Source organism: Curtobacterium oceanosedimentum (assembly GCF_040545555.1).
Taxonomy (GTDB): domain Bacteria; phylum Actinomycetota; class Actinomycetes; order Actinomycetales; family Microbacteriaceae; genus Curtobacterium.
This window is the reverse complement of the sequence record NZ_JBEPMD010000002.1, coordinates 282,355-338,021: the sequence shown is the minus strand read 5'-3', so window position 1 is coordinate 338,021 and position 55,667 is coordinate 282,355. Positions and strand designations below refer to the sequence as shown.

Genomic DNA, 55,667 nt, shown 5'->3' with positions numbered 1-55,667 from the left:
CGTCGCTGCTCCTCACCGCGGAACGCGTCGCCGTGCACGAGGCCGAGCGGGTCGCCGCTCGTCGCCTGCCCGTGCCCGTGCCCGTGTCCGGGTGAGGGGTGCCCGCAGCACTGCACGGCCCGGGGACGGCCCGTCGTACCCCGTACGACGGGCCGTCCCCGTTCCGACGCAGGACGCCCGGGTAGCCGACCGCCGCTCGACATCGTTACCGTTCTCCCAGGTGAGGGGCCGGCACCTGCCCCTGACCGGGGCTTTCTCCCTGCGTGGAATTGCAGGATCTGCACGGGTCGGTTGCTTGCCGTTGGTCAGGTACCCCGTCGCCTGCGTACGGTCGGTCAGGTTCGTGCCCCGGTCTGTGGGCCGTTCGGCCGACCAGGGAGGGGTGCACACACCGTGTTCCAGTACGTCGTGGAGCGATGGGACCAGATCTGGTTCTCGTCGTGGCAGCACTTCTCACTGGTCGTCCAGTGCACCGTGCTCGCCACGCTCATCGCCGTGGTGCTCGCAGCACTCGTCTACCGCAGTCCGCAACTGACGTCGATCGCGAACGGGGTGTCCGCCGTCGGGCTCACCCTGCCGTCGTTCGCCGTGATCGGTCTGCTGATCGTGCCGCTCGGGTTCGGCGTCGTGCCGTCCGTCGTCACCGTCGTCTTCTTCGCCACGCTGCCGATCCTGCGGAACGCGGTGGTCGGCCTCGCCGAGATCCCGCCGACCGTCGTCGAGTCCGCGCGGGGGATCGGCATGAGCCGGATGCGCACCCTGCTGCAGATCGAGCTGCCGATGGCGTGGCCGATCATCCTGAGCGGCGTGCGGGTGTCCGCGCAGATGGTGATGGGCATCGCCGCCATCGCCGCCTACGCGCTCGGCCCCGGACTCGGCGGCTTCATCTTCTCCGGGCTCTCCCGGCTCGGCGGCGCCAACGCCCTGAACTCCGTCGTCGTCGGGGTGGTCGGGGTCGTCCTGCTCGCCCTCGTCCTCGACCTGCTCCTCATCGGCCTCGGCCGCCTGACCACCCCGAGAGGTATCCGTGTCCAGCACTGACCACGCCAGCACCGACCACGCATCCGGCACCGCGCCCGAGGGGGACGTGACCGGTCGAAGCATCCTGCTCGACGAGGTCACCAAGCGGTACCCGGGGCAGCAGAAGCCCGCCGTCGACGGCATCACGCTCGAGATCCCGGCCGGCAAGGTCGTCATGCTCGTCGGCCCGTCCGGCTGCGGCAAGACCACCACGCTCAAGATGATCAACCGGCTCATCGAGCCCACCGAGGGGCGCATCGTCGTCGGCGACGAGGACGTCACCAGCATCGACGGCGACGAGCTCCGCCGCCGCATGGGCTACGTCATCCAGGCCGGCGGGCTCTTCCCGCACATGACGGTCGCGGCGAACATCGCGATCGTGCCGAAGATGCTCGGCTGGTCGAAGGAGAAGATCGCCGCCCGCGTCGACGAGCTCCTCGACCTCGTCTCGCTGGACCCCGACACCTACCGCGACCGCTTCCCGCGGGAGCTCTCCGGCGGCCAGCAGCAGCGCGTCGGGGTGGCCCGGGCGCTCGCCGCCGACCCGCCCGTCCTGCTCATGGACGAGCCGTTCGGTGCCGTCGACCCGATCACGCGGCAGCGCCTGCAGGACGAGCTCCTGCGCATCCAGGAGGAACTGCACAAGACGATCGTCATCGTCACGCACGACTTCGACGAGGCCGTGAAGCTCGGCGACTGGATCGTGATCTTCACCGAGGGTGCGCACATCGTGCAGTACGACACCCCGGAGCGCATCCTGGCCGAGCCGGCGAACGAGTTCGTGGAGAACTTCATCGGCTCCGGCGCCGGCCTGAAGCAGCTGACGCTGAACCGCGTGCGGGACGTCGACGTCGTCGACGCCGTCACCTGCTCGCCGGGCGAGGACGCGAAAGCCGTCCTGCAGCGCATGGACGAGGCCGGACGGCACGGGCACGCCGTCGTGGTCGACCGCCGCCAGCGCCCGATCGGCTGGCCGTCGCGTCGGCAGCTCGAGCGCCTCGACCGCATCCCCGAGGGCATCGACCCGGCCCTGCCCGTCGTCGGCGAGGCCGCGACGCTCAACGACGCGCTCGACACGATGCTCGTCTCGAGCGCCGGTGCCGCGCTCGTCACCGGTCGCCGCGACGCCTTCCGCGGCGTCATCACCGTCGAGACCGTCATGGAGGCCATCACCCGGTCCCGTGCAGCCGCGGCGGACGAGCAGGCGTACACGCCCGTCGGCACGAACACGAACCCGATCGAGACCCTGCCGTCCTCGCCCGTGGCCCCGACGGTCGCGACGTCCGGGGAGGACCTGTGACCACCGTCGCGACCGACGCCCCCGCCGCAGCCGGCCCGGGCACCGCGCAGCGCACCCCGTGGAAGGGGCTGCTCGTCCAGCCGATCGCGATCCTGGTGGTCCTCGCCGCCTGGGTCGTCTGGCTGAACACGGCGGACCTCAGTGCGACCGAGCGCTCGACCCTGAACCCGTCGGGCATCCTCGAGCTCACCGGCCAGCACCTCGTCCTGACGCTCCAGGCCACCGTGCTCGTGCTCGTGATCGGCATCCCGCTCGGGGTCCTGCTCACCCGCGGGCCCTTCCGACGGGCGAGCACCACCGTCATCGCCGTGGCGAACTTCGGCCAGGCGGCCCCCGCGGTCGGGCTCATCGTGCTGCTCGCGGCCTGGCTCGGCCTGAACAGTTGGTCGGCGGTCGTCGCCCTCGTGCTCTACGCGATCCTGCCGGTGCTCCGGAACACCATGCTCGGTGTGCAGAGCGTCGACGACCGGCTCGTCGAGGCCGGCCGGGGCATGGGCATGAGCGCCCTCAGCGTGCTGCTCAAGGTCGAACTGCCGCTGGCGGTCCCGGTCATGCTCTCCGGCATCCGGACGGCACTGGTGCTGCTCGTCGGTACCGCGAGCCTGGCGACCTTCGTCGGGGCGGGCGGCCTCGGCCTCCTCATCACCACGGGCGTGAACCTGTTCCTGCCGAAGGTGCTCGTCTCCGGGGCGCTCCTGGTGGCGCTCCTCGCCCTGACCATCGACTGGATCGGCCGCGTGGTCGAGACGGTCGCACGACCGAAGGGACTCCGATGATGCCCGCCGACGCGACGCACGCCGACGCGACGCACGCCGACTCGACGCACGCCGGACCGCGGGACGCGAGCCGCGCCTCCCGTCCGTCCGCCCGTCGCCGCTGGGTGACCGCCGCCGCCGTGGCGGGGGCGAGCGCCCTCGTCCTGACCGGCTGCGGCCTGCAGCCCGCCGCGTCCTTCGTGCCGGGCGCCGCCCCGGGGTCGATCCAGCGCATCGACGACCTGCCGGACGATGCGAAGCTGACCGTCACGTCGAAGAACTTCACCGAGCAGCTCGTCCTCGGCAAGATCGCCGTCCTCGCCGCGAAGGCGGCCGGGTTCGACGTCACCGACGAGACGAACGTGCCGGGGTCGGTCGCGGTGCGCGAGCTGATGACCTCGCACGGCGCGGACTTCACGTACGAGTACACGGGGACCGCCTGGCTGACCTTCATGGCGCACGAGCAGGGGATCCCGGACAAGACCGAGCAGTGGCAGGCGGTCAAGGACGAGGACGCCGGCAACGGGCTGACCTGGCTCGAACCCGCGCCGATGAACAACACCTACGCGTTCGCGGTGCGTGACGAGGCCGTGTCCGAGCTCGACGACGTGAAGACCCTCTCGGACATCACGAAGCTGCCGGTCGACCAGCGCACGTTCTGCGTCGAGTCGGAGTTCAACTCCCGTGCGGACGGCTTCAAGCCGATGCTCGAGAAGTACGGACTGGAGCTCGGCGGGTCCGGCGAGAACGGCGTGCCGACGTCGAACGTCAGCATCCTCGACACCGGCACCGTGTACACCGCGACCGACCGGGGCAAGTGCAACTTCGGCGAGGTCTTCACCACCGACGGCCGCATCAAGTCGCTCGGCCTGACGGTGCTCGAGGACGACCGCGGGTTCTTCCCGGCGTACAACGTCGCGCCCGTGATCGACTCGGAGACGCTGGAGGAGTACCCGCAGCTCCGCGACGTGTACGACCAGATCTCACCCGAGCTCACCGACGAGGCCCTGCAGGAGCTGAACCGCCAGGTGGACGTCGAGGGGCGCGAGCCGGCGGACGTCGCGTTCGAATGGATGGTGGACAAGGGCTTCATCACGGCGCCCTGACGGACGGGCGGTCGGACGGGAGGCGCGGTGCCGGTGGGTGCCGCGCCTCCCGTCGTCCGCCGGGTCGCTTCGATCGCGTCGGCGGTACCGCGGTCGCGTCGCGTCGCGTCGCGTCGCGTCGCATCACGTCGCGTCGCGTCGCGTCGCGTCCTGCGTCCGTGCCGGACCTCCCGACTCCGGACGTGCCGGGTCCGCGTGCATAGTGTCGGACGCGTGACGGCTTCGGGACGGGACCTCGGCGACGGGTACGCGCTGTCGTTGCGCGACCTGAGCACCGTCGACGCCGTCCACGACCTCGTGCAGGCCAACCTCGCGCGGCTGCGGGCGGCGGAGCCCTGGGCGTGGGCGTCGGTCTCGCGGGACTCCCTCGTGCTGCACACCGAGCAGCTCCTCGGGCAGTACGCGATGGACCGCGCGGTCCCCTGCGTCATCCGCGTGGACGGACGCATCGTCGGGTCCGCGTCGCTCGCCCTCGACCCCTACCTGGGCCAGGCGTCGCTCGGCTACTGGATCGACGAGCGGTACGAGGGCCGGGGCATCGTCCACCGGGCCGCCTCCGCACTGGTGGACGTCGCCCGCGAGCGGGGGAGCGCCCGGGTGGAGGTCCGCACCGGCGTCGACAACGTCCGGAGTCGGGCGTTGGCGGAGCGGCTCGGGTTCGTGCACGAGGGGACGCTGCGCAGTGCCCTGCCGCTCGGACCCCGGCGGGTCGACGTGGCGGTGTACGGGCTGGTGACCTGACGGCCGTCAGCGACCCTGGGTCGCACCCGACCACACGGCGAAGGTGCCACCGAGGACGAGCAGCACGCCGACCAGGATCCACACCGCCAGGGCGACGAGGTTGAGCAGGATCCCCCACCCCGCCCGGCCGCGCGCCATCGGTTCCCGGCTGCGGGACGCGATACCGAGGCAGAGGCCGACGACGGGGGCGAAGAAGGTCCAGCCGGCGAGGAGCGAGCAGATCCCGAGCACGAGGCTCGCGGTGCCGAGGCCGGTCCGGGGGGTGTGCTGCACGGTGGTCATGGCATCGACGCTACGGGTCGTCGACGTGGCGGCGCGTCCCTCCGGGGTGTGATCGCGGGTCCTCCTGCGGACGGACGGCCGCACGCCGGTATCGTCGGAGCATGGCCCTGTTCGGACGACGCACCAGGAACGACGTTCGCGACCGACCCGTGAGCCAGGTCGAGCTGAAGCGTGCCGTGGACGAGGGCTTCCTCATCGCCAAGGCCGCGGTCACCGTCGCCGTGGCGAACCGCATCATCACGAACGCCCTCCGCGACCAGGGGTACTTCGACCACGCCGTCATCGCCGAGGCCACCCGCGAGGAACTGCACCGCATGGCCGAGGAGCAGCGCGGTGACGCCGCCCGCATGCGCGAGATCCGGTCGACGTCGAGCAACAAGCGGGGGCGCTCGCAGCACCAGCACGACTACAAGCGCGGCGACGACCTGAAGCTCCGCACGCGCGAGGCCACGTACGAGCAGCTCGCCGAGATGCTCGACCGGCGGCGCGACGACCAGGGCTTCGTCGACCGCATCGTGCTGCAGGCCCGTGCCCGGGCGTGGGACGACATCGGCACGACTGTCGTCGGACGCCTCGGGTGGGCGCAGCGTCCGACCGAGGACTACGAGATCGGCCGCGACGAACGGCTGCAGCAGATGCTCGACGAGGACTTCGCGGCGCTGCTCGCCGAGCACCCGGCGGGCGCCGAGGCACCGGTCGCGACGCCCGTCGACGCGGACGAACCCGACGAGGGTGACGGCCCCGAGGACGGCACGGACCCCGCCGACGTGGACACCGCCCGCCCCTGACCGCTCGCGGGGGCACCGGTCCCTAGGCTCGGACCCATGGTTGATGCGGTGGTCGTCGGTGCCGGACCGAACGGACTCGCGGCGGCGGTGACGCTCGCGCGGGCCGGCCTGTCGGTGGAGGTCGTCGAGCGGAACGACACGATCGGCGGCGGCGCCCGCACGGCACAGCTGACGCTGCCCGGGTTCCACCACGACGTCTGCTCCGCGGTGCACCCGATGGCGCTGCAGTCCGAGTTCTTCCGGCTCTTCCGCATGGAGGACCGCATCGAGCTCCGGCTGCCCGAGGTGCAGTACGGCCACCCCCTCGACCGCGGTCGCGCCGGCATCGCCTACCGGGACCTCGAGCGCACCGCGGAGGGCCTCGGGATCGACGGCCGGGCGTTCCGGAACCTCATGGCGCCCCTGTCCGGCAACGCCGACCAGGTCGCCGACTTCGCCACCGACGCGCTGCTGCACGTCCCGCGGCACCCGCTCACGGTCCTGCGGTTCGGCCTCCGCGCCCTCGAGCAGGGCAGCGCCGCGTGGAACGCCCGCTTCCGCGACGAGGTCGCGCCCGCGATGGTGTCGGGCGTCGCCGCGCACTCGATCCAGCACATGCCGTCCCTGTCGACCGCCGCGGCCGCGCTGTCGCTCGGGTCGTACGCGCACGCCCGCGGGTGGCCGGTGCCGATCGGCGGCAGCCAGGCGATCGTCGACGCGCTCGCCGCCGACCTCGTCGCGCACGGCGGCACGATCGAGACCGGCCGCGAGGTGCGCTCGCTCGCCGACCTCACCCCGGCGAAGGCGGTCCTCTTCGACACGAGCGTCCCGGGCATGCTCCACATCGCCGGGAAGCAGATCCCCACCCCGAAGCGCGGGGCACTGCGCCGCTTCCGGTTCGGCAACGCGGCGGCGAAGGTCGACTTCGCGCTGTCCGACCCGGTGCCGTGGACGAACACCGAGCTGCGGAAGGCGGGCACGGTCCACATCGGCGGCACCCGCGCGGAGATCGCCGAGGCGGAGCGGGCGGTGGCGCAGGGTCGGCACGCGGAACGCCCCTACGTGCTCGGCTCGGAGCCGACCGTGGTCGACCCGGGTCGTGCACCCCGCGGCAAGCACGTCTTCTGGGCGTACGCGCACGTGCCGGCGGGTTCCGACGTCGACCCGACCGACTCGATCGTGCGGCAGGTGGAGCGCTTCGCACCCGGGTTCCGCGACACGATCCTGCAGTCGAGCAGCCGCACGGCCGTGCAGATGGGGGAGTACAACCCGAACTACGTCGGCGGCGACATCGCCGCCGGGGCCGCGAGCTTCTGGCAGCTCGTCAAGCGGCCCGTCCTGTCGTCGGACCCGTGGCGGATGGGCGGCGGCATGTACCTGTGCTCGGAGGCGTCCGCGCCCGGTCCGGGTGTGCACGGCATGGCGGGTTGGCACGCGGCCCGCAGTGCGCTGCGCCACACCTTCGGACTGTCCGAGCACGTCGACCTCGCACCGGAGGAATGAACCATGGCGAAGAACGTCCGCATCCTGCACTGCAGCCCGGAGGCCGTCTTCGACGTGCTCCGCGACGGCTGGCTCTACCCGACCTGGGTGGTCGGCGCCTCGCGCATGCGCGGCCAGGACCCGGGGTGGCCCGCCGTCGGCACGGAGCTGCACCACTCGTTCGGCATCTGGCCGTTCCTGATCAACGACACGACGATCGTGCTCGAGGTCGACGAGCCGCGTCGCCTGGTGATCCAGGCGAAGGGCTGGCCGGTCGGTGAGGCCCGCGTCGAGGTCGAGGTGGAACCGCATCCGCGGGGGAGCCGCGTGACCCTGCGTGAGAACCCCGTCCGGGGCCCGGGGTCGCTCGTCCCGGGGCTCATCGCGCAGCCCGGCATCTGGATCCGCAACAACGAGAGCATCCGGCGCCTCCGCTGGGTCGCGGAGGGTCGCGCGGGCGTCCACTAGACGGTCTGGAGGCTCGTGGCGGCGCCGCCACGAGCCTCCAGACCGTCATCCGGTCACTCTGCGCGACTGAACTCGCTCGCCCGACGCACCTGGTCGTCCGTCAGGGCGACGCCCGTGTACCGCTCGAACTGGCGCGCTGCCTGCAGTGCGATGACCTCGGCGCCGGTGATCACGCGCGCACCGGCGGCGCGACCGGCCCGGACCAGCGGGGTCTCGGAGGGGAACGCGACCACGTCGAAGACGGTGGCCGCGGCCTCGACCCGCTCCTGCGCGAAGGCGAGTGCCTCCTCGTCCGCACCGCGCATGCCGAGGGGCGTGACGTTGACCAGGACGTCGGCCTCCGGTGCTGCCTGCTCGGTCTCGACCCAGTCGAAGCCGTACTGCTCGGCGAGGGCGGCACCCGTCTCCGCGTTGCGCGCGACGACGGTCAGTTGCTCGAAGCCCGCGCCGCGGAACGCCGCCGTGACCGCCTTGGCCATGCCGCCGGACCCGCGGAGGACCACGCGGGCCGACGGGTCGACCTCGTGCGTGCGGAGCAGCGACGCGACGGCCTCGTAGTCGGTGTTCGACGCGGTGAGCACACCGCCGTCGTTCACCACGGTGTTGATCGACTGGATGGCGGCCGCGGACTCCTCGACCACGTCGACGAGGGGGATGATCGCCTCCTTGAAGGGCATCGACACCGAGCAGCCGCGGATGCCGAGCGCGCGGATGCCGGTGACCGCGCCGGGCAGGTCGGACGTCGTGAACGCCTTGTAGACGAAGTCCAGCCCGAGCTCGTCGTAGAGGAAGTTGTGGAAGCGCGTGCCGATGTTGCTCGGGCGGGCAGCGAGCGAGATGCAGACCTGCATGTCCTTGTGGAGGATGGGCATGGCACGAGTCTCCCACGCCCGTGCCGATGGAGCGGTCCACTTCCGCTGCTCCGGAGCCGCGCCGTCCGGACGGGTTAGTGTGGCGGGGTGCCGGTCTCCGTCTTCGATCTGTTCAGCGTCGGGATCGGCCCGTCGAGTTCCCACACCGTCGGGCCGATGCGAGCCGGAGCGGCCTTCGCAGCCGGGCTCGCCGACGCCCCCGTGGCCGGCCTCGACGTCCACCTGTACGGCTCGCTCGCCTCGACCGGCCAGGGGCACGGCACGCTCGGGGCGGTGCTCGCCGGCCTGATGGGGTCCGACCCCGAGACCGTCGACCCCGACGTGATGGCGGCCGCACTCGACGAGCTCGAGCAGACCGGCGCGCTGCGGCTCGCGGGAGGCGCGACCGTGCCGTTCCGCCAGACCGACATCGTGCTGCACCCGCTCACCATGCTGCCCCGGCACCCGAACGCGATGCGGCTCCGGGCGACGGATGCGGCGGGCACGGTCCTGGCCGAGGAGACCTACTACTCGATCGGCGGCGGGTTCGTCACGACCGACACCGAGGGCGCCGTGGCCGAGGCCGCCATCCCCGTCGACGACGCCGTCCCGCACCCGTTCTCGAGCGGCGCCGAGCTCCTCGCGGCCTGCGCCGTGACCGGCATGCCCGTCAGCGGCATCGCGATGGCGAACGAGACCGCCACCCGGAGCGAGGCCGAGGTCCGCGCCGGACTCCTGCACGTGCACGACGTCATGCGCGAGAGCGTCGACCGCAGCATCCGCCGCACCGGCACGCTGCCCGGGGGACTGACGGTCCGTCGTCGCGCGGCGAACTGGCACGAGCAGCTCACCCGCGACGACCCGCACCACGACCCGCTCTTCGCGATGGAGTGGGTCAACCTCACCGCGATGGCGGTCAACGAGGAGAACGCCACGGGCGGCCGGGTCGTCACCGCCCCGACGAACGGCGCCGCCGGCATCATCCCCGCGGTGCTGTACTACGCGCTGACGTACGTCTCCGAGGTCGCGCCGGAGGACCGCGACGACGCCGTGGTCCGGTTCCTGCTCACCGCCGGGGCGATCGGCTCGATCTACAAGGAGCGGGCGTCGATCTCCGGCGCCGAGGTCGGCTGCCAGGGCGAGGTCGGCTCCGCGGCGTCGATGGCCGCAGCCGGGCTGGCCGAGGTGCTCGGCGGGACGCCCGAGCAGGTCGAGAACGCCGCCGAGATCGCGATGGAGCACAACCTCGGGCTGACCTGCGACCCGATCGGTGGTCTCGTGCAGATCCCGTGCATCGAGCGCAACGCGATCGCCGCGAACAAGGCGATCAACGCGGCCCGGATGGCGCTCCGCGGCGACGGTGTGCACCACGTGTCGCTCGACCAGGTCGTCGAGACGATGCGCCAGACCGGCGCCGACATGTCCACGAAGTACAAGGAGACCGCGATGGGCGGTCTGGCGGTCAACGTCCCGCTCTGCTGAACGGGCGCGACCGGGCGGTCAGACGACCCGCATCTCCAGCGGGACGGCACGCGGCGCGACGTGGTGCTGCCCGTCGTCCGCGCGGACGATGAGGGCAGGACGCCCCGGGGTGTCGAGGACGTCGACCGCCGTGCCGGCGACGAGGCGCCCCCGGTCGCGGTAGCGGACGACCGCGTGGATCGGGACGTCGTCGGCGGGGACCGGTCGCCACCGCGGTGCTCGTGCGCGTTCCGTCTCCATCGCTCCACCATGGCGTCTGTCCGATTCGCGCACCAAATCGCCGACGGTCGCTCAAGTACGCTGCCGAGCGCCGGCGCGGTGGCCGCGGGTACGGTCGGTCCCATGAGCGACACGGACCACGACCACCTCGGCGACGGCGTCGACATGTCCTTCGAGGAGCGCCGCCAGGACACCCTCCGACGGATGTCCGGATCGGACGAGCACGACGCCGACCCGCGCGTCGAGGTGTCCCGCGCCGAGGACGGAGACGTGCGCATCGACGTCGCCGACTCCGCGGCCGTCCGACCGGGCGACGCCGCCGGCACCGACCCCCGCACCGACGCGGCGCAGGATCCCCACCACGCCGACTGAGCCCTCCCCCTCCGCCTCCCGCCTCCGCACCACGCAACCTCGGCGACACCTCGCAGCGCTGTACCGCTGCGAGCACCCGCTGACGTTGCGTCTCGCGGAAGGGAGGATGATCGTCGGGTGCACCTCGTCCTCCGCCGCGTCGACGGCGGCGTCACCGCGACGCCCCTGACCGACGCTGGGGAGTCGGCCGGTGCGCCGACGCGCCTGGACGAGCCGGGCCTCCCGGCCTTCGTCGCCGCGCACGACGCTCCCGACGTGCGCTGGGTCTGGGACGACACCGCCCGCTGGTACCCGGCCGTCCTGGCGGCCGGCGGACGCGTGGGCCGCTGCATCGACCTCCGGCTCTGCCGGCGCATCCTGCGGGGCGCGCTCGCCGCACGGGGCACCGCCCTCGCGGCGGCCCCGGTCGACACGTGGGACGCCGCCGGCCAGGAGGCCCGGCCCGCCCGCCCGACGCAGGCCCGGCTCTTCGACGACGCGCTCTTCGCCGTCGTGCCGGCCGACGACACGGCCGACCCGGTCGCCGAGTTCCGGCTGCAGCTCGACGCGATCGCCACGTCGACGACCCCGGGAGCACTGCGCCTGCTGACGACCGCGGAATCGGCCGGGGCGCTCGTCGCGGCCGAGATCCTGCACGCCGGGCTGCCCTGGCGCGCCGACGTGCACGAGCGCCTGCTCGAGCAGGAGCTCGGACCGCGTGTGCCCGCAGGAGTGCGACCGCGTCGGCTCGAGGAGCTCGCCGTGGAGATCCGGGCGCACCTCGGCGACCCCGGCCTCAACCCGGACTCGCCCGCCGACGTCCTGCGGTCGCTCAGAGCAGCCGGACTGATGGTGTCGTCGACCCGCAAGTGGGAACTGCGGGAGCTCGAGCACCCCGTCATCGCACCGCTGCTCGAGTACAAGCAGCGCTCCCGGCTGCTCACGGCGAACGGCTGGGCCTGGCTCGACGAGTGGGTGCAGGACGGGCGGTTCCACCCGAAGTACGTCGTCGGCGGGGTCGTCACCGGCCGCTGGGCGGCGGACGGCGGCGGCGCGATGCAGCTGCCGAGGACCGTCCGCAGCGCGGTGGTCGCCGACGACGGGTGGGCTTTCGTCGTGGCGGACGCGGCGCAGCTCGAACCGCGGGTCCTCGCGGCGATGGCCGGTGACCGGGCCATGGCCACCGCCGGGGACGGGCGGGACCTGTACGACGGCGTGGTGGCCTCCGGTGCCGTGGAGACCCGGCAGCAGGCCAAGGGTGCGATGCTCGGCGCGATGTACGGCGCCACCCAGGGCGACGCCGGACGGCTCGTGCCGCGGCTGGCCAGGGCGTTCCCCGCGGCGCTCGGCCTCGTCGACCGCGCCGCCCGCGCCGGGGAGCGGGGCGAGCCCGTCACGACGCTGCTCGGCCGGACGTCACCCGTCCCCGACGAGGCCTGGTTCGCCGCACGGAACCGCGCGTGGTCGGTGGACGGCACCCCGGCGCAGCAGCGGGCGGTCGAGGGACGTGCGCGCAGCTGGGGGCGCTTCACGCGGAACTTCGTGGTGCAGGGCACGGCGGCCGAGTGGGCACTGGCGTGGATGGGGTCGCTCCGCACACGGCTCGCGACGCGGTTCCCGGGCCCGCTGACCGTCGGCCCGCACCTGGTGTTCTTCGTGCACGACGAGCTCGTGGTGCACACGCCCGTCGAGCACGCAGCGTTCGTGGCCGAGCAGGTCCGCGCCGCGGCGGTCGACGCCGGACGCCTGCTCTTCCGGGACTTCCCGGTGGTGTTCCCCCTGACGGTGTCGACGGTGCGCGACTACGGGGCGGCGAAGGACTGAGGTCCGCCGCACGGTCCGGGCGCGCGCAGCGTGGTCCGGTCCGGGTGCTCGCAGCGTCCGACGGGCAGGGTGGGACGATGCAGCGTGCCGACCACGAGGACCCGACGGACCCACTCGCGGCGGCCGCCGGGCGGGTCGACCGCGACGAGCGCTCCGCCGTCGACGCGGACCGGCACCTCGGCACCGTCGACCTGACGTCGTGGCGCTCGCGTGCCGGTCACGCGGTCGCCGAGGCCTGGGCCGCGCTCGGCCGCCGGTACGGCGCGCTCCCGCTGCTCGTGCTGACGCTCCTGATCGGCATCGGCGTCGCGGTGACGGCGACCTGGGCGGCGTCGGAGGTGTACGACGCGGTCCGCGAGTCCGACGACGTCGCCGTGCTCGACCGTCCGGTGCTCGACTGGATGCTCACCCTGCGCTCCCCGTTCGCCGACCGCGCGGTCACGTGGTGGACCGACATCGCCGGGACGATCGGGATGCCGATCGTCGCGGTGTGCTTCCTGATCGGCTTCACGGTGCAGCGCCGCGCCTGGACCCCACTGGTGCTGCTCGTGGCGGCGAGCGGCGGCTCGCTCCTCATGACGATCGCGGGCAAGGACCTGATCGGCCGTGCCCGTCCGCCGCTGTCCGACGCGGTACCGCCGTACGAGCACTCGGCGTCGTTCCCGTCCGGTCACACGCTCAACGCCACGGTCGTCGTCGGCACGATCGTCTACCTGCTCATCCTCCGGCAGTCGCGGACGGTGACCCGCGTGTGGACGATCGTGGTCGGCACGCTCTTCGTGCTGTCGATCGGCGTCTCGCGGGTGTTCCTCGGGCACCACTGGACGACGGACGTCCTCGCCGCGTGGGCGCTCGGGCTGGCGTGGTTGTCGCTCGTCATCACAGCGCACCGGCTCTACCTGACGGCCCTGCACCGGGGCGCGGAACCCGTCCGTCGCGGTGGTGGACCGGCACGCCCGGTCAGGTCGCCACGGTAGGTTCACCCGCATGGACGAACGGCTCTTCGGCGGCAGGTACCGCGTCACCGGCACGCTCGGGCACGGCGGCATGGCCTCCGTCTACCGCGCCGTCGACGAGCAGCTCGGCCGCGAGGTCGCCGTCAAGGTCTTCCGGATCGGCGCCGTCGACCACGGCGAACGTGCCCGGGCCGAGGCGGAGATGCACACCCTCGCCGCGCTCCGCAGCCCGTCGCTCGTCACGCTGTACGACGCCGCGCTCGACGACGAGGACGGCGACTCGTACCTCGTGATGGAGCTCGTCCCCGGCAGCGACCTCGACACCCGGCTGCGCGAGGGACCCCTCGACACCACGACGACCGCCCGGATGGGTGCCCAGGTCGCCGAGGGGCTCGCCGCCGTGCACGCGCAGGGCATCGTGCACCGGGACGTGAAGCCCGCGAACGTGCTGCTCGAGAGCGACGGGGAGCACGTCAAGCTCGCCGACTTCGGCATCGCCCTGCTCCGCGACGCCGCCCGCGTGACGGGGACGGGGACCGTGATCGGCACCGCCGCGTACATCTCCCCGGAGCAGGTCCTGGGCCGCGAGGTCACCGGCCAGGCCGACGTCTACGCCCTCGGGCTCCTCCTGCTGCAGTGCCTGACCGGCGAACGGCCCTTCCCCGGCACGGCGGTCGAGTCCGCCACCGCGCGGCTCACACGGGGTCCCGAGATCGACCAGCACCTGCCCACCGCGTGGCGGACGCTGCTGCACGTGATGACCGCGCAGGACCCGTCCGAGCGACCGACCGCGGCCGAGGCGGCCCGACGCCTCCGGGCTCTCGAACGCGACGGGTCGGCTCCGGCGACGCAGCTGCTCCCCGGCGGCCCCGGCACCCTGACCCGCGCAGCCGGCGGCGCGGCAGGCGCAGGGGCCGGTCTCGCGGGTGCCGCGCTCGGCGCCGGTGGTCCGGACGCGGCCCGTGCCGACCAGGCCACCCAGGCGATGCCGGGTGCAGCGGACGCCGACCAGGCGACCCGGGCGATGCCGACCGCAGGCGGTGCCGACGCCGCGACCCGCGCGTACGACCGACCCGCGGCGCAGGACGACGTCGCGACCACGGTCCTCGGTGCCCAGCGCGGCGCCGGTGGAGCGGGCGCCGCCGCTGCTGCGGGCGGAGGAGCGGCGGCCGGCGGTGCCACGGTACGGGGAGCCGGTGCTGCCGGGCGCGGGGGTGTCGCCACGGACGAGCCGAAGCGGCGGCGTACGGGGATCATCGTCGCGGTGGTCGTCGGGCTCCTCGTGCTGGCCGGCATCGGCGTCGCGCTCTTCGCCCTGGGCGGCGGGGACGACCCCGCTCCGGCGCCGACCGGATCCTCGTCACCGACGGAACAGCAGACGAGCGAGCCGGACCAGCAGCCGAGCCAGGAGCAGCAGCCGAGCGAGCCCGAGCAGGAGCCGAGTCAGCCCGAGCAGCAGCCCAGCCAGGAGCAGCAGCCGAGCGAGCCCGCGGAGGAACCGAGCCAGCCCGCCGACGACCCGACCGTCGGTCCCCAGCCGGGCGGCCCGGCGTCGAACCCCGTCGAGGCACCTCAGGGCGGTCAGGGCACCAGCGGCAACGGCAACGGCAACGGCAACGGTCCCGGGAGCAACAGCGGCAAGGGCAAGGGGGCCGGCGCGGCGGACACGACGGTCGACACCACGGTCGGGTCGCTCACCGAGGGGCCGGCGAAGGGTCCCGGCCGGGGCTGACCCGTTCGCGGCCGGGTACCCGAGTCCGGTGCGGGACGCGGTGGGCGGACATCGTCCACCGCGCCTCCACCGACCGGGAGCACGCTCGGGTCATGTCGATGAGCACACCGTTCGATCCGCAGCAGCCCGGTGCCGACCAGCTCGGAGCCGACCTCCCCGTGGACGGGAGCGACCAGACCGAGATCGAGGTCGAGGAGGACCGCGGCGCCGACGTCGGCCCCGACTCGGTCGACCCGTCGGTCTCACCCGCCCCGCACGAGGACGAGGACGAGGCCGGCGGTGGCCCGGTCTTCCGCCGACCCGAGGCGGGCGACCGGCTGCACCCCGACGACCTCTGACGGACACCGTCGAGGCCTGACACCTCGCTGCCAGCCGCGGGCGGCAAGCTCGTCCGCATGTCGTTCGCGAACGCGTGGGACCCGTCGAAGGGTCGCGCCATCCCAGAGGACCAGGCCACCGAGGACGGGCTCGAGCTCGACGAGGACTCCGCCGCCGAGCTCGGCATCTCGTTCGGCGTCGTGGGCGGAGCATCGGCCGACCCGACCCGGGTGTCACCCGTCGACGTCCGCGTGCCGAGCGCCCCGACCGCCGACGACTGACCCTCGGCGGTCGGGCCGGAACCCGGCCCGGCCGCCCCGATCCCCGGTCAGGGGACGGTGTGCCCCGCCGCCGTCAGGACGCGGTACCACTCCTCGCGCGAGAGCTCGACGTCCGAGCCCGCGGCCGAGTCCCGCACGCGCTGCGGGTTCGTCGTGCCGAGGACGACCTGGAAGTGCGCGGGGTGGCGGGTGATCCACGCCACCGCGATGCCGGTCGGGGTCACGCCGTGCGCCGACGCGAGCTCCTCGAGCACGTCGTTCAGCTCGGCGTACTGCTCGCGGTCGCCGAGGAAGACGCCGTCGAAGAAGCCCTTCTGGAACGGCGACCACGCCTGCAGCGTCACGTCGTTCAGGCGTGCGTGGTTGAGGATGTCGTTGTCGCGGTCGATCGACTGGTCGAGACCGGCCATGTTCGCCGTCAGTCCCTGGGTGATGACGTTGGCGTGCGTGATGCTCAGCTGTACCTGGTTGAACGCGAGCGGCTGCCGCACGGACCGCTTGAGCAGCTCGACCTGACCCGGTGTGTGGTTCGAGACCCCGAAGTGGTGCACCTTGCCGGCGGCGTGCAGCTCTTCGAACGCGCGGGCGACCTCCTCGGGCTCCACGAGCGCGTCGGGGCGGTGCAGGAGCAGCACGTCGACGTAGTCGGTGCGCAGTGCCTCGAGCGATTCGTGCACGGACTCGATGATGTGCTCGTACGAGAAGTCGAAGTACGCGCCGTCCGGCGTCGGGCGGATGCCGACCTTGGTCTGCAGCTGGATCGCGGCACGCTCGGACGGCGACAGGGTGACGGCCGACCCGAAGCGCTGCTCGCACCCGTGCCAGACCCCGTACACGGCGGCGTGGTCGAACATCGTGACGCCCGCGTCGCGCGAGGCGGTGTAGAGCTCGCGGATGTCCTCGTCGCTCATGTCGTTGATCCGCATGAGGCCGACGACGACGTCGGACGCGGTGAGGTCGGTCTGTGGCAACTCCAGTGTCTTCACGTGCTCGATCCTGCCAGCAGCTCGCCGTGCGCAGACAGGCCCTGCCGGTGCCCGTCGGGGCGGGCCCGGCAGGGGCGTCCGGCGTGAGCGGGTGACGGACGGGAGGCGCGGTGTCGGACCGGCACCGAGCCTCCCGTCCGGTGCTCAGCGCGTGGGCGACGCGACCCGGCCGAGCAGGCCGAGGAACGTCAGGTCGTCCGCCACCTTGGTGATGAGCGCGTGGTCGAGCGACGGGACGTCCGGCGACCCGAGCGGGCGCACCGCCCGCACGGCCGCCGTGAACGCGTCGGCGGGGATCGCGGACCCGGCGTGCGGAGCCTCCGGCACCGCGAAGGCGTGCAGCAGCGGGAGCACGGAGCGCGCGCGGTCCTCGTCCGGCAGTGCCTCGAGCGCCGACCGGAACCGGTCGACCCACTCGGCGTGGTCCTCGATGCGTTCGATCGCGTGCCCGTCCTCGACCAGCCAGTCGACGAAGGTGTCGAGCGAGACACCGTCGTCGTGCGGGTTGACGACGTTGAACGTCCGGTGACCGTCGACCACGGACGCGCCGATGGCGTCGATCGCTGCGGCCGTGAAGTCGGCGGGCAGGCCGTCGTAGTGCGACCGCTGCACCCGGCCGTCCGGGGTCCGCTGCACGAAGGACCCGGGTGCCAGCCCGGTCGCGAGCACGCTCCAGACCAGGCGCGTGAACACGTCCGGCAGGTTCACCTGGCCGCGCCAGCGCGGGTGCGCCAGGACCATGTCGGAGCGGAACACCGCGACCGGGACCCCGTGCTGCTCGTGCGCCTCGCGGAGCAGCACCTCGCTCGCCCACTTGCTCGCGCCGTAACCGTTCGCGTACTCGTCGGCGACCGTCCACTCGGGGATCGTCGACCGGATGTCGGCCCGTTCGTCGAGTGCCGCGGGGGCGTCGGGGGCGACGTCCTCGGACGCGCTCGGGCGGGCTCCGCCGGCGACCGCGACGCTCGACACGAAGGTGACGGGGACGCTCCCGGCGGCGATCGCGAGTCGGACGACCTCGGCGGTGCCGACGACGTTGGGCCCGAACAGTGCGGAGTACGGCAGGACGTGGTTCACCAGGGCGGCGGCGTGCGCGACGAGGTCCACCCGTGTGGCGAGGTCCTCCCACCGCGGTTCCTCGAGGCCGAGCAGGCGCTCGCTGACGTCGCCCGCGACCACCTCGAGCGCCCCCGAGAGCTCGGCGAACCGGTCGGCGAACGCGGGATCGGCCGCGAACGCGGCGTCCAGTCGACGACGGGCAGCGGCGTCGTCCGAGCCGCGCACGACGCAGACCAGCGTGCCGCCGACCGGTGCGAGCCGTTCGAGCCAGTCCATCGCGGTGAAGCGGCCGAGGTAGCCGTTCGCGCCGCTGAGCAGGACGGTGCGGGGCCCGTCCGGGGTGGTGCGGGGCGCGCGTGCGACCGGCTCGGGGACCGCGCCGAGCAGGCGGTCCACCCGCAGGTCCGACGCGCGCAGCACCGCCGGGTCCGCGCCGTGCACGCGGGCGACGGTCGGGCGGTCGTCGGTGGCCGATCGCTCGACGTACGCGGCCACGGCGGCGAGGTCGTTCGTCGGGTCGGTGATGACGCCGACGGGCACCTCGGTCTCGAAGACGTCCTCGAGGACCCCGGAGAACGTCAGGGCCGACAGTGAGTCACCGCCGAGGTCCGAGAACCGCGCGGCCGACGCGGCTGCCGTGCTGACCTCGGCGCCCAGCAGGTCACGGGCGGCACGGACGACCGTGTCGACGGTCGGTTCGTCGCCGACGTGCTCGCGCAGCGTGGCGACGAGGGTGCCGCTCTGCTGCTCGGCGGCCGCGTCGTAGAGCGCGGCGAACCGGTCCCCGTAGCGGGCGGTGACCCGGGGACGGAGGAGCTTGCGGGCATCGGAGAGCATGCCGTTGTCGACCGTGAAGGGGTCCGGTTCGACGACGATCGCTCGGGGCACCTCGTACGGGGCGAGCCCGTGCGCGCGGGCGGTGCGCTGCAGGGCGGCGAGCAGGTCGCCCTCCGTGGCCTCCGGGTCGACGGGCACGACGACCGCGACGAGGAACGCGTGCCTGCTGTCCCCGTGCAGGGCGATCTGCCGGACCTCCGGCGTCCCACCGTAGGTCGCCTCGAGTGCGGAGACCGCGACGAACTCGCCCTGCGAGAGCTTGATGACGTTGTTCCGACGGTCGAGGTACTCGTACGTGTCCGGACCGGTCTGCGCCATCACGTCGCCGGTCCGGTAGAACCCGTCCTCGTCGAACACCGCGGCGGTGACGTCCGGGCGACGGAAGTACCCGGGGATCACCGCGGTGCTCCGCACGAGCAGCTCGCCCCGCGGGTGCGGTCGGTCGGTGGTGCGGTAGCCGAGCTCGGGGACGTCGACGAGCTTGTGCTCGGTGACCGGCGGCTGCTGCACCACGCCGTCGCGCAGGATGCTGCCCGCCTCGGTCGAGCCGTACAGGTCGTGCAGCGGGACGCCGAGGCACGCCTCGAGGTACGTGCGGAGCTCGGGCGTGAGCGGGGCGCTGGCGCACACGGCCTGCCGGACGCGACCGCCGAAGGCACGCGTCCGGAGGTCGTCCTGCACCTGTGCACGCACGGCCGCGGCGTCGGTCGCGCCAGCGGCTCCGGTCGCGCCGGCGGTGAGTCGTCGCTGCTCCTCGCGGGCGCCCTCCTGGCGGACCATCTCGGCGATCCGCGGGACGAGGACGAGCTCGGTCGGCGCGTAGACCCGGAGGTCCTCGAACAGGGCCGACAGGTCGGTCGAGGTCGCGAGCGCCACGGTGCCGCCGCGACCGAGCGTGGCGAGCAGCGCGGCGCGACCGGTCAGGTGGCTCAGCGGCAGGTAGGCGTAGCCGACGGTCACCGCGCCCGGGTGGTCCGGCGGCAGTGCGTGCCAGAGCCGCTCGACCATGGACCGCGTGTACATCGCGCCCTTCGGGGTCCCGGTGCTGCCCGAGGTGTACAGCAGCAGGGCGAGGGGGTCCTCGTCGGGTGCCGGTCGCCACGGGGTCGGCTGCGGCCGGTCGCGGCCCCGCGCCACCAGGTCGGCGAGCGTCGGCAGCGCTGCCGCATCGTCGGTGCCCTCGGCACCGGTCGCGCCGCCGGCCGCACCCGCCGTGTCGAGCAGGACGGTGCGGACCTCGGCTGCTGCCGCGTCGGTGACCGCCCGGGCCGTCGCTGCCTGGTCGGCGGTGACGCCCAGCCACACCGGCGTCGTCTCGTCGACGATCGCACGGAGCTGCTCGACGGGCGCACTCGTCTGCAGCGGCACGCTCACCGCGCCGAGCACCGAGCACGCGAGCTCGAGGGTCACGACGTCGGCGCTCGGGGGACCGAGCACCGCGATCCGGTCACCCGGGGCCACGGTCTCGCCGAGCACCGCCGCGAGGGCCCGCGCACGGTCGCGGAGCTCCCGGAAGCTCGTGTCGGTGACGACGTCGCCGTCCCGCTGTCGGAGCGCCGTTCGGTCGGCGTACCGGTCGAACACCGCCTCGACGGAGGTGTCCTCGTCCTGCTGCACCATGGTGGTTCCCTTCCTCGTTCGTCCGACGCGCCCCCGCGCGCGGCGTCTCAGCGCGCGGCGAGCACGATGCCCGCACGCGCCGTCCCCCGGTCAACTGCCCACCGTCCCGTCGCCGCGAACGCCGGGCCGCGACGCGCGCTCGCCGTGAAGGTCCCGTCCGGGCGCAGCTCCACGTGGGCGCCGTCGATGCCGAACCAGCCGTCGTGCGCGGTCGAGCGGGCCTTGGCGACGGCCTCGGTCGCGGCGAGCAGGACGCTGTCCGGACTCTCAACACCGGTTCGCCGGAGCGCGGCGAGACCTCGTGCGACACGGTCGTCCGCGACGTCGGCGACGCGTCGGAGCACTCCCGGCGGCAGGGGACGTGCAGGCGTGGCATCGATGCCGATGCCGGCGTGCTCGTCGCGCCGGGCGACGGCGCAGGCGCGCACGCCGGGGCAGTGGGTGATCGTGCCGACCACGCCGTCGGGCCAGCGGGGAGCCCCGCTCCGGCCCACGGGCAGTGCCGTCACCGGGGTGCCGATCGCCGTCAGGGCAAGGCGGGCGAGCAGGCGGCCGGTGCGGAACTCGGCACGCCGCGACGGGACGGCACGGGCGATCGCCGCGCGTTCGTCGTCGGCGAGCGGGCCGCTCAGGTCGTGGTCGACGGCAGCGGTGACCACCGCGGCGGGGAGCAGCCCCACCCAGTCGGTCCCGCCTCGAAGTTGCACATTGCAATCAGACGCCCGGAAGCTCCGAGTCCCCCGGACGGGGCACGTCCTCGAGGGGCCGGGCGGCGTCCGTCAGGCGGGCAGCACCGCGACGACGACCGAGCGGTCGCCCCAGGTCGCGGTCAGTGTCTCGCCGTCCGGCACGGGGAGACCGATCACCCGCAGCACGACGAGGTCGCCGTGACCCGTGCGCACCGTCGTCTCGGTCCCGTCGGTGCTGGCCGCGACCGACGTCACCGTGGGGGAGTCCGGCGCCGATCCGCTGCCGACCGCCGTGCCCTCCTTGTCGAGCCGTCCGGAGCCGTCGGCGCGCTCGAGCTCCGCCTCGTGCCCGCCGGTGGCGATCGCGCGACGCAGGACGTCGGCGTACACCGGGTCCGCGACGGCGTCGTACACCCAGCGCTGCCCGAGCACGGAGTGGTGCATCTCGCACACCAGGGAGCCCCGGGCGCCGTCGAGCGGAGCGCCGCGGTAGGTCAGCGGCGTGTGCAGGAGCCGTCCCTCGGGCGTCCGCACGATGATCTCCTCGACGCCGACCTCGCCCTCGGGGTCGTCGAACCGGAAGCGGGTGACGACCTCGACGGCGGCACCGGCGGTGAGTCCGCTCCACGGCTGCGCGGGCAGCCAGGCGGCGAGGGCCTCGGCCTTGGACGGTCGGAGTTCTGCGCGGTGGACGACGGCCATGCACCGACGCTACCGAGCACACCTCGGCTTCCACCGTCGGCCCGCCGCACGGCGGTCAGTGCACGGGCGTCAGTGCACCGAGAAGCCGCCGTCGACCGCGATCGACTGGCCCGTGACGTACGCGGAGCCCGGTCCGGCCAGGAACACCGCCGCGGCCGCGAAGTCCGACGGCTCGCCGTTGCGCCCGACGAGCGTGCGCGCGGCGAGCGCGGCGACCCGCTCCGGGTCGGCGGACAGCCGCCTGTTGAGCGCGGTCTGCACGAAGCCGGGGACCAGGACGTTCGAGGTGACCCCGCTGCCCGACCAGGCCTCCGCCTGGGAGCGCGCCAGTGCCTCCAGGCCGGCCTTCGACACCCCGTACGCGCCGCTCGCAGCGAAGGGGCGGTGCGCCTGCTGGGAGCTGATGCCGATGATGCGGCCGTACCCCCGTGCGGCCATGCCGGGCGCGAGCCGCTGACCGAGCACGAAGGGTGCGTCGAGGTTGACGGCCATCGTCGCGTCCCACGTGCCCTCGTCGAGGTCGGGCATCGGCGGCCGCAGGTTGATGCCGGCCGAGTTGACGAGGACGTCCACCTCGCCGACGGCGTCCGCGAGCGCGTGGGCTCCCGACCGGGTCGACAGGTCCGCGACGACGCCGACGGCGGACCCGCCGCCGGTGGTGATCGTCGCAACGGTCTCGTCGATCGCGTCCCGCGTGCGCGCTGCGACCACCACGTGGGCGCCCGCGTCCGCGAGGGCGAGCGCGATCGCCCGACCGATGCCGGAACTGCCCCCGGTGACCAGTGCACGACGTCCGTCGAGGCCGAAGAGCTGCTCCAGTGCCATCCGGCCAGGCTACCGACGCCCGTACGCTGGGTCGGTGCGCGACGACCTGCTCCCCGTGCTCGCCTGCCCCGTCTGCGCCGAGCCCCTCGTCCGTGTCGACGGCGGGCAGGTCGGCTGCGCCACCGGACACCGGTTCGACGAGGCGAAGCAGGGCCACCTCACGCTCCTGCCCGCGAAGCGTCGCGCCCTGACCGCGGACACCCCGGAGATGGTCGACGCGCGGATCCGGTTCCTCGGTCGCGGGCACTACGCGCCGGTCGAGCGGGCGCTCGCCGCGGTGGTCGCAGCGACCGAGGCGCCGGGCGTCGTGCTCGACGTCGGCTCCGGCCCGGGCACGTACCTGGCGCACGTGCTGGATGCGGACGGACCGGACGAGGCCGCATCGGACGCGACCGCGTCGGACGGGAGGCCCGACTCGCCTCCGGCAGGCTCCGTCACTGCCCGCCTCGGGGTCGCGCTGGACCTGTCCGCGGTCGCGATCCGACGGGCGGCCCGCGTCCACCCGCGGGCGGGAGCGGTCGTCGGGGACGTCACCGAGCGCCTCCCGGTCGTCGACGACGCGGCGGCCGTCGTGCTGGACGTCTTCGCCCCGCGCAACCAGCGGGAGTACGCCCGGGTGCTGCACCCGGCGGGCGTGCTCGCCGTGGTGACGCCGCGGACCGGGCACCTCGCGGAGCTGGCCGAGGCGACCATCGCCGTCGACCCGGAGAAGGAGCGGCGGCTGCGGGACTCGCTCGAGCCGACCTTCGCGCTGCGGTCGTCCGAGGACCTGACCTGGACGATGGACCTGTCCGCGGAGGACGTGCACGACGTCGTGCACATGGGCCCGAGCCACCACCACGTCGACCCGGGCAGGGTGTTCGCCCCGACGACCGTGACGGCCGCCGTGACGGTCAGCACGTGGACGGTCGCCGGACCGCCCACGTGCTGAGGGCTCAGCCCTGCGGCGCCGCGACGTCGAACTGCCACACGACGCCGAACCGGTCGCGGAGCTGTCCGGCGAGCGGGGCCCACGGCGACGGGGCGAGGGGCTGTCGCACCTCGGCACCGTCGGACAGTGCCTCCCAGTAGCGGGTGACCTCGTCGGCGTCGTCGCCGTGCACGAAGACGTAGAAGGCGTTCGCGCCCTGGTCGTACGGCTGGTCCGGCCAGACGTCGAACGCCATGATGCGGAAGCCGGCGTCGGTCGCGACCTGGCCGAAGACGATGCGGTCCGCCCAGGCGGGGTCCTGGGACGCGCCCATCTGGCCGTACGTCGCGGCGGTGACGGTGCCGCCGAACGCGGACGCCCAGAAGTCCAGGGCCTCGCGTGCCTGTCCGTCGAAGTTGATGTGGGTCGTGGTCTCGATGCTCATGGGTCGAGTGTCACGGGCGTTGCGGTCAGATCGTGACCGCTTCTCGGACGAGGATGGTGGCATGGCCGGCCCCTCCTCGCGCATGCTCGCCCTGCTCTCGCTGCTGCAGGTGCACCGTGAGTGGACGGGCGACGAGCTCGCCGGCCGCCTGACCGTCAGCCCCCGGACGCTCCGTCGCGACGTCGATCGGCTCCGTGAGCTCGGCTACCGCATCGACTCGGTCCGCGGACCGGCCGGCGGCTACCGCCTCGCCGCCGGATCGGACCTGCCGCCGCTGCTGTTCGACGACGACCAGGCCGTGGCGATCGCCCTGGCGCTCGCGGTCGCGCCGGCCTCCGGGGCCGACATCGCCGAGTCCGCCGTCCGCGCGCTGGCGACGGTCCGGCAGGTGATGCCCGACCGGCTCCGGCAACGCGTCGACCTGGTGGACGCCGTCGTCGGGTCGTCCGGCCCGCGCGTCGACCCCGACGTGCTGGTGGCCGTCAGCGAGGCGGTGCACCGGCGCGAGGTCCTGCGCTTCGGGTACGGCGAGCGGGACACCCCGCACCGGGTCGAGCCGCACGCGGTCGTCGCCCGGCTCGGCCGCTGGTACCTGCTGGCCTGGGACCCCGAGCACGAGGACTGGCGCACGTACCGCGTCGACCGGATCGCCCCGCGGATGCGCACCCGGCTGCCGTTCGCGCCGCGACCCGTACCCGGCGGGGACGCCGCGGCGTTCGTGTCGGCCCGGTTCAAGGGCTCCGACCACGAGGACGCGTGGCCGTGCAGGGGCACCGTGTCGCTCAGCGCTGCCGACGCCGCGCGGACCGTCCCGTTCCTGCCCGAGGACGCCGTACTCGCGGATCCCGTCGACGACCGTCGACGGCTGACGCTCGGGTCCTGGTCGTGGGACGGGCTCGCCGGCGCGGTCGCCGGGCTGACGGTGCCGTTCGTGGTCGAGGGGCCGGGCGAACTGCGTGCTGCTGTCGACGCGCTCGCCAGCCGACTGCGCCGATCGTTCAGGGACTGACCGGACCGACATCCCCCCGGCGCCGGCTCCAGATCGGCTCGTCGAGCCGGGCGGGGACGAGACCCATCGAAGCGACGTCGATCCCGTCGACCGCCGGGAACGCGGACAGGAGTTCTGCGGTACGGACCTGCCAGTCGACGTTCGACGGCACGGAATCGAGCAGGTACGCCAGGACTGCCAGGACCTCGTACACGCCGAAGCGTTACTGCTCGAGCACGACGGTGGTCTGGCGTCCGCTCTCGTCGGTCTCCGTCCCGGAGACACGGAACGGGTAGAGGTAGCCGCTCAGGCGGTAGTAGCCGCTCTCCTGGAGCGCTGCTGCCGCGCGATCGTGGTCCTCGATGGACAGACCCCGCTCGCGCAGCAACGCGATCTGCTCGTCGATCGACAGCCACGGTTTCGCGTACGACACCTCGTCCTCCCACCCCGAGACAAGAAAATCGGCCCGAGCCGTGAGGCGAGCGGGCCGATCGTGATGATCCGAGGACAGCCGAGCCGTCCACGGCGGGCAACGGTGAAGCTCCCTCGTGCCCTGCGCGTTAGGGCGGTGCACGCGTCCGTCAGGACGCCGTCAGGATCTCGTTAGGACCGACCTGGAGGCACACGGCCGGATCCAGCATCGGTACCGCACCACACGTGGTGCGGTCCGCGCCGCCCGGCGTCGGACCCGCAGCAACCAACGGAGTCCTTCGTGTTCGACGTCTTCGTCGTCGCCGGTGTCCTCGCCGTGTTCGGTGTCGTGGCACTCATCGCCAAGGGGGTGGAGCGGCTGTGATCGTCGTCACCATCGCCGCCGCCGTCCTCGGCATCGGCTCGGTCGTCTACCTCGTGTGGGCGCTCGTGCACCCGGAGCGGTTCTGATGAGCGCTGCCGACACCTGGGCCGGGATCGCCCAGGTCGCCACCCTCGTCCTGCTCCTGGTGGTCGCGTACCGCCCGGTCGGTGACTGGATGGCGCGTGTCTACACACCCACGAAGCACGCCCGCATCGAGCGCGGCGTCTACCGCGTGATCGGTGTCGACCCCGACGCCGAGCAGTCCTGGCCGGCGTACCTGCGCGGCGTGCTGCTCTTCAGCGCCGTCGGCGTGCTGCTCGTCTACCTGCTGCAGCGCATCCAGGTCGTCCTGCCCGGGGATCTCGGGCTGCCGAACGTCGGTCCGTCGCTCGCGTTCAACACCGCCGCGTCCTTCGTCGCGAACACGAACTGGCAGTCGTACTCGCCCGAGGCGACCGTCGGGTACTCCGTGCAGATGGCGGGCCTGGCGGTGCAGAACTTCCTGTCCGCCGCGGTCGGGCTGGCGGTCGCCGTGGCCCTGGTGCGCGGGTTCGCACGTCGGACGAGCGGCACGCTCGGCAACGTGTGGGTCGACGTCGTCCGCGGCACCGGCCGGCTCCTGCTCCCCGGCGCCTTCGTCTTCGCGATCGTCCTCATCGCCGGCGGCGTCGTGCAGTCGTGGGGCAGCGGCACGGACATCACCACGCTCGCGGGTGGCACCCAGCACATCCCCGACGGCTTCGTCGCGTCGCAGGAGGCGATCAAGGAGCTCGGCACGAACGGCGGCGGGTACTTCAACGCGAACTCGGCGCACCCGTTCGAGAACCCGCAGGCGTGGACGAACCTCGTCGAGGTCTTCCTCATGCTCGTCATCCCGTTCTCGCTGCCCCGCACGTTCGGGCGGCTCGTCGGCGACGACCGCCAGGGGTACGCGATCCTCGCGGTCATGGGCGCGATCTTCCTCGTGTCGCTCTCGGTGATGTCGATCGCGGAGCTCGCCGGCGGCGGCAGCGCCACGCAGGCGGCTGGTGTGGCGCTGGAGGGCAAGGAGATGCGCTTCGGGATCCTCGGCACGACGCTCTTCGGCACGACCTCGACCGCGACGTCGACCGGCGCCGTGAACGGCATGTTCGACAGCTTCACGCCGATCGGCGGCATGATGGCGCTCCTCAACATGATGCTCGGCGAGATCAGCCCCGGCGGCGTCGGTTCCGGCCTGTACGGCATGCTCGTGCTCGCCGTGATCACGGTGTTCATCGGTGGACTGCTCGTCGGCCGGACCCCGGAGTACCTCGGCAAGAAGATCCGCGCCCGCGAGATGACCTTCGCCGCGCTGTACATCCTCGTCACGCCGACGCTGGTGCTGCTCGGCACCGGACTGTCCCTGGTGATCCCGGGCGTCCGCGAACAGGTCCTCGGTACGAGCATCTTCAACCCGGGCAACCACGGGCTGTCGGAACTGCTCTACGCCTTCACGTCGGGCGCCAACAACAACGGCTCCGCCTTCGGTGGACTCACCGCGAACACGACGTGGATGAACTCCGCGCTCGGCGTCGTGATGCTGCTCGGTCGGTTCATCCCGATCGCGCTCGTCCTGGCGCTCGCCGGGTCCCTCGCCGCACAGGACAAGGTGCCCGCGACCGTCGGCACCCTGCCGACGCACCGGCCGCTGTTCGTCGGCCTGCTCGGCGCCGTCGCCGTGATCGTCACCGCCCTCACCTACTTCCCGGTCCTCGCCCTGGGCCCCCTCGCCGAAGCGCTCGCCCGATGAAAGCCGCATCGATGACACACGACACCACGACCACCGCGACCGCCGAGGCGGAGGCGACCAGCGCCTCCCGGCCGGTCACCCGATCGTCCGCCTTCGGACCTCGACAGCTGGCGGCGGGCCTCCCCGGCGCGCTCCGCAAGCTCGATCCGCGCCTGATGTGGCGCAACCCCGTCATGTTCATCGTCGAGGTCGGCGCCGCGCTCACCACCGTGACCGCGTTCGTCGAGCCGTCGGTGTTCACCGCCGCGATCGCGGTGTGGCTCTGGCTCACCGTCGTCTTCGCCAACCTGGCCGAGGCCGTCGCCGAGGGCCGCGGCAAGGCGCAGGCCGACACCCTGCGGAAGACCCGCTCCACGACCAGCGCCCGACGGGTGCTCCGGTGGGACGCGTCCGACGCTGCCGCCCTGGCGAACGACACCGAGGAGGTCGCCTCGGTCGACCTCGCGAAGGGTGACGTCGTGGTGGTCGTCGCAGGCGAGGTGATCCCCGGTGACGGCGACGTCGTCGAGGGCATCGCCAGCGTCGACGAGTCGGCGGTCACCGGCGAGTCGGCCCCCGTCATCCGCGAGTCCGGCGGCGACCGGAGCGCCGTCACCGGTGGCACCCGGGTGCTGTCCGACCGCATCGTGGTCCGCATCACCTCGACCCCCGGCGAGACCTTCATCGACCGGATGATCCGCCTCGTCGAGGGTGCGGCGCGGCAGAAGACGCCGAACGAGATCGCACTGAACATCCTGCTCGCGTCGCTGTCGATCGTCTTCGTCATCGTCTGCCTGACGATGCAGCCGATCGCGGGGCTCGTCGGGGCGACCGTCAGCGTGCCGGTGCTCATCGCGCTGCTCGTCTGCCTCATCCCGACCACCATCGGCGCGCTGCTCTCCGCGATCGGCATCGCCGGCATGGACCGGCTCGTGCAGCACAACGTGCTGGCGATGTCCGGCCGTGCGGTCGAGGCCGCCGGGGACATCACGACGCTGCTGCTCGACAAGACCGGCACGATCACGTACGGCAACCGCCAGGCCTCGCGGGTGGTGCCCGTCCCGGGCGTCACCGTCGCGACGCTGATGGAGGCGGCCGCCCTGTCGAGCGCCGCGGACAGCACCCCCGAGGGGCGATCGATCGTCACGCTCGCCGAGCAGGACGGCATCACGCCGGGCACCCCGACGGGTGCGGACGAGGTGCCCTTCACGGCACAGACCCGCATGTCCGGGCTCGACCTGGCCGACGGGTCGCAGATCCGCAAGGGCGCAGCGGCTGCCGTGCTCGACTGGGCGGGGTCGACCGACGCCGCCGTCGTCGCCGCGATCGACACCGCGGTCGCCGAGATCTCCGACCAGGGCGGCACACCGCTCGTCGTCGGACGCCGCTCGGCCTCGGGAACGGTCGCCCTGCTCGGCGTCGTGCACCTGAAGGACGTCGTGAAGGACGGCATGGCCGAGCGCTTCGCGGAGCTGCGGTCGATGGGCATCCGCACGGTGATGATCACCGGCGACAACCCGCGCACCGCCGCCGCGATCGCCGCCGAGGCCGGCGTCGACGACTTCCTCGCCGAGGCCACGCCCGAGGACAAGCTCGCCTACATCCGCAAGGAGCAGGAGGGCGGGAACCTCGTCGCGATGACCGGTGACGGCACGAACGACGCCCCCGCCCTGGCGCAGGCCGACGTCGGCGTCGCGATGAACACCGGCACCACCGCTGCGAAGGAGGCCGGCAACATGGTCGACCTCGACTCCGACCCGACGAAGCTCATCGACGTCGTCCGGATCGGCAAGCAGCTGCTCATCACCCGCGGGGCGCTCACCACGTTCTCGATCGCCAACGACGTCGCGAAGTACTTCGCGATCATCCCGGCGATGTTCCAGGCGGCGTTCCCCGGCCTGGCGGCGCTGAACATCATGGGACTGCACAGCCCGTCGTCGGCGATCCTGTCGGCCGTCGTGTTCAACGCGCTCGTCATCGTGGCGCTCATCCCGCTGTCGCTGCGCGGCGTCAAGTACCGCGCAGCCTCGGCGTCGTCCGTCCTCGGACGCAACCTGCTCGTCTACGGGCTCGGCGGCGTCATCGTCCCCTTCATCGGCATCAAGGCGATCGACCTCGTGGTCGGTCTCATCCCGGGGTTCTAGACCATGGCTTCCTCATCACGTTCCTTCTTCCGCTCCACCGGTGTGGCCGTGCGCCTCGCCCTGCTCGCCACCGTCGTGCTCGGCGTTGCCTACCCACTCGCGGTGTGGGGCGTCGGCCAGGCGGCCTTCCACGACCAGGCGAACGGCTCGACGGTCACCGACTCGTCCGGGAAGGTCGTCGGCTCGTCCCTGATCGGGCAGTCCTTCTCCGGGAAGGACGCCGACCGCTGGTTCCAGTCCCGTCCGAGTGCCGCGGGCGAGGACGGCTACGACGCGAACGCCTCGTCCGGCTCGAACCTCGGGCCGAACAACCCAGACCTGCTGAAGAGCATCGAGGAGCGCCGGGCCGCCGTGGCGGAGGCCGACGGGGTCAGCGCTGCCGAGGTGCCCGCCGACGCGGTCACGGCCTCGGGCTCCGGCCTCGACCCCGACATCAGCCCGGAGTACGCGTCGCAGCAGGTGGCCCGGGTGGCCGAGGCCCGCGGACTGTCGACCGACGCCGTCCGGGAGCTCGTCGAGCAGCACACCGAGTCCCGGCAGGCCGGGTTCCTCGGCGAGCCGGTCGTGAACGTCCTCGAGCTGAACCTGGCCCTGGCGAAGGCCTCAGCGTGACGCGTCCGTCACGTCGCCGTCCACGTCGGTCGCCCGCCGAGCCCCACGACCAGGTCGTCGTGCTCGTCGAGCAGCCGGCGGAGGGCGGCGGTGTGACGGTCGCAGGGTCCGGTCGTCCCGGCGAGGTACGCGAGCAACTCGATCGAGTGCGCGGGCGAGCGCTTCGGCAACCTGTCGAGCCGGCGGAGGAGCTCCGGCGGCGACCGGAAGGTCGGCGGTGGCACCCGGAGTCGACGACCCCACAGTCGCACGTGGTGGGCGCAGCAGTTGCGGACGTGGTTCACGTGCAGCAGGGTCGAGCGGAGCGTCGACGTCGGCACGTGGAACCCTGCTGCGATCTCGGCGCGTGGGGTCGGACCGACACCGCTCGCGAGGCGCACGAGATCCCCGAAGCCGAGTTCCTCAGCGAGCATGCCGAAGGGGATGCGCTCGAAGCGGCCGCCCTGCCATGCCGACCGGACGGCAGGCTCGAGCGATCGGTCGAGGACCCGTCGGGCGACTGCGAGGAAGGCAGCGTGGTCGAAGTCGGCGCCGAACGTGCTCGGCGACAGGTACCAGCGCACACCGACGCGTGCCTCGACCGCGAGGTCGAGTCGGCCTCGCAGCGCGATCTCGACCTGCTCCGTCAGCGCCATCGCGACGGATCGGACGGAGCTGTCGAAGGCGTGCGCACGGAGCACCGCATCGTCGGAAGGCGCGAGGTGGTACTCGATGAGCGCTCGTCGGAACTGCGCCGTGCGGTGACGCGACATGCTCACCGGTGTCTGCTGCACGGGGCGGCTCCGAGATCGACTGGTCGTGAGATCTCGGGCGAGCCGGCAGCAACTACAGCGTGGGGAACGAACGTCAGCGAGGAAGTACGCCGCCCCGCGTCCGTGGAGGACGCGGGGCGGGAGGTCCCACCCGGTTTGAGGAAGCCGAAGCTCGAGCCTTGGTGGGTGCGTGTCACCAGAATACCAGTGGGTCGGTGGCGGGGCAACCTCCCGCGCGAGAGGATGAGCACGTGAAGCGCGGGAAACTCCGGGTGCTGCTCGGCGCCGCTCCGGGTGTCGGCAAGACCTACACGATGCTCGAGGAGGGCCACCGCCTCCGCGCCGAGGGCCGGGACGTCGTGGTCGCCGTCGTCGAGACCCACGAGCGTGCCGCCACCGCAGCCCTGGTCGACGGCCTCGAGCTCGTGCCCCGCCGGGTCGTCGAGCACCGCGGCGTCGCGCTCGACGACATGGACCTCGACGCGGTCGTGGCGCGGGCCCCCGACGTCGCCCTCGTCGACGAGCTCGCCCACACGAACGCCCCGGGCAGCCCGAACGAGAAGCGCTGGCAGGACGTCGAGGTGCTCCTCGCCGCCGGCATCAGCGTCATCTCGACGGTGAACATCCAGCACATGCAGTCCCTCGGCGACGTCGTGCGGGAGATCACCGGGACCGTGCAGCGCGAGACCGTCCCCGACGCCGTGGTCCGCGCCGCCGACCAGATCGAGGTCGTCGACCTGTCCCCGGCGTCCCTGCGCGAGCGGCTCTCGGACGGCCTGGTCTACCCGGCCGCCCGCATCGACGCCGCGCTCTCGAACTACTTCCGCCTGGGCAACCTCACCGCACTGCGTGAGATCGCCCTGCTCTGGCTCGCCGACGAGGTCGACGACGCGCTCAAGGCCTACCGCGCCGAGCACGGCATCGACCACCGGTGGGAGACCCGGGAGCGCGTGCTCGTCGCGCTCACCGGCGGCCCCGAGGGCGAGACCCTGCTGCGCCGCGGTGCCCGCATCGCCGCCCGCAGCGCCGGCGGTGAACTGGCAGCCGTCCACGTCACGACGAACGACGGTCTGCGCGAACGGCACCCCGGGGCGCTCGGCAAGCAGCGCACCCTGCTCGAGCAGCTCGGCGGGACGTACCACCAGGTCGTCGGGGACGACGTCCCGTCCACGCTCGTACGGTTCGCGAAGTCGGTCGACGCCACGCAGATCGTGATCGGTGTCAGTCGACGGAGCAGGCTCGCCGCAGCGCTCACCGGTCCGGGCATCGGCAACACGGTGGTCCGCGAGTCGGGCGACATCGACGTGCACGTGGTCACGCACGAGCGCGCCGGCGGCGGGTTCGCCCTGCCGAAGCTCGGTGGCAGCCTGTCCCGCGGGCGGATCGCCGCCGCGTTCGCGGTCTCGCTGCTGCTCGGACCGCTGCTGACCTGGCTGCTGTCGCTCGGCAGCGACCCCGACTCGATCACGGTCGACGTGCTGTCGTACCAGCTGCTCGTGCTCGTCGTCGCGCTGACCGGGGGCATGTGGCCGGCGGTCTTCACCGCGGTGCTGTCCGGGCTGAGCCTCGACTACTTCTTCGTGCAACCCCTCTACATGGTCACCGTCCAGCAGCCGTGGCACCTGGTGGCACTCGTGATGTACGTGATCAGTGCCGTGCTGGTCAGCTTCGTGGTGGACCGGTCCGCCCGTCGCAGCCGTGCGGCACGTCGGGCAGCGGCCGAGTCGGGGCTCCTGGTCGGGATCGCGGGCAGCGTGCTCCGCGGCGACGACGCCCTGCAGGCACTGCTCGACCGCACCCGCGAGGCCTTCGGCTTCACCGGCGTGCGCATCCGGCAGGGCGACGAGGTCCCGGCCACGTCCGGGACGTTCGCCGACGGGCCGGACGCGACCACGAGCCTCCCGTCCGGGGCCGTCCTCGAGTTCTCCGGCGCACCCGACGACCCGACCCAGCGCAGACTGCTGCGCGTCGTCGAGCAGCAGCTCGACGCCGCCGTCGAGCACCGGCGGCTCACCCGCACCGCGGTCGACGCGGAGCGGATCGCCGCCGCCGACCGCGTCCGGAGCGCCATCCTGGCGGCCGTCGGGCACGACGTGCGCCGACCGATCGCGGCGGCCTCCGCCGCCGTGCAGACCCTGCACGCCTCCGACATCCAGCTCTCGCCGTCCGACCGGGAGGCACTGCTCACCACCGCCGACGAGAGCCTCCGTCAGCTGGCGGTCCTGCTGGCAGACCTGCTCGACGTCAGCCGCGTGCAGGCCGGGGTCCTCGCCGTCACCCCGCTGCCCACCGCGCTCGAGACGGTCGTCGCCCCCGCACTCGACGAGCTCGAGCTCGGCCCGGACGACGTCGACCTCGACCTGCCCGCCGACCTGCCGCCCGTCCTCGCCGACCCCGGACTGCTGCAGCGCGTCGTGGTGAACCTGCTCGCCAACGCCAGCCGCTACGCGCCGGAGGGCACGCGCGTCCGCATCGCGGCGAGCGCCTTCGGCGGCGGGGTCGAGCTCCGCGTCGCCGACCGCGGCCCCGGCATCCCCGAGGACCGACGCGACGAGGTGTTCCAGCCCTTCCAGCGGCTCGGCGACACCGACAACGAGACCGGTCTCGGCCTCGGACTGGCGCTCGCGCGCGGCTTCACCGAGGGCATGGGCGGCACGATCGAGGTCGACGACACCCCGGGCGGCGGGCTCACCGTCGTCGTGCGGCTGCCGATCGCCGGACACCTGGGAGTGGATGTCAAGTGAGCACGAAGGTCCTCATCGCCGACGACGACGCGCAGCTCGTCCGGGCGCTGTCCGTCACGCTCGCCGCCCGCGGGTACGACGTCGTCACCGCCCGGGACGGCCGGGCCGCGATCGACGCGGTGATCACCGAGCGCCCGGACATCGTGATGCTCGACCTCGGCATGCCCCGGCTCGACGGCATCGGGGTGCTCGACGGCATCCGCGCCTGGTCGCAGGTGCCCGTGCTCGTGCTCTCCGGCCGGACCGACTCGTCGGACAAGGTCGACGCGCTCGACGCCGGGGCGGACGACTACGTGACGAAGCCGTTCCAGATGGACGAGCTGCTCGCCCGGCTCCGTGCGCTCGGTCGGCGGCAGGCGACGGCGGCGGCGAGCGCGGGCGTGACGCCGACGGTGACGATCGGCGACCTCGTGGTGGACCTCGTCGCCAAGCAGGTCACGCCGCCGACCGGGCCGGCGATCCGGCTCACCCCGACCGAGTGGCGCCTGCTCGAGGTCCTCGTCACCAACCCCGGCCGACTGATGACCCGCGAGATGCTCCTGACCGAGGTGTGGGGTCCGACGCACGGCAACGACTCCGGGTACCTGCGGCTCTACATGGCGCAGCTGCGGCGGAAGCTCGAGCCCGAGCCGTCGCACCCCCGGTTCCTCGTGACGGAGTCGGGCATGGGGTACCGGTTCGACCCGAGCGGGGCGTGACGGGCCGTGTCGGGCGGGTGGCGGGAGGCTGTCGTGTCCGTGTCGTGGTGCTGTCGCCCCCGTCGTTCCTAGGCTCGGCACCATGAACGAGATGCGGATCGCCACCCTCCGACGCGAGCGTGGCTGGACCCAGGAACGCCTGGCCGAGACGAGCGGCGTGGCCGTGCGGACCGTGCAACGACTCGAGGGCGGGAGCGACGCGAGCCTCGAGACCCTGTCCGCGATCGCCCGGGCGCTCGAGGTGCCGGTGCGCGAGCTCTTCGCGCAGGACGACCTCGCGGAGCTTGAGCCGGGTGTGCGCGGGCTCGACGAGCGGACCGAGGCCGCAGCGGCTGCAGCTGCGTCGGAGCAGGCCGCGCGTGACCGGTTCGTCGGCGGGTTCTGGTCGCTGTACTCCGCGATCGGGGTCGCCTTCGGGATCGTCACGGTCCTGCTCCTCGTCCTGCACGTGTGGTCCCCGCTGGTGTTCCTGCTCGTCGGGGCGTACTGGGCGGTCGGGCGGCTGGCCGGACGGTTCCTGCTCGACTCCGTGCTCAGCCCGTGGCTCGACCGGCGTTGGCCGCTGTCGTCGGCGACCGACGTGCCGGTCCGTGCCGCTCGCTGAGCCGACGCCGGTCCGCGTCCCGAGGACAGGACCGGGCGGTACCGTCGAGCCGTGACGATCGCACTGCGCCGGGTGACCGCCGAGGACTGGGACGTCTGGCGCCCCGTCCGCCTCGCCGCCCTCACCGACGCGCCCCAGGCGTTCGGCTCCCGCCTCGAGGACTGGCAGGACGCCCCGGAACACCGGTGGCGGACACGGTTGTCGCTGCCGGGAGCGGTCGACCTGCTCGCGGTCGAGGACGACGTCGTCGTGGGGATGGCGAGCGGGGTCCCCGACGCGGACGACCCCGCGCTGGCCGAACTGATCTCGATGTGGGTCGCGCCGGACGCCCGTGGACGAGGGCTCGTCGCGCTCCTGGTCGACGAGGTCGCCCGCGTGCTCGTCGCGCAGGGGGTCGCGCACCTCGAGCTCTCCGTCGTGCCCGACAACGACCGCGCCCGCCGGGCGTACGAACGCATCGGGTTCACCGCGACGGACACCCCCGGCGACCGGCTCCCGGACGGGCGGCACGAGACCGTGATGCGCCGCGACCTCACCGCCGAGCGCACGCTCCTCGCCTACGAGCGCGGTGCGGACCGCTACACGGAGCGGACCGACGACCACCGCGCGGGGCTCGTCGACGACCTGCTCGCCCTCGTGCCCGAGCGCGCGCACGTCCTGGAACTCGGCTCGGGCCCGGGTCGGGACGCAGACGCCCTCGAGTCGGCGGGGCTGCGTGTCGACCGCACCGACGGCAGCGTCGCGTTCGTCGACCGCCTCCGCGCCGCCGGGCACGACGCCCGGGTGCTCGACGTCCGCCGTGACGGCTGGGGCGGCCCGTACGACGCCGTCTTCGCGAACGCCGTGCTGCTGCACGTCCCGCGGTCGGACACCGGCACGGTGCTCGAGCGTGCCCGACGCGCGGTCCGCCCCGGCGGGGTGCTCGCGGCGACGGTGAAGCGCGGCGACGGCGACGGCCAGGGCGACGGCTGGAGCGACCGGAAGCTCGACGACCCCCGCTGGTTCACCTACTGGGACGAGGACGCCCTCGCCGGTGCCGTCACGGGCGCCGGGTGGGTGGCCGTCGACGTGCGGGAGACCACCCGCCCCGGCGCCGAGGAGCGCTGGTTGACCGTGACGGCCCGTCGGCCCGAGGAGGACGGACCGGACGAGGAGGACCGATCGTGAACCGTGCACTCCGCTGGACCGCCTGGGTCGTCACCGTGGTGGTGCTGCTCGCGGTGGTGTTCCTCGTGTACGCGAACATCGTCATGCAGGGCACCAGGAGCGCTGCACTGCAGGTCTGGCGCGACGACCGCGTGGCCGTGCGCGACGCCGGTGACAGCGTGGTGATGACCCCGACCGGCGCCGACGACGGCAGGGGGATCGTCTTCATCCCGGGCGCGAAGGTCGACCCGTACGCGTACCTGGCGACCTTCCGGCAGGTCGTCGCCTCGGGCACCACCGTCGTCATCACGAAGCCGACGCTCAACCTGGCGTTCTTCGACACCCGCCCGCTGTCGACCTTCGAGGCGCACGCCCCCGGAGTCCGCACCTGGGCGGTCGGCGGCCACTCGCTCGGCGGGGTCCGCGCGTGCCAGCTCGCGCAGGACGCGGACGGGCTGCTGCTGCTCGGCAGCTACTGCGCGAACGACGTCGCCCGCTCGTCCGTCCAGGTCCTCAGCGTCTCCGGCTCCCGTGACGGCCTCTCCACACCGGAGAAGGTCGCCGCCGCCCGCGACGAGCTCCCCTCCACGGCGCGGATGGTCGAGATCGCGGGGGCGAACCACGCCGACTTCGGCGCCTACGGCGACCAGCCCGGCGACCGCTCGGCGACGATCTCGCGCGAGGACGCGCGGGCGCAGATCAGCGCGGCGATCGAGAAATGGGTGCGCACCCTGGGCTGACGCGACCACACGACGGACTGGAGGCTCGGTGCCAGCCGGCACCGAGCCTCCAGGCCGTCAGCTGGTGGCGGGACCGCTCAGTGGATGCGACCCGCCTCGTGGTCGCGTCCGGTCCGGCGGCCCGTCGCGCGGGCGACGAAGTACAGCACCACGCCGACGGCGAGCAGCATCGCGGCGTAGAGCCAGACCTGGCCGCTCTGCTGCGTCAGCAGCAGGATGCAGGACGCCACCCCGAGCACCGGCACCCACGTCCACACGCGGAAGTGATCGTGCTCGACCTTGTCCTTGCGCAGCACCAGCACGGCGACGTTCGTGCTGATGAACACGAAGAGCAGCAGGAGCACGACGGTCTCGGCGAGCGTGCCGACGTCACCGACGAGCGTCAGGAGCATCGCGACGACGGTGGTCGCGACGATGGCGACCCACGGGGTCTTCCGGTTCGGCAGGACCTTCGCGAGCAGGGCGGGCAGGAGCCGCTGCTCCGCCATGCCGTACGTGACGCGGCTCGCCATGATCATGGTGAGGAGCGCGCCGTTCGCGACGGCGACCAGGGCGATGGCACTGAAGACCCAGTCGGGGATCGGCACGCCGGTCGCCGACACGACGGCCAGCAGGGGGCCGCTCGAGTCGGACAGCTCCGAGGCAGGCAGGGCGATCGAGCTCGCGAGCGCGACGAGCACGTAGACGACGCCGGCGGTGGCCAGGGCGCCGAAGAGTGCTCGGGGGTAGACGCGGCGGGGCTCGCGGACCTCCTCCGCGATGTTCGCCGAGGTCTCGAACCCGACGAACGAGTAGTAGGCGACGATCGCGGCGCTCAGGGTCGCGAGTGCGGGGTTCGCCTCGGCGGGGAAGGCGCCGACCCGCGAGACGTCGCCGCCTCCGCCGCCGAGCATGATCGCGACCACGACGATGACCATGACCAGGCCGGAGACCTCGATGATCGTCATGACGACGTTGCTCTTCAGGGAGTCCGAGATGCCGCGGGCGTTCAGGCAGGCGATGAGCGCGAGGAACACGATCGCCGTCGGCACCGGCGGCAGGTCCACGAACGTGCCGAGGTAGTCGCCCGCGAACGCCAGGGACAGGCCGGCGGCGCTCGTGACCCCGGCGGCGAGCATGCTGAAGCCCACGAGGAACGACACGATCGGCGTCTTGTACGCCCGTTCGGCGAACACCGCGGCGCCACCGGCCTTCGGGTACTTCGTCACCAGCTCGGCGTACGAGCCCGCGGTCAGCAGTGCCAGGAGCAGCGCGAGGACCAGCGGTGCCCAGAGCGCGCCACCGACGTCCTTCGACAGGGTGCCCATGAGGGCGTAGATGCCGGCGCCGAGCACGTCGCCGAGGATGAAGAGGAACAGGAGCGGGCCGGTGATCGCCTGCTTGAGCTTCGAGCCCGCGCCGTGTTGCGGGGGAGCGCTGGTGTCGCTGGTCATGGTGGTGCCTTCCGTCGCGCCCACCATCGACGCGGAGTGGTCCGAGCCCTCTCGGAAGGTCCGCTCGGCGCGGTCGACACAGGTTCTCCCGAGCCTGAGCGTCCGGGCCGGGGCGGTCCTAGACTCGATCGGAGCCGAACCGACCACCGAGACCAGAGGAACTCCGATGACGATGCCGGACCGGCGCACGCCCGCACGACTCGCCGACACGCGGGCACTCCTGTTCGACCTGGACGGTGTGCTGACGCCCACCGCCGACGTGCACATGCGCGCGTGGAGCCGCCTGTTCACGCCGTTCCTGGCGGACCGCGGTGTCGCGCCGTACAGCGAGCAGGACTACTTCGACCACATCGACGGCAAGCCGCGCTACGACGGCGTGCGGTCGCTGCTCACGTCCCGGGACATCGAGCTCCCGCAGGGCTCGCCGGACGACGCCCCGGGCAGCGACACCGTGTGCGCGCTCGGCAACCGGAAGAACGCCGAGTTCACGGCCGAGCTGACCGAGCACGGCGTCGAGCCGTACCCGGGTTCGCTCCGGTTCCTCGTCGCCGCGATCGCCGCCGGCATGCAGGTCGCCGTCGTGTCGAGCTCGGCGAACGCGACGCAGGTGCTGCGCACGGCGGGCATCCTCGACCACTTCCCGGTGGTCGTCGACGGGCTCGTCGCGCGCCAGGACGGCCTGGCCGGCAAGCCCGCGCCGGACACCTACCTCGACGCCGCCGGACGCTTCGGGCTCGCCCCGGCCGAGTGCGTCGTCGTCGAGGACGCCACGAGCGGGGTCGAGGCCGGCCGGAACGGCGCCTTCGGGCTCGTCGTCGGCGTCGACCGCGGTGCCGGTGCCGACGCGCTGCGCGAGCACGGGGCCGACGTGGTCGTGCGCGACCTCGCCGAACTCGTCGACCAGCTCCCGGCCCCGCGCACCAGCTAGTCCCCCCACCCGGAACGGCCCCGACGGCGTGGCCAGACCGTCCGACCACCGCACGACTCCTCCCTCCCACGGAGCACACGCCATGAACCCCATCACCTCCGACCCCCTCGACCGCGTCCGCTACCCGGTCGACGAGTGGGCACTCGTCGAGACCGAGTACGCGCCGGACGAGCAGGGCGTCGCGGAGACGAACTTCGCGGTCGGCAACGGCTACCTCGGCCTGCGCGGCAACCTCGACGAGGGCCGCGGCGGCGTGCAGTACGGCACGTACGTCAACGGCTTCCACGAGACCTGGCCGATCCGGCACGCCGAGGACGCCTTCGGCTTCGCCAAGACCGGGCAGACGATCATCAACGCGCCCGACGCCAAGGTCATCCGGCTGTACGTCGACGACGAGCCGCTGGTGCTGGCCGAGGCCGACATCCTCCGGCACACCCGACGCCTCGAGTTCCGCGGCGGGTACCTGTACCGCGAGACCGAGTGGTCGACGCCGTCCGGCAAGCGGGTGCTCATCCGGGCCCGCCGGCTGGTCTCGTTCACCGACCGGCACCTCGCCGTCATCGACTACGAGGTCACCGTGCTGGACGGGGACGCCTCGATCCTGCTGTCGAGCCAGATCCTCAACCGGCAGGACGTGCAGGACGAGTACCACGCGGGCATGCGCGCCGCGGCGAACGCCTTCGATCCCCGCAAGGCCGAGGCGTTCACCGAGCGGGTGCTCGAGCCGAAGCTGAAGCGCAGCACGGGCGGCCGGTCCCTCCTCGGCTACCAGGCGTCGAGCTCGGGCATGACGATCTGCGTCGGGGTCGAGCACCACCTGGAGACCGAGAACTCCTGGGACGAGGCGTCGTCGATCGAGGACGACCTCGCGAAGCACGTCTACCGCGTGCAGGCCCGGGCCGGCGTGCCGATCCGGCTCGTGAAGCACATGGTCTACCACACGTCCCGCGGGGTGCCGGCGCGGGAACTCGCCGATCGCTGCGAGCGGACGCTCGACCGTGCTCGCGCCGAGACGGTCGAGGAGACCTTCGCCAAGCAGCGCGCGTGGATGGACGACTACTGGACGCGCAGCGACGTCGAGATCCCGGGGCAGCCGGCGATCCAGCAGGCGGTCCGGTGGAACCTGTTCATGCTCGCCCAGGCCACCGCCCGCACCGACGGGCACGGCATCGCGGCGAAGGGCGTCACGGGCTCCGGGTACGGCGGTCACTACTTCTGGGACATGGAGATCTACGTCCTGCCGTTCCTGTCGTACACGGCGCCGATCGTCGCGCGGAACGCGTTGCGCTTCCGCTACAACATGCTCGACGCTGCCCGGTCGCGGGCGCGCGAGCTGAACCAGCGCGGAGCGCTCTTCCCGTGGCGGACGATCAACGGCGAGGAATCATCGGCGTACTACGCGGCCGGCACCGCGCAGTACCACATCGACGCGGACATCGCGCATGCGCTCATGCAGTACGTGCGGGCCTCCGGCGACACCGACTTCCTCAAGCGCGGGGCGATCGACATCCTGGTCGAGACCGCCCGCCTGTGGTCCGACCTGGGGTTCTGGCGCTCGAACGGCGACAAGAAGTTCCACATCGACGGCGTCACCGGTCCCGACGAGTACACGACGGTCGTCGACGACAACCTCTACACGAACGTGATGGCACGGGCGAACCTGTGGTTCGCGGTGAACGCCTGCCGGCAGCTCGCGACCGACGACCCCGAGGAGTACGGCCGCATGGTCCGCCGCACCGGGCTGGTCGACGACGAGGTCACCGAGTGGGAGCACGCCGCCGAGTCGATGGAGATCCCCTTCGACCCGCACCGTGGCATCCACCCGCAGGACGCCCAGTTCCTCGACAAGGAACTGTGGGACCTCGAGAACACCCCCGAGTCGAAGCGACCGCTGCTGCTGCACTACCACCCGCTGGTGATCTACCGGTTCCAGGTGCTCAAGCAGGCCGACGTCGTGCTCGCGCTGTTCCTGCAGGGCCACGAGTTCACGGCGGCCGAGAAGCGTCGCGACTTCGACTACTACGACGCCCTGACGACCGGTGACTCGACGCTGTCCGCCGTGGTCCAGTCGATCATGGCGGCCGAGGTCGGGTACCACGACCTGGCGGCGCAGTACTTCCTGACGGCGCTCTACGTCGACCTCGCCGACCTGCACGGCAACACCGCGGACGGCGTGCACATCGCGTCGACGGGCGGCATCTGGGGTGCGCTCGTGAACGGCTTCGGCGGCATGCGCGACCACGGCGGCCGGATGACCTTCAACCCGCGGCTGCCGAAGGACTGGGAGCGCCTGACCTACCGCATCCAGGTGCACGGCTCGCGCGTCCGGATCGACCTCGAAGAGGACACGATGACCTTCACGGTGGAGACCGGCGACGGCTTCACCGCGTGGGTGCACAACCAGCAGTGGGACGTCACCGCGGGGGCGCCGACGGTCGTGCCGCTGGCCCACCACGGCCCGCGGATGAGCGGGCACGCGCCGACCACGAGCGACATCCAGGGGACGCTCCGGGCGGACGGTTCCGTCATCACCGCGTCGATCCCGATGATCTCGCTCGACCGCGGGCTGGACGTCGACGAGACCACCGCCTGACGGTCCGGCCTGGAGGCGCGGTGCGGGTCCGCCCCGTGCCGCGCCTCCTCCTGTTCCGCCTGCACGCGCGTCCGCTTCCGCCTGCACGCGTGTCCAGCAGGAGGCGGGCAGCGTGGTCGTCCGTGCCCCCGGGCCGACGGCGTCTCCTGCGGCACGAGCAGTGCATCGAGAGGAGACACACATGGACAAGCGGTTCGAGGGCAAGGTCGCGATCGTCACCGGAGCCGGGTCCGGCATCGGTGAGGCGACCGCGCGGGCGTTCGTCGACGAGGGCGCGGACGTGCTGCTCGTCGACAGCGTCGAGGACAAGGTCCGTGCCGTCGCCGACAGCCTGCCGACCGGCCGTGCGGTTGCGCTGCAGGCGGACGTGGCCGACCCGGCCGCGTGGGAGACGATCGTGTCCGACGCGGTGGACCGGTGGGACCGCATCGACGTGCTCGTGAACAACGCCGGCACGTTCACCTCGGGTGACATCACCGACATCGAGCCGGACGAGTGGCACCGGGTCATCGAGACGGACCTGTCGAGCGTGTTCTACGGCACGCGGGCAGCGCTGCCGTTCCTGCGGGAGACGACGGGGTCGATCGTGAACACGTCGTCCGTGTCGGGCATGGACGCGGACTGGCGGATGAGCCCGTACAACGCCGCGAAGGGCGGGGTCTCGAACTTCACGAAGGCCGCCGCGCTCGACAACGGGCAGTTCGGCGTCCGCGTGAACGCCGTCGCGCCCGGGCTCATCTGGACGGACATGACCCAGCAGCAGGCCGAGGACGAGGAGCTCCAGCACGAGTTCGCGGAGCGCGTCTCGCTCGGTCGCGGTGGGCGTTCGGAGGAGGTCGCCGCCGCGGTGCTGTTCCTGGCCAGCGACGCGGCGTCCTACATCACGGGTGCGGTGCTGCCGGTCGACGGTGGGACGACCGCGAGCAACGGGCAGCCGGCGCAGTCCTGACGCCCCTCGCGCAGCTCAGAGCAGCTTGCGCAGGGTGTTCGTGTTGCGGGTCGTCGTCGAGCGCTTGAAGCGTGCGGCGGCGGCCCGCTTCGCGAACGCGGTGTCGGTGCTCGACCCCTTGGGGCAGGACCAGTAGACGACACCGTCCCCTCGGGTCACGCGCTCGACGGCGTCGTCGGTGTCGAGGTCGGCGACCAGGTCGGCGAGTGCGGTGTCGTCGGAACCGAAGACGACGTAGTCGTGACGATCCGGAGCGGAGTCGAAGGGGAAGGTGTCGACGACCGCGGCGAGGCGGTCGTGCGGCACGAGGACGATCCAGGCGTCGTACCCGAACCGGTCCCGCAGGCCCTGCTCGATCCTGGTCTTCACGTCCGCCCCGTCGCCCGGCGCGCTGAACACGACGTTGCCCGAGGCGAGGACCGTCCGCACGTCGGCGTACCCGAGGTCCGCGAACAGCGACGCCAGGTCGGCGTTCCGGATCGTGATCCCGTTGACGTTCACCCCGCGCAGCAGCGCGACCCACCTGGCCATGTCGGAACCGTAGCCTGCTCGGCGGCGGTGGGGCGAGCCTCCCGGCCGATCCGCGACGACCATTGCGCAAGGGGCGTTGCGCAAGAAGTCTTGTGCATCTATGGTCGAGCCATGGACGTGCAGCGACTCGACGACGCGGCGCAGATGCGCGCGCTCTCCCACCCCACCCGGCTGCGGCTCGTCGGGCTGCTGCGGACCGGTGGCCCGCAGACCGCGGCGATGCTCGGCGACCAGGTCGACGAGGCGCCGGGGACGATCAGCTACCACTGCAAGCGCCTGGCCGACGCCGGCTTCATCGAGCCGGCACCCGAGCTCGGCACCGACCGACGGGAGCGCTGGTGGCGGGCGGTCGCGCAGCACACGTCGTGGGACCTCGCGGACGGCTTCGACGACCCCGACCGGATGGTCGCCGGCACCGCGCTCGACCGGACCGTCGCGCAGGCGTACGCCGACGAGTACACGGCGTTCCTCGACCACGTCCCGGCCTTCGGGCGCGAGTGGGTCGCGGCGTCGAACAGCGGCGACCGGACCCTCCGGCTGACGGTCGACGAGCTCCGTGCCCTCGGGTCGGAGCTGCAGGGCGTCCTCGACCGGTGGGAGGCGCGGAGCGCCGAGCACGAACCCGGCGACGGTTCCGAGCGGGTCACCGCGGTCGTCCAGAGCTACCGCTCGGCGCGCCCGTGAACGCGCACTGGCGGCTGCGGTCCCTGCTCGCGGTGCAGGTCGTCTCGCGGACGGGCAACGTCGCGACGACGATCGCGGTGCCGTTCGTGGTGCTCTCGCGCGGCGGGTCGGCGACGGACGTCGGCATCGCGGCCTTCGCGGCGACGGTCCCGATCGTGCTCGGCGGAGCCTTCGGCGGCGTGCTCGTCGAGCGCTTCGGCTTCGTCCGGTCGAGCGTGGCGTCCGACCTGGTCAGCGCCGCGACGCTCGTCGCGATCCCGCTCCTGGCGTGGACCGTCGGGCTGCCGGCCTGGGCGCTGCTCGTGCTCGTGTTCCTCGGCGGCCTGTTCGACACCCCGGGGGAGTCCGGCCGGCGGGTGCTCCTGCCGGGACTCGCGACGGCGGCGGGGATCCCGCTCGAACGCGCCGTCGGGCACTTCGAGGCGTCGGTCCGCTTCTCGGTGCTGCTCGGTGCCCCCGCGGCGGGACTGCTCGTGGGCGCCGTCGGGCCGTTGCCCGCACTGGCCGTGACCGCCGCCGTGTTCGGGGCGGCAGCGGTGCTCGCTGCCCTCACGCTGCGGGGCGTGACGGTGCACCCGGAACCGGACGCAGTGCCAGCCGAGGCGTCGGCCGGGTACTGGCGCGACCTCGGCGCCGGCCTGCGCTTCTGCGTGCGCGACCCGCTCTTCCGGCTCGTCATCGCGCTCGTCCTCGTGACGAACCTGCTCGACGCGGCGCGCTCGACTGCGCTGCTCCCGCTCTACGCCGACCGGGTGCTCGACGGCGCGCAGTCGCTCGGGATCGTCAGCGGGACCTTCGGCGGTGCGGCGTTCCTCGGGTCGCTCGCGTTCGGCTACGTGGCGCACCGGGTACCCCGACGGATCACGTTCGTGGTGTGCTTCGTGCTGGCCGGGGGACCGTCGCTCGTGGTGCCGGCGCTCGGTCTCGGGCTGCCGTGGGTGCTCGGCGCGTGCGTGCTGTCCGGCTTCGCGGCGGGCGCGCTCAACCCGATCCTCGGAGCCGTCGAGCTCGAGCGCATCCCGTCGCACATGCGGGCCCGCGTGTTCGGGCTCCTGTCCGCTGGGTCGTGGGCGGGCATCCCGCTCGGCGGACTCTTCGGCGGCATCGCGGCGGACGGCATCGGGGTGACGGGGACGTTCGGGATCGTGGCGGTGGTCTACACGGTCGTCACGCTGTCGCCGTTGCTCGGCGGGTCGTGGCGGCTCATGGAGCGGCGGACGGCTGCCGCCGACACGCCTGCGACGCGGCCGACGGTGCCGGTGCCGTAGCCCGGCGGGGTCGTCGTCACGCCGCACCACCGGAAGCACGTCGCGCCACGGAGTTTCCTGGCGCGACGTGCTTCTCGTTGTGCGCGAGCGGGTCGAACACGAGCATGACCGCACCAAACGAACGACGAAGTAGCGGTCCCGCACTTGCTCGGAGCGACCCGAGCAACGCTCCGGTAGACGAGGAGCATGACGGACGAGCGCAACGCAGACGGCCAGGCAGCCGACGGACAGGGACCGGACGACGCACACGTGGTGCCCGAGGGGGTGTCCGAGGCGACGGTCGAGGCCCTCGGCACGCTGTCGGCCGCGCTCGAGGTGCTCGAGCACGCGCGTGGCCTGCTGTACGGGTTCCACCGGCTGACGGGGACCGCTGACCTCAACCTCGGCGAGGCCGTCGAGCAGCTCCGGAAGGCCGGGCACACCGAACTCGCCGAGCGGATCGACACCGAGCTGGTCGGGCGCAACGTCATCGACGGGCGCTGGACGTTCCAGATCGTCGAGGACTACGACGACAACTACTACGCCCTCGCCAAGGAGCTCGAGCAGACCGCGCGCGACCAGCTCGTCGGGGGCAAGCGCCACCTGTACGAGGCGAGCATGAAGGAGGACCGGCGCACCCCGGGCCGACGCCGCCACGAGGCCAAGCCGGCCGACCTGCGGGACTGACCCAGCGCCTCCCGGCCGGAGGAGCCGGACGCGCTCTCGCGAAACGCAACGTGGGCGGCCCCTCGCAGCGGAATGTCGCTGCGAAGAACCGCCCACGTTGCGTCTTGCGGAAAGCGGCGGACGCGCTACCCGACGCCGAGCAGCGCCTCGAGCGGCCCGCGCGCGAAGTACAGCAGGAAGCCCGCGGCGACGACGTAGAGGAGCCACGAGACCTCGCGGCCGCGGCCGGACAGCAGCTTGATGAGCACCCAGCTGATGAAGCCGGCGCCGATGCCGTTCGCGATCGAGTAGGTCAGCGGCATCACGACGATCGTCAGGAACGCCGGCAGTGCCGAGCCGAAATCCGTCCAGGAGATGTCCGCGACCTGCGCGACCATGAGGGCACCGACGACGACGAGTCCGGCGGCAGCGACCTCGAGCGGGACGACCTGGGTGAGCGGCGTGAGGAACATCGACGCCAGGAACAGCAGACCGGTCACGACCGAGGCCATGCCCGTGCGGGCGCCCTCGCCGATGCCCGACGCGGAGTCGATGAAGACGGTGTTCGACGACACCGAGGCACCGCCACCGGCGATGGCACCGACACCCTCGACGACGAGCGCCGACTTCAGGCGGGGGAAGGTGCCGTCGGGCTTCGCGACACCGGCGGCCTTCGCGAGACCGGTCATCGTGCCCATCGCGTCGAAGAAGTTCGTGAAGACCAGGGTGAAGACGAGCATCGACGCGGCGACCGGGCCGATGCGGGTGAAGGCACCGAAGACGTCGGCGTGCCCGACGAGCGACAGGTCCGGCAGGGCGAAGAGGGCGTTCGGCAGGCCGGGGGCGTTGAGGTTCCAGCCGGTGGGGGAGTCGACCGAGGTCGGGACCGTGAAGATCGCCTGCAGGATGATCGCGACGACCGTCGTGCCGACGATGCCGATGAGCAGCGCGCCCTTGACCTTGCGGGCCATGAGCGTCCCGATGACGACCAGGCCGATCAGGAACACGATCGTCGGCAGGGCCGCGACGGAGCCGTCCTCACCGAGCTGCAGCGGCGGCGAGGCGTTCTTCGTGGTGCGGACGAACCCCGAGTCGACCAGACCGATGAACGCGATGAACAGACCGATGCCGACGGTGATCGCGGCCTTGAGCTGCGCGGGCACGGCCGTGAAGATCATCGTCCGGATGCCGGTCAGCGCCAGGATCACGATCACCACGCCGTTGATGACGACGAGGCCCATCGCCTCGGCCCAGGTGACCTGGTGCACGACGCTCACGGCGAGGAACGAGTTGATCCCGAGGCCTGCGGCGATGCCGAACGGCAGGTTCGCGACGAGGCCCATCGCGATCGTCATCACACCGGCGACGAGGCCGGTCGCGGCGGCGACCTGCGCGTTCTGCAACCAGCCGCCGAGGACGTCCTGCGGGGCCTGGTCCTGGCTGAACCCACCGAGGATCAGCGGGTTGAGGATGACGATGTACGCCATCGTCACGAAGGAGACGAGACCACCACGGATCTCTCGGGGGATGCTCGATCCGCGTTGCGTGATCGAGAAGAAGTGGTCGAGGCCGGATGCGAAGCGGTTCCGGGGCGGGGTGTCGGTCTGCTGGGCGCTCACCGAACGAGTTTACAGAACGCTGGGAGCACGGCGCGTCGCCCTGGCTCGCCCGTGCTGACGGACGGGAGGCGCGACCCGCCACCGCGGAGTACGGTGCGTCCGGCAGGCGGCCGCGTTCTGCGGCCATCCGACGGTGTTGGATGAGTGCGTGAACGAACGTCTGGACCGCGCGCGGGTCGAAGCCGCCGTGCGTGAGCTCCTCCTCGCCGTCGGCGACGACCCCGACCGCCCCGAGCTCGAACGGACCCCGGCACGCGTCGCGGACTCGTACGCCGAGTTCTTCGCCGGCATGGGGGTCGACGCCACCGCGATCGCACGCTCCGGCGCCGTGCACTCCGAGGACGGTGAGCGCGGGCAGCTCGTGGTCGTGCGGGACGTCCGCTTCCGCTCGATGTGCGAGCACCACCTGCTGCCCTTCATCGGGGTCGCGCACCTGGCCTACGCGCCCGGGGAGCAGCTCATCGGGCTCGGGACCCTGTCCCGTGTGCTCGACGCCGTGGCCTCGCGGCCGCAGCTGCAGGAGCGGCTCGGCGAGCAGGTCGCCGCAGCCGTCACCGAGGGGCTCGACGCCGACGGCGTGCTCGTCGTGCTCGACGCCACGCACCAGTGCGTGACCGCCCGCGGCGAACGGCAGTCGGGCTCGTCGACGGTGACCGTCGCGGCGACCGGCTCCCTGGCCGACGCGGCGGGGCGGGCCGAGGCGATCGCGCTCATCGGTGCCGGTGCCGGTGCCGGTGCCGACCACGGGGCGGACGCATGACGAGCGAGCAGCCGACCACGGGCCTCCAGGCCGTGTCACCCGCACCCGGCTGGATCGTGCCCGACCTGCGCGACCCGGTCCGCACGATCGGGCGTCGCACCTTCGACTTCGATCGCCGCATCGCCGTGATGGCGATCGTGAACCGCACGCCCGACTCGTTCCACGACAAGGGTGCGACCTTCGCGCTCGACCGGGCCGTCGAGGCCGCCGTCCGCGCTGCCGACCAGGGCGCCGACTGGGTCGACATCGGCGGAGTGAAGTTCGCGCCGGGGCCGGAGCTGTCCGCGGAGGACGAGATCGACCGGGTGCTGCCGGTCGTGTCCCAGCTCGCCGAGCAGTCCGACGTCGTCATCTCGGTCGACACGTTCCGGCCCGAGGTCGCGGCGGCGACGATCGCCGCCGGTGCCAGCGTCGTCAACGACACCACCGGGCTGTCCGACCCGCGGATGGCCTCCGTGGTCGCGGACTCCGAGGCGACCATCGTCATCACGCACTCGACCGCGCCGCCGCGCCAGGAGCTGCCGACGCCCCCGACGTACGACGACGTGACCGTCTCGGTCGTGGACTTCCTGCGCGAACGGGTCGACCGAGCGCTCGCCGCGGGCATCCCCGAGTCGCGGATCATCGTCGACCCCGGGCACGACCTCAACAAGAACACCGTGCACACGCTCGAGCTCACCCGGCGTCTGCCCGAGGTCGTCGCGCTCGGCTTCCCGGTGCTCGCAGCGGTGTCGAACAAGGACTTCGTGGGGGAGTCCCTCGGACGTCCGCGCGGTGCTCGCTTGTCGGGGTCGCTCGCCGCGGCCACGGTCAGCGCGATGCTCGGCGCCCGGGTCGTCCGCATGCACGACGTCGTCGAGAGCGTCGACGCCATGCGCATGGTCGAGGCGGTCCTCGGCTGGCGCGAACCCGTGGAAGCGAGGCACAACACGTGAACAGCCCCTCCCTGCCGACGTCGATCGCGGACCTGTCCGACGACGACCTGCTCGACCTGTACACCGCGGACGTGCCCGAGGGGTCCTGGCTGCGGGTGAACTTCGTCGCGACGCTCGACGGTTCGGCATCCGCGTCGGGTCGCACCGCCTCGCTCGGCGGCGACGACGACCTGCGGGTCTTCGACCTGCTCCGACGGGTCGCCGACGTGGTGCTCGTCGCCGCGGGCACCGTGCGCGACGAGGAGTACGGGCCGATGGTGCTGCACGACGAGGACGTGGCGTGGCGCCGGGAGCACGGGATGTCCGACCACCCGGTGTTCGCGATCGTCACGAACTCCGGGTCGATGGACGCGGGGTCGCGGGTGTTCACCGAGGCACCGGTGCGGCCGATCGTGCTGACGTCCGGGTCCGGGGCGTCGTCCTCGTCGGGGCGGGCTCTCGCGGACGTCGCCGACGTGGTGGAGTGCGGCTCCGCTTCTGTCGACGTCGGTGCGGTGCGCTCGGCGCTCGCGTCGCGTGGGCTCGACCGCATCCACTGCGAAGGTGGTCCGTCGTTCCTCGGGGCGCTCGTGGCGGCCGACGCGGTGGACGAGCTGACGCTGACGGTCGACCCGACGCTCGAGGGCGGGGAGGGGCCCCGGATCGCGACCGGGTCCTCGCCGGAGCTGCGGCGCATGCGGCCCGCGCACGTGCTGCTCGGCGACGGGGGCGTGCTGTTGACGAGGTGGGTGCGCGACCGTGACGAACGGTGACGAACACCGGTACTGAAACGTCACATGTCAGTAGGCTCGTGGCATGGTTGCGATCTCCTTCTCCCCGCCCCTGACCGGCCGGCCACTCGTCGCAACGGGAGCCGTCCTCGTCGCCCTCGTCAGCGGCCTCGTGACTGCGCCCGACCCAGCGGCCGCTGCCCCGGGGTCCTCGACGACCTCGACCGAGCGGGGCATCCGGGACCTCGTCGAGCAGGCGCAGTCCTGGGATGCGCTCTCCGACAGCGAGACCACGGCGGCGGTGGCGGTCTGGTCCGGTTCGGGACGGACGTCCTCGAGCGGACTCCCCCTCGACCTCGCACGAGCGCAGGCCTTCGTGACGGTCGACGGGACGGTCCTCCGGCTGCCCTTCGCCGAGGGTGCGGACGTGTTGCCCGAGTCCAGCGTCACGGCCGTCCTCGACGGCGGGCGCGTCAGGACCTGGAGCGAGCTGGTCCTGACGCCGAAGACGGCCGACTCGGGTCGCCTGCAGACCTGGATCAACGGGATCGCCGGTCTCGATCGTGACGTCACAGCCCAACCGGCGGCGCGCTCGACCTGGTGGAGCCGGTTCTCGTCGTGCCTGAACAGTGCCGGGGTCGCAGCACGGGCCATCACGGCCCTCACCATCGCGTGTTCTGCAGCGTGCCTGGTCACGGCGGGTGTCGGCTGCATCGCCTGCATCACTGCTGCCGGCGCGGCGACCAGCGGGACGATCTCCTTCTGCGCCGGGAAGGCGAGCCGAGGGTGAATCGCCGATCGACCCGGCGCGGCTCGATCGCCGCTGCCGTGCTCTGTGGTTGCGCTGCGGTCGTCATGGTGGGCGGCCGCATGGTCCCCGCGCTCCGAGAGGTCCAGGCGGTGGTGTGGATCACGACCCTGGCGCTGATCGTCGCTGCGGGTGCGGTGATCATCCGGAACCGGCGATCGGGTGACCGGTAGCGGCTAGGGTCGGACGCGTGATCGACGTCGTGGTGTCCGGGGTGCTGTTCGACATGGACGGGACGCTCGTCGACTCGACCGCCGTGGTCGAGGACGCCTGGAGCCGCTTCGGGGCGGAGCACGGCATCGATCCCGCCGAGATCCTCGGCTTCTCGCACGGCCGCCAGACGATCGACACCGTGCAGCGCTTCCTGCCGCACCTGTCCCCGGACGAGCAGCGGGCCATCGTCGAGACGATGATCGCCGCCGAGATCGGGTACACCGAGGGCATCGTCGAGGTGCCGGGAGCGGCGGCGTTCGTGCGCCGCCTGCTCGACGCCGGCGTGCCCGTCGCCCTCGTCACGAGTGCTCCGCGGGCGCTCGCGGTGGAGCGGATGACCGCCGCGGGCGTCCCCGTGCCCGAGGCGCTCGTGCCGTCCGAGGACGCCGAGCGGAGCAAGCCGCACCCCGAGGGCTACCTGCGCGGCGCCGCCCTGCTCGGGGTGCCCGCCGAGCGCTGCCTGGCGTTCGAGGACGCTCCCGCCGGTGTCGAGGCCGCCGTCGCCTCCGGGGCGACGACCGTCGTCGTCGGGGCGCTCGAGGGACCGGTCACCGAGGGCCTGCCGCGCATCGCGGGGTACGACGGCATCGAGGTCGTCCGCGAAGGGTCCGCTTTCCGCATCCGGGGCTGAACGTCGGCTCCGGACTGCGAACGTCCCCAGGGCGAGCGGACGACCGTGGTCGTCGCGCCGGGAGACCCCCGGCAGCGGAAGGAGCGACCATGGCAGCCCTCGACGGCAAGAAGATCCTCGTCATCGCGACGAACTACGGCGTGGAGCAGGACGAGATCGTCGTCCCCACCGACCAGCTCCGCGAGCGCGGTGCCGACGTCACGGTGGCGGCGCAGGAGTCCGGTTCGATCGAGACCCTCGTCGGCGACAAGGACCCGGGCAAGTCGGTGTCCGTCGACACCACCATCGGCAGTGTCAGCGGTGCAGGCGACTACGACGCACTGGTCGTCCCCGGTGGCACCATCAACGCCGACACCATCCGCCAGGACTCGGACGCGGTCGCACTCGTGAAGGCCTTCGCCGAGGCGGGCAAGCCCGTCGCCGCGATCTGCCACGGCCCGTGGACCCTCATCGAGGCCGGTGTGCTGCAGGGCAAGACCATCACCTCGTTCCCCTCGCTGCAGACCGACGTGCGCAACGCCGGCGCCGAGTGGGTCGACCAGGAGGTCCAGGTCGACGGCGGCCTGATCACGTCGCGCAACCCCGACGACCTGCCCGCCTTCGTCGACGCGATCGAGCAGGCACTCACCGCCTGACCCCGCTCGCACCACACAACCTGGGCGGTACGTCGCAGCGCTCCATCGCTGCGAGGTGCCGCCCACGTTGCGTTCCGCGGGACGGGCGGAACGGGCGGGACGGGGCCGACGCCGTCAGAGTGCGACCGGCCGTGCCGTGCGGAGCACCGCGGGGCCGAGGGTGAGCACACCGTCGGACTCCGGGTCGCAGCGCACCCCGCCGCGTCCCCGCATCGCCCGGAAGGCACCCGGTGCCACCTCGTGGTCCATCCACGCGCACGGGTTCGCCGGCCGGTACCCCCGGAAGCGCACCGGGCCGCCGGAGCCCGGGCTCTCGAGCGAGAACGGCTCGCCCCGGAGCGCCTCGACGTCGGCGCCGCGCAGGTACACGTTCCGCCGGGTCGCCGCGGGGTCGATCGCAGCGCCCACCGCTTCGCCCACGGCGTCGAGTCCCTCGAGCCCGATCACGGTCACGGTGGCGTGGACGTGCGCCCGTGCGGCGAAGTAGCGGTCCCCCACGATGCCGAGCCCCGCCCGGAGGTCGATCCGGTCGCGCAGCTCCGGACCCTCGGCGGGCAGCGCACCGTCCGCCGGACGCCCCTCGTACCGGTGGCGCGGGGAGACGAGCAGCATCGCGACCTCGACGTCGGTGCGGAAGGGCAGGTCGCCGGGGCCGGCCACGGGGTCGACGGAGGGCACGGCGCCCACGGTAGTCGCGCCTCCCGGCCGGCCCCGCCGCCCCCACTGCCGTGTCCGATTCCCGCCAGTGACCGTCGGGGGTGCGTGCCAGGCTGACGGCGTGACGATCCCCGCACCACACACGGAGCCGCAGCCCGACGCGCAGCCCGCAGAGCTGCACGCCGAGCGTCACCGCGCCGTCGCCTCCCGCGACGCGCGGTTCGACGGCCAGTTCGTCACCGCCGTGCACTCCACCGGCATCTACTGCCGCCCGAGCTGCCCCGCCCGGACCCCGCGCGCCGAGGGCGTCACCTTCTACCGCACCAGCGCCGCCGCGCACCTCGCCGGCTTCCGCGCCTGCAAGCGCTGTCTGCCCGAGGCGACGCCGGGCAGCCCGGAGTGGGACCTCCGCGAGGACGTCGCCGGCCGCGCCGTCCGCCTCGTCCTCGACGGCGTCGTCGAACGCGATGGGGTGCCCGGCCTCGCCGCCCGAGTCGGCTACTCCGAGCGGCAGCTGAACCGCATCCTGACCGAGGAGCTCGGGGCCGGACCGAAGGCCCTCAGCCGGGCGCACCGTGCGCAGACCGCGCGGACGCTGCTGACCTCGTCGGACCTGCCGGTGGCCGACGTGGCGTTCGCGTCCGGGTTCTCGAGCGTGCGGCAGTTCAACGACACCGTCCGCGAGGTCTTCGCCCTCACCCCCTCCGAGCTCCGCGCCCGCCGGGCGGACGGCTCGGCGACGGCCGACGACGGCTGGCTGCACGTGCACCTCCCGGCCCGTCCGCCGTTCGACCTGCAGGGCCTGCTCGACTGGCACGCGCTCCACGCGCTGCCGGGGCTGGAGCACGTGGAGCGGGACGCCTCGGGCCGCGTCACTGCCTACGGTCGCTTCGTCACCCTGCCGGGAGGCCCGGCCCGCTTCACCGCATCGGCCCCCGCCACCGACCGGGCCGGCCGGGGCGCGGGGCGCGTCGGGGTCGCCCTGCGGGTCCGGCTCACGACGCTCTCCGACCTGCCGACCCTGGTGGCGCGGGTGCGGGCCCTGTTCGACCTCGACGCCGACCCCGAGGCGGTCGACGCCGTCCTCGCCGCGGACCCGGTGCTCGCCCCGGCGGTGGCGCGGGTCCCGGGCATCCGCCTGCCCGGTGCCGTGGACGCGCACGAGATCGTCGTCCGCACCCTGATCGGGCAGCAGGTCTCCGTGGCCGCTGCCCGCACCGCGCAGACCCGGCTCGTGGCGGCACTGGGGGAGCCCGTCGACCCCGGCCTGGCCGAGGGCGGGCTGCTGTTCCCGACCGCCGCGTCGATCGCGGCCCGCGGGCACGAGGTCCTGCGGGGACCTGCAGCGCGGGTGGACACGATCCTGCGCGTCGCCGTGGCGCTCGCCGAGGGGTCGCTCGTCGTCGACGCGGGACAGTCCCTCGCGGAGCTGCGCGCCGGGCTCCTGGCGGTGAAGGGCATCGGACCCTGGACGGCCGACTACGTGGCCCTCCGGGTCCGACACCACCCGGACGTGTTCCTGCACAGCGACCTCGCCGTGCGGAACGGTGCACAGGAACTCGGACTGCCCGGTGCCGCCCGCGAGCTGTCCCTACGGTCGGAGCAGGTGGCGCCGTGGCGGAGCTACCTGACGATGCACTGCTGGCGTCCGATCGTCGACCGCGCGAGCGCGGCGGCGGAGGCGGCCGCCGCGACGGACCACCAGGAGGAGACCCCATGACCGACCCCACGACGACCGGACCCGACGTGGTCGCATCCGACGCGACCGCGACCGCGACCGCGACCGCGACCGCCCCCGGAGTGTCCGGACCCGGGCTGCCCGAGCCCGCTGCGACCATCCAGACGCTCGACACCCCCGACGGCCCGTTCACCGTGCTCGAGGACGCCGAGGGTCACGTGCTCGCGTCGGGGTGGACCGACGACTCCGCCCGGCTGCTCGCGCGGCTGGCCGATCGGCACCGCCCCCGTCGGCTGACCGACGGCCGGGTGCGCGCTGCCGAGGCGGTCGAGGCCTTCTACGCGGGCGAGGTCGAGGCGGCGATGCGGGTCCCGGTCCGCCAGCACGGCACCGAACTCTTCACGGAGGGCTGGCGGCAGCTCCGCGCGATCCCGGCCGGCACCGTCCTGACGTACACCGAGCTCGCGGCGGCCATGGGGCGACCGGAGGCCGTCCGCGCGGCAGCGAGCGTCTGCGCCCGCAACGCCCCGGCGCTGTTCGTGCCCTGTCACCGGGTGCTGCGGTCCGACGGGACGCTCGGCGGCTTCGCCTGGGGCCTCGACGTCAAGCGATCCCTGCTGGAGCGTGAGTCGGTCGGTGTGACCGCACTGGTCTGAGTCGGTCCGGCAACCCGCACCGAGCCGGGCTGTCCGAGCAGGTTGCACAGGGAACGTGGAGCGCTCCCCCTGGTTGCGGGTGGTGACGCTCACGGCCCGGACTGTCATGCTCTGGGTACCGACCCGCACGGTCCGTCCGCAGGACCCGGCGCAGCGCCGTCGCCCACCTCGGAAGGACCCATGCCCGCCGACCAGCACGCTCCGCCCGGACAGCCGCCCCGGCGGTCACCCGAGCGTCCACCCGGAGGTCCCGGGCACGACCCCGGGCACGATCCCGGGCACGATCTCGGGCGCGACCCAGGGCACGTCGACCGCACGGTCGTGTCCGCGGACGGCACGGTGCTCGCGGTCG

General features: G+C 72.9%; 59 protein-coding genes (2 of these 59 only partly in view). 43 read left to right on the top strand and 16 right to left on the bottom strand.

What is annotated here, in order from left to right; genetic code table 11:
• The 6 genes from ABIC52_RS03520 to ABIC52_RS03495 all read left to right on the top strand — a co-directional run.
• On the top strand, positions 1-95 hold the 3' end of the coding sequence (locus ABIC52_RS03520) for a DUF6197 family protein (protein WP_354026628.1). It extends 550 nt beyond the left edge of the window; 95 of the gene's 645 nt are visible here — the last part of the coding sequence; its start codon lies off the left edge, out of view; its stop codon occupies positions 93-95.
• Positions 96-393: 298 nt separating this feature from the next.
• A complete protein-coding gene (locus ABIC52_RS03515) occupies positions 394-1,041 on the top strand; it encodes an ABC transporter permease (RefSeq protein ID WP_354026627.1) in 648 nt (215 codons plus the stop codon).
• A complete protein-coding gene (locus ABIC52_RS03510) occupies positions 1,028-2,320 on the top strand; it encodes an ATP-binding cassette domain-containing protein (RefSeq protein ID WP_354026626.1) in 1,293 nt (430 codons plus the stop codon). The genes ABIC52_RS03515 and ABIC52_RS03510 overlap by 14 nt, the downstream gene beginning before the upstream one ends.
• Entirely contained in the window at positions 2,317-3,096 is a 780-nt protein-coding gene (locus ABIC52_RS03505) for an ABC transporter permease (RefSeq protein ID WP_126892059.1), read from the top strand. The genes ABIC52_RS03510 and ABIC52_RS03505 overlap by 4 nt, the downstream gene beginning before the upstream one ends.
• Entirely contained in the window at positions 3,093-4,181 is a 1,089-nt protein-coding gene (locus ABIC52_RS03500) for a glycine betaine ABC transporter substrate-binding protein (protein ID WP_354026625.1), read from the top strand. Before ABIC52_RS03505 ends, ABIC52_RS03500 begins: the two co-directional genes overlap by 4 nt.
• A gap of 213 nt (positions 4,182-4,394) precedes the next feature.
• Positions 4,395-4,922, top strand: coding sequence for a GNAT family N-acetyltransferase (locus ABIC52_RS03495; RefSeq protein ID WP_126892058.1), 528 nt, complete (start codon positions 4,395-4,397; stop codon positions 4,920-4,922).
• A gap of 6 nt (positions 4,923-4,928) precedes the next feature.
• On the opposite strand, the gene ABIC52_RS03490 is transcribed toward ABIC52_RS03495, so the two are convergent.
• Complete coding sequence (locus tag ABIC52_RS03490) at positions 4,929-5,204, bottom strand: hypothetical protein (RefSeq protein ID WP_126892057.1); 276 nt, start codon at positions 5,202-5,204, stop codon at positions 4,929-4,931.
• Positions 5,205-5,305: 101 nt separating this feature from the next.
• On the opposite strand from ABIC52_RS03490, the gene ABIC52_RS03485 reads away from it, so the two are divergent.
• The 3 genes from ABIC52_RS03485 to ABIC52_RS03475 are packed head-to-tail and all read left to right on the top strand — an operon-like array spanning position 5,306 to position 7,921.
• The gene (locus ABIC52_RS03485) at positions 5,306-5,992 is read left to right on the top strand and encodes a hypothetical protein (protein ID WP_126892056.1); all 687 of its coding nucleotides are present in this window, start codon (positions 5,306-5,308) and stop codon (positions 5,990-5,992) included.
• Positions 5,993-6,028: 36 nt separating this feature from the next.
• Complete coding sequence (locus ABIC52_RS03480; RefSeq protein ID WP_126892055.1) at positions 6,029-7,474, top strand: phytoene desaturase family protein; 1,446 nt, start codon at positions 6,029-6,031, stop codon at positions 7,472-7,474.
• A 3-nt stretch (positions 7,475-7,477) separates the two neighbouring features.
• Positions 7,478-7,921, top strand: a complete 444-nt coding sequence (locus ABIC52_RS03475) for an SRPBCC family protein (RefSeq protein WP_126892054.1) — start codon at positions 7,478-7,480, stop codon at positions 7,919-7,921.
• A 53-nt stretch (positions 7,922-7,974) separates the two neighbouring features.
• On the opposite strand, the gene ABIC52_RS03470 is transcribed toward ABIC52_RS03475, so the two are convergent.
• Positions 7,975-8,793 (bottom strand): shikimate 5-dehydrogenase, encoded by an 819-nt coding sequence (locus ABIC52_RS03470; RefSeq protein ID WP_126892053.1) that lies wholly within the window; start codon positions 8,791-8,793, stop codon positions 7,975-7,977.
• Positions 8,794-8,880: 87 nt separating this feature from the next.
• Between ABIC52_RS03470 and ABIC52_RS03465 the strand changes: the two genes are divergently transcribed.
• Complete coding sequence (locus ABIC52_RS03465; RefSeq protein WP_126892052.1) at positions 8,881-10,254, top strand: L-serine ammonia-lyase; 1,374 nt, start codon at positions 8,881-8,883, stop codon at positions 10,252-10,254.
• 18 nt (positions 10,255-10,272) lie between these two features.
• Here ABIC52_RS03465 and ABIC52_RS03460 read toward each other — a convergent pair whose 3' ends face one another.
• Entirely contained in the window at positions 10,273-10,494 is a 222-nt protein-coding gene (locus ABIC52_RS03460) for a hypothetical protein (protein ID WP_126892051.1), read from the bottom strand.
• 102 nt (positions 10,495-10,596) lie between these two features.
• On the opposite strand from ABIC52_RS03460, the gene ABIC52_RS03455 reads away from it, so the two are divergent.
• The 6 genes from ABIC52_RS03455 to ABIC52_RS03430 all read left to right on the top strand — a co-directional run bounded on the left by ABIC52_RS03455 (position 10,597) and on the right by ABIC52_RS03430 (position 15,935).
• The gene (locus ABIC52_RS03455; RefSeq protein WP_250366337.1) at positions 10,597-10,845 is read left to right on the top strand and encodes a hypothetical protein; all 249 of its coding nucleotides are present in this window, start codon (positions 10,597-10,599) and stop codon (positions 10,843-10,845) included.
• Between the two features lie 117 nt (positions 10,846-10,962).
• Positions 10,963-12,648: a bifunctional 3'-5' exonuclease/DNA polymerase gene (locus ABIC52_RS03450; protein WP_354026624.1), complete on the top strand. Its 1,686-nt coding sequence runs from the start codon at positions 10,963-10,965 to the stop codon at positions 12,646-12,648.
• A gap of 77 nt (positions 12,649-12,725) precedes the next feature.
• Positions 12,726-13,625 (top strand): phosphatase PAP2 family protein, encoded by a 900-nt coding sequence (locus tag ABIC52_RS03445; RefSeq protein ID WP_354026623.1) that lies wholly within the window; start codon positions 12,726-12,728, stop codon positions 13,623-13,625.
• A 10-nt stretch (positions 13,626-13,635) separates the two neighbouring features.
• Positions 13,636-15,336, top strand: coding sequence for a serine/threonine-protein kinase (locus ABIC52_RS03440; protein ID WP_209675694.1), 1,701 nt, complete (start codon positions 13,636-13,638; stop codon positions 15,334-15,336).
• A 92-nt stretch (positions 15,337-15,428) separates the two neighbouring features.
• The gene (locus tag ABIC52_RS03435; protein WP_354026622.1) at positions 15,429-15,674 is read left to right on the top strand and encodes a hypothetical protein; all 246 of its coding nucleotides are present in this window, start codon (positions 15,429-15,431) and stop codon (positions 15,672-15,674) included.
• A gap of 57 nt (positions 15,675-15,731) precedes the next feature.
• Positions 15,732-15,935 carry a hypothetical protein gene (locus ABIC52_RS03430; RefSeq protein WP_126891055.1) on the top strand — a complete coding sequence of 68 codons (204 nt, stop codon included), beginning with the start codon at positions 15,732-15,734 and terminating at the stop codon, positions 15,933-15,935.
• Between the two features lie 47 nt (positions 15,936-15,982).
• Here ABIC52_RS03430 and ABIC52_RS03425 read toward each other — a convergent pair whose 3' ends face one another.
• The 5 genes from ABIC52_RS03425 to ABIC52_RS03405 form a co-directional block, all read right to left on the bottom strand.
• Positions 15,983-16,921, bottom strand: coding sequence for an aldo/keto reductase (locus ABIC52_RS03425; protein WP_354026621.1), 939 nt, complete (start codon positions 16,919-16,921; stop codon positions 15,983-15,985).
• Positions 16,922-17,065: 144 nt separating this feature from the next.
• Complete coding sequence (car, locus tag ABIC52_RS03420; RefSeq protein ID WP_354026620.1) at positions 17,066-20,437, bottom strand: carboxylic acid reductase; 3,372 nt, start codon at positions 20,435-20,437, stop codon at positions 17,066-17,068.
• A gap of 47 nt (positions 20,438-20,484) precedes the next feature.
• Positions 20,485-21,144 (bottom strand): 4'-phosphopantetheinyl transferase family protein, encoded by a 660-nt coding sequence (locus ABIC52_RS03415; RefSeq protein WP_126891052.1) that lies wholly within the window; start codon positions 21,142-21,144, stop codon positions 20,485-20,487.
• 72 nt (positions 21,145-21,216) lie between these two features.
• Entirely contained in the window at positions 21,217-21,828 is a 612-nt protein-coding gene (locus tag ABIC52_RS03410; protein WP_354026619.1) for a CG0192-related protein, read from the bottom strand.
• Positions 21,829-21,897: 69 nt separating this feature from the next.
• Positions 21,898-22,653, bottom strand: a complete 756-nt coding sequence (locus ABIC52_RS03405) for an SDR family NAD(P)-dependent oxidoreductase (RefSeq protein ID WP_209675687.1) — start codon at positions 22,651-22,653, stop codon at positions 21,898-21,900.
• A 34-nt stretch (positions 22,654-22,687) separates the two neighbouring features.
• Here ABIC52_RS03405 and ABIC52_RS03400 point away from each other — a divergent pair, with 34 nt between their 5' ends.
• Entirely contained in the window at positions 22,688-23,584 is an 897-nt protein-coding gene (locus ABIC52_RS03400) for a putative RNA methyltransferase (RefSeq protein WP_354026618.1), read from the top strand.
• A 4-nt stretch (positions 23,585-23,588) separates the two neighbouring features.
• On the opposite strand, the gene ABIC52_RS03395 is transcribed toward ABIC52_RS03400, so the two are convergent.
• Complete coding sequence (locus tag ABIC52_RS03395) at positions 23,589-24,008, bottom strand: VOC family protein (RefSeq protein WP_126891048.1); 420 nt, start codon at positions 24,006-24,008, stop codon at positions 23,589-23,591.
• Positions 24,009-24,069: 61 nt separating this feature from the next.
• Between ABIC52_RS03395 and ABIC52_RS03390 the strand changes: the two genes are divergently transcribed.
• Positions 24,070-25,017 (top strand): helix-turn-helix transcriptional regulator, encoded by a 948-nt coding sequence (locus tag ABIC52_RS03390; protein WP_209823760.1) that lies wholly within the window; start codon positions 24,070-24,072, stop codon positions 25,015-25,017.
• On the opposite strand, the gene ABIC52_RS03385 is transcribed toward ABIC52_RS03390, so the two are convergent.
• Positions 25,007-25,210 carry a hypothetical protein gene (locus ABIC52_RS03385; RefSeq protein WP_209823761.1) on the bottom strand — a complete coding sequence of 68 codons (204 nt, stop codon included), beginning with the start codon at positions 25,208-25,210 and terminating at the stop codon, positions 25,007-25,009. The genes ABIC52_RS03390 and ABIC52_RS03385 overlap by 11 nt on opposite strands.
• 9 nt (positions 25,211-25,219) lie before the next feature.
• The gene (locus ABIC52_RS03380) at positions 25,220-25,429 is read right to left on the bottom strand and encodes a hypothetical protein (protein WP_209823762.1); all 210 of its coding nucleotides are present in this window, start codon (positions 25,427-25,429) and stop codon (positions 25,220-25,222) included.
• Between the two features lie 359 nt (positions 25,430-25,788).
• Here ABIC52_RS03380 and ABIC52_RS03375 point away from each other — a divergent pair, with 359 nt between their 5' ends.
• From ABIC52_RS03375 to kdpC, 4 genes are read left to right on the top strand one after another with little or no spacing between them, the layout of a single operon-like run.
• A complete protein-coding gene (locus ABIC52_RS03375) occupies positions 25,789-25,878 on the top strand; it encodes a potassium-transporting ATPase subunit F (RefSeq protein WP_354026617.1) in 90 nt (29 codons plus the stop codon).
• On the top strand, positions 25,878-27,563 hold the full coding sequence (gene kdpA / locus ABIC52_RS03370; RefSeq protein ID WP_354026616.1) for a potassium-transporting ATPase subunit KdpA: 1,686 nt from the start codon (positions 25,878-25,880) through the stop codon (positions 27,561-27,563). Before ABIC52_RS03375 ends, kdpA begins: the two co-directional genes overlap by 1 nt.
• An 11-nt stretch (positions 27,564-27,574) precedes the next feature.
• Positions 27,575-29,686: a potassium-transporting ATPase subunit KdpB gene (kdpB, locus tag ABIC52_RS03365; RefSeq protein ID WP_209675677.1), complete on the top strand. Its 2,112-nt coding sequence runs from the start codon at positions 27,575-27,577 to the stop codon at positions 29,684-29,686.
• A gap of 3 nt (positions 29,687-29,689) precedes the next feature.
• Positions 29,690-30,298 carry a potassium-transporting ATPase subunit KdpC gene (kdpC, locus tag ABIC52_RS03360; RefSeq protein WP_209823764.1) on the top strand — a complete coding sequence of 203 codons (609 nt, stop codon included), beginning with the start codon at positions 29,690-29,692 and terminating at the stop codon, positions 30,296-30,298.
• 8 nt (positions 30,299-30,306) lie between these two features.
• Here kdpC and ABIC52_RS03355 read toward each other — a convergent pair whose 3' ends face one another.
• A complete protein-coding gene (locus ABIC52_RS03355; protein WP_354026663.1) occupies positions 30,307-31,050 on the bottom strand; it encodes an Abi family protein in 744 nt (247 codons plus the stop codon).
• Positions 31,051-31,301: 251 nt separating this feature from the next.
• On the opposite strand from ABIC52_RS03355, the gene ABIC52_RS03350 reads away from it, so the two are divergent.
• From ABIC52_RS03350 to ABIC52_RS03330, 5 genes are all read left to right on the top strand, one after another.
• Complete coding sequence (locus ABIC52_RS03350; RefSeq protein ID WP_354026615.1) at positions 31,302-33,794, top strand: ATP-binding protein; 2,493 nt, start codon at positions 31,302-31,304, stop codon at positions 33,792-33,794.
• On the top strand, positions 33,791-34,492 hold the full coding sequence (locus ABIC52_RS03345; RefSeq protein ID WP_126891041.1) for a response regulator: 702 nt from the start codon (positions 33,791-33,793) through the stop codon (positions 34,490-34,492). Before ABIC52_RS03350 ends, ABIC52_RS03345 begins: the two co-directional genes overlap by 4 nt.
• A gap of 82 nt (positions 34,493-34,574) precedes the next feature.
• Entirely contained in the window at positions 34,575-35,096 is a 522-nt protein-coding gene (locus tag ABIC52_RS03340; RefSeq protein ID WP_126891040.1) for a helix-turn-helix domain-containing protein, read from the top strand.
• Positions 35,097-35,147: 51 nt separating this feature from the next.
• The gene (locus ABIC52_RS03335) at positions 35,148-36,263 is read left to right on the top strand and encodes a GNAT family N-acetyltransferase (RefSeq protein WP_354026614.1); all 1,116 of its coding nucleotides are present in this window, start codon (positions 35,148-35,150) and stop codon (positions 36,261-36,263) included.
• Complete coding sequence (locus tag ABIC52_RS03330) at positions 36,260-36,982, top strand: alpha/beta hydrolase (protein ID WP_354026613.1); 723 nt, start codon at positions 36,260-36,262, stop codon at positions 36,980-36,982. The genes ABIC52_RS03335 and ABIC52_RS03330 overlap by 4 nt, the downstream gene beginning before the upstream one ends.
• Positions 36,983-37,059: 77 nt before the next feature.
• On the opposite strand, the gene ABIC52_RS03325 is transcribed toward ABIC52_RS03330, so the two are convergent.
• On the bottom strand, positions 37,060-38,415 hold the full coding sequence (locus tag ABIC52_RS03325) for an APC family permease (protein WP_354026612.1): 1,356 nt from the start codon (positions 38,413-38,415) through the stop codon (positions 37,060-37,062).
• A gap of 166 nt (positions 38,416-38,581) precedes the next feature.
• Here ABIC52_RS03325 and ABIC52_RS03320 point away from each other — a divergent pair, with 166 nt between their 5' ends.
• From ABIC52_RS03320 to budC, 3 genes are all read left to right on the top strand, one after another.
• On the top strand, positions 38,582-39,343 hold the full coding sequence (locus tag ABIC52_RS03320) for an HAD family hydrolase (protein ID WP_126891037.1): 762 nt from the start codon (positions 38,582-38,584) through the stop codon (positions 39,341-39,343).
• An 82-nt stretch (positions 39,344-39,425) separates the two neighbouring features.
• Complete coding sequence (locus tag ABIC52_RS03315; protein ID WP_126891036.1) at positions 39,426-41,936, top strand: glycoside hydrolase family 65 protein; 2,511 nt, start codon at positions 39,426-39,428, stop codon at positions 41,934-41,936.
• Positions 41,937-42,117: 181 nt separating this feature from the next.
• Positions 42,118-42,885: a meso-2,3-butanediol dehydrogenase gene (gene budC / locus ABIC52_RS03310; protein WP_209675658.1), complete on the top strand. Its 768-nt coding sequence runs from the start codon at positions 42,118-42,120 to the stop codon at positions 42,883-42,885.
• Between the two features lie 15 nt (positions 42,886-42,900).
• On the opposite strand, the gene ABIC52_RS03305 is transcribed toward budC, so the two are convergent.
• Positions 42,901-43,416, bottom strand: a complete 516-nt coding sequence (locus ABIC52_RS03305) for a DUF1697 domain-containing protein (protein WP_354026611.1) — start codon at positions 43,414-43,416, stop codon at positions 42,901-42,903.
• A gap of 111 nt (positions 43,417-43,527) precedes the next feature.
• Here ABIC52_RS03305 and ABIC52_RS03300 point away from each other — a divergent pair, with 111 nt between their 5' ends.
• The 3 genes from ABIC52_RS03300 (at position 43,528) to ABIC52_RS03290 (ending at position 46,034) form a co-directional block, all read left to right on the top strand.
• Entirely contained in the window at positions 43,528-44,100 is a 573-nt protein-coding gene (locus ABIC52_RS03300; protein WP_126891033.1) for an ArsR/SmtB family transcription factor, read from the top strand.
• On the top strand, positions 44,097-45,368 hold the full coding sequence (locus tag ABIC52_RS03295; RefSeq protein WP_126891032.1) for an MFS transporter: 1,272 nt from the start codon (positions 44,097-44,099) through the stop codon (positions 45,366-45,368). Before ABIC52_RS03300 ends, ABIC52_RS03295 begins: the two co-directional genes overlap by 4 nt.
• A gap of 186 nt (positions 45,369-45,554) precedes the next feature.
• Positions 45,555-46,034, top strand: coding sequence for a hypothetical protein (locus ABIC52_RS03290; protein WP_126891031.1), 480 nt, complete (start codon positions 45,555-45,557; stop codon positions 46,032-46,034).
• Positions 46,035-46,159: 125 nt separating this feature from the next.
• On the opposite strand, the gene ABIC52_RS03285 is transcribed toward ABIC52_RS03290, so the two are convergent.
• Positions 46,160-47,632, bottom strand: coding sequence for an NCS2 family permease (locus tag ABIC52_RS03285; protein ID WP_354026610.1), 1,473 nt, complete (start codon positions 47,630-47,632; stop codon positions 46,160-46,162).
• A gap of 148 nt (positions 47,633-47,780) precedes the next feature.
• Between ABIC52_RS03285 and folE the strand changes: the two genes are divergently transcribed.
• The 7 genes from folE to ABIC52_RS03250 all read left to right on the top strand — a co-directional run bounded on the left by folE (position 47,781) and on the right by ABIC52_RS03250 (position 52,324).
• A complete protein-coding gene (folE, locus tag ABIC52_RS03280; protein ID WP_354026609.1) occupies positions 47,781-48,392 on the top strand; it encodes a GTP cyclohydrolase I in 612 nt (203 codons plus the stop codon).
• On the top strand, positions 48,389-49,327 hold the full coding sequence (gene folP, locus ABIC52_RS03275) for a dihydropteroate synthase (RefSeq protein WP_354026608.1): 939 nt from the start codon (positions 48,389-48,391) through the stop codon (positions 49,325-49,327). The genes folE and folP overlap by 4 nt, the downstream gene beginning before the upstream one ends.
• On the top strand, positions 49,324-50,079 hold the full coding sequence (locus ABIC52_RS03270; protein ID WP_354026607.1) for a pyrimidine reductase family protein: 756 nt from the start codon (positions 49,324-49,326) through the stop codon (positions 50,077-50,079). The genes folP and ABIC52_RS03270 overlap by 4 nt, the downstream gene beginning before the upstream one ends.
• A 43-nt stretch (positions 50,080-50,122) precedes the next feature.
• The gene (locus ABIC52_RS03265; RefSeq protein ID WP_354026606.1) at positions 50,123-50,827 is read left to right on the top strand and encodes a hypothetical protein; all 705 of its coding nucleotides are present in this window, start codon (positions 50,123-50,125) and stop codon (positions 50,825-50,827) included.
• Positions 50,824-51,018 (top strand): hypothetical protein, encoded by a 195-nt coding sequence (locus ABIC52_RS03260; RefSeq protein ID WP_209675646.1) that lies wholly within the window; start codon positions 50,824-50,826, stop codon positions 51,016-51,018. The genes ABIC52_RS03265 and ABIC52_RS03260 overlap by 4 nt, the downstream gene beginning before the upstream one ends.
• A gap of 17 nt (positions 51,019-51,035) precedes the next feature.
• On the top strand, positions 51,036-51,689 hold the full coding sequence (locus ABIC52_RS03255; protein ID WP_126891027.1) for an HAD-IA family hydrolase: 654 nt from the start codon (positions 51,036-51,038) through the stop codon (positions 51,687-51,689).
• A gap of 89 nt (positions 51,690-51,778) precedes the next feature.
• Complete coding sequence (locus ABIC52_RS03250; protein WP_058750492.1) at positions 51,779-52,324, top strand: type 1 glutamine amidotransferase domain-containing protein; 546 nt, start codon at positions 51,779-51,781, stop codon at positions 52,322-52,324.
• Between the two features lie 114 nt (positions 52,325-52,438).
• Here ABIC52_RS03250 and ABIC52_RS03245 read toward each other — a convergent pair whose 3' ends face one another.
• Complete coding sequence (locus ABIC52_RS03245; protein WP_209676520.1) at positions 52,439-52,936, bottom strand: molybdenum cofactor biosysynthesis protein; 498 nt, start codon at positions 52,934-52,936, stop codon at positions 52,439-52,441.
• Positions 52,937-53,108: 172 nt separating this feature from the next.
• On the opposite strand from ABIC52_RS03245, the gene ABIC52_RS03240 reads away from it, so the two are divergent.
• From ABIC52_RS03240 to ABIC52_RS03230, 3 genes are all read left to right on the top strand, one after another.
• On the top strand, positions 53,109-54,701 hold the full coding sequence (locus tag ABIC52_RS03240) for a DNA-3-methyladenine glycosylase 2 family protein (RefSeq protein ID WP_354026662.1): 1,593 nt from the start codon (positions 53,109-53,111) through the stop codon (positions 54,699-54,701).
• Positions 54,698-55,315, top strand: coding sequence for a methylated-DNA--[protein]-cysteine S-methyltransferase (locus ABIC52_RS03235; RefSeq protein WP_354026604.1), 618 nt, complete (start codon positions 54,698-54,700; stop codon positions 55,313-55,315). The genes ABIC52_RS03240 and ABIC52_RS03235 overlap by 4 nt, the downstream gene beginning before the upstream one ends.
• A gap of 321 nt (positions 55,316-55,636) precedes the next feature.
• Positions 55,637-55,667, top strand: the 5' end (the start) of a protein-coding gene (locus ABIC52_RS03230) for an alpha/beta fold hydrolase (RefSeq protein WP_161972651.1). Its footprint extends 758 nt past the window's final position; 31 of the gene's 789 nt are visible here — the first part of the coding sequence; the start codon lies at positions 55,637-55,639; its stop codon lies beyond the right edge, outside the window.

Bases quoted from the DNA above. Each gene is read 5' to 3' on its own strand.
- ABIC52_RS03500 (WP_354026625.1), top strand. From the start codon at position 3,093: ATGATGCCCGCCGACGCGACGCACGCCGACGCGACGCACGCCGACTCG.
- ABIC52_RS03490 (WP_126892057.1), bottom strand. From the start codon at position 5,204: ATGACCACCGTGCAGCACACCCCCCGGACCGGCCTCGGCACCGCGAGC.
- ABIC52_RS03485 (WP_126892056.1), top strand. From the start codon at position 5,306: ATGGCCCTGTTCGGACGACGCACCAGGAACGACGTTCGCGACCGACCC.
- ABIC52_RS03480 (WP_126892055.1), top strand. From the start codon at position 6,029: ATGGTTGATGCGGTGGTCGTCGGTGCCGGACCGAACGGACTCGCGGCG.
- ABIC52_RS03475 (WP_126892054.1), top strand. From the start codon at position 7,478: ATGGCGAAGAACGTCCGCATCCTGCACTGCAGCCCGGAGGCCGTCTTC.
- ABIC52_RS03470 (WP_126892053.1), bottom strand. From the start codon at position 8,793: ATGCCCATCCTCCACAAGGACATGCAGGTCTGCATCTCGCTCGCTGCC.
- ABIC52_RS03460 (WP_126892051.1), bottom strand. From the start codon at position 10,494: ATGGAGACGGAACGCGCACGAGCACCGCGGTGGCGACCGGTCCCCGCC.
- ABIC52_RS03455 (WP_250366337.1), top strand. From the start codon at position 10,597: ATGAGCGACACGGACCACGACCACCTCGGCGACGGCGTCGACATGTCC.
- ABIC52_RS03445 (WP_354026623.1), top strand. From the start codon at position 12,726: ATGCAGCGTGCCGACCACGAGGACCCGACGGACCCACTCGCGGCGGCC.
- ABIC52_RS03440 (WP_209675694.1), top strand. From the start codon at position 13,636: ATGGACGAACGGCTCTTCGGCGGCAGGTACCGCGTCACCGGCACGCTC.
- ABIC52_RS03435 (WP_354026622.1), top strand. From the start codon at position 15,429: ATGTCGATGAGCACACCGTTCGATCCGCAGCAGCCCGGTGCCGACCAG.
- ABIC52_RS03430 (WP_126891055.1), top strand. From the start codon at position 15,732: ATGTCGTTCGCGAACGCGTGGGACCCGTCGAAGGGTCGCGCCATCCCA.
- car (WP_354026620.1), bottom strand. From the start codon at position 20,437: ATGGTGCAGCAGGACGAGGACACCTCCGTCGAGGCGGTGTTCGACCGG.
- ABIC52_RS03410 (WP_354026619.1), bottom strand. From the start codon at position 21,828: ATGGCCGTCGTCCACCGCGCAGAACTCCGACCGTCCAAGGCCGAGGCC.
- ABIC52_RS03405 (WP_209675687.1), bottom strand. From the start codon at position 22,653: ATGGCACTGGAGCAGCTCTTCGGCCTCGACGGACGTCGTGCACTGGTC.
- ABIC52_RS03395 (WP_126891048.1), bottom strand. From the start codon at position 24,008: ATGAGCATCGAGACCACGACCCACATCAACTTCGACGGACAGGCACGC.
- ABIC52_RS03390 (WP_209823760.1), top strand. From the start codon at position 24,070: ATGGCCGGCCCCTCCTCGCGCATGCTCGCCCTGCTCTCGCTGCTGCAG.
- kdpA (WP_354026616.1), top strand. From the start codon at position 25,878: ATGAGCGCTGCCGACACCTGGGCCGGGATCGCCCAGGTCGCCACCCTC.
- kdpB (WP_209675677.1), top strand. From the start codon at position 27,575: ATGACACACGACACCACGACCACCGCGACCGCCGAGGCGGAGGCGACC.
- kdpC (WP_209823764.1), top strand. From the start codon at position 29,690: ATGGCTTCCTCATCACGTTCCTTCTTCCGCTCCACCGGTGTGGCCGTG.
- ABIC52_RS03355 (WP_354026663.1), bottom strand. From the start codon at position 31,050: ATGTCGCGTCACCGCACGGCGCAGTTCCGACGAGCGCTCATCGAGTAC.
- ABIC52_RS03340 (WP_126891040.1), top strand. From the start codon at position 34,575: ATGAACGAGATGCGGATCGCCACCCTCCGACGCGAGCGTGGCTGGACC.
- ABIC52_RS03325 (WP_354026612.1), bottom strand. From the start codon at position 38,415: ATGACCAGCGACACCAGCGCTCCCCCGCAACACGGCGCGGGCTCGAAG.
- ABIC52_RS03320 (WP_126891037.1), top strand. From the start codon at position 38,582: ATGACGATGCCGGACCGGCGCACGCCCGCACGACTCGCCGACACGCGG.
- ABIC52_RS03315 (WP_126891036.1), top strand. From the start codon at position 39,426: ATGAACCCCATCACCTCCGACCCCCTCGACCGCGTCCGCTACCCGGTC.
- budC (WP_209675658.1), top strand. From the start codon at position 42,118: ATGGACAAGCGGTTCGAGGGCAAGGTCGCGATCGTCACCGGAGCCGGG.
- ABIC52_RS03305 (WP_354026611.1), bottom strand. From the start codon at position 43,416: ATGGCCAGGTGGGTCGCGCTGCTGCGCGGGGTGAACGTCAACGGGATC.
- ABIC52_RS03300 (WP_126891033.1), top strand. From the start codon at position 43,528: ATGGACGTGCAGCGACTCGACGACGCGGCGCAGATGCGCGCGCTCTCC.
- ABIC52_RS03290 (WP_126891031.1), top strand. From the start codon at position 45,555: ATGACGGACGAGCGCAACGCAGACGGCCAGGCAGCCGACGGACAGGGA.
- folP (WP_354026608.1), top strand. From the start codon at position 48,389: ATGACGAGCGAGCAGCCGACCACGGGCCTCCAGGCCGTGTCACCCGCA.
- ABIC52_RS03265 (WP_354026606.1), top strand. From the start codon at position 50,123: ATGGTTGCGATCTCCTTCTCCCCGCCCCTGACCGGCCGGCCACTCGTC.
- ABIC52_RS03250 (WP_058750492.1), top strand. From the start codon at position 51,779: ATGGCAGCCCTCGACGGCAAGAAGATCCTCGTCATCGCGACGAACTAC.
- ABIC52_RS03245 (WP_209676520.1), bottom strand. From the start codon at position 52,936: ATGCTGCTCGTCTCCCCGCGCCACCGGTACGAGGGGCGTCCGGCGGAC.
- ABIC52_RS03235 (WP_354026604.1), top strand. From the start codon at position 54,698: ATGACCGACCCCACGACGACCGGACCCGACGTGGTCGCATCCGACGCG.